This window comes from Mycolicibacterium aubagnense (genome assembly GCF_010730955.1).
Taxonomy (GTDB): Bacteria; Actinomycetota; Actinomycetes; order Mycobacteriales; family Mycobacteriaceae; genus Mycobacterium; species Mycobacterium aubagnense.
Window position 1 is genome coordinate 1,711,505 of the sequence record NZ_AP022577.1, and the last position, 57,206, is coordinate 1,768,710.

Genomic DNA, 57,206 nt, shown 5'->3' on the forward strand with positions numbered 1-57,206 from the left:
CCCCGTCACGCTCGTAGGCGTCACGAGTCCGGGCGGCATCGTGAGCTTCCCGGCGCGCCGCCCTTGCCGCGGCGAGGTCGGTCGGCACATTCAGGTACAGCTGCCAGTCCGGCACCGGCAACGCCAACCGCTCGAACTCCAGCTGCCGCACCCAGGCCACCACGTCTCCATCCGCGTCCTGATGCAGCCGCGCCGCGCTGTACGCGGCGTTGGAAGCGACGTATCGATCGAGGATCACAACATCATGCGCGTCGTTCATCGCGGCGATCTCAGCCTTGGCGCCCGCCCGGTCGAGGGCGAACAGCATCGCCATGGCATACACCGACTCGGCGAGGTCGCCGTGCCGGCCGTGCAGCGCCTCGGCGGCGATGTCCGCCTCGACCGAACGGCCGTACCGCGGGAACGCCACAGAGGTCACCGACTTGCCGCGGGCCTCGAACTGCGCGCGCAACCCCTGGGTCAGAGTGTTCTTCCCCGCACCGTCAACGCCTTCGATTGCGATCAGCACGTGGTGAGCGTAGTTGCCGCCGAGAACGGCACTTCTCATCGGCGAGCGCACGCGCCGAAACCCCCTGAAAGTCCGGCCCGTTCAGGGGGGGATTCACGCGTCACTCAGAGTGGCGGCGGGATGTCGGTGTCTGTGGGGGTGTGTTGCGCGGTGGATTCTTGTAGCTCTTCGGCCTCGCGAGCGGCTTTCAGTTCCGCTCGTCTGCGGGCGGCGGCTTCTTGGGCGGCTGCTGCGGCGTGGAGGTCGGCTTCGTTGAGGGCGCGTTCGTAGGCGATCTGCTGGGCGAGGTCGTGGGCGCGGGTGCGGCGGCGGGTGGGCATCATGATGCCCCGGCCGGGGGCCGGTGGGGTATCGAGATCAGCGACCTCTGGTGGTGGGTTCGGCAAGGGTGTGTCGGTGATCTTGTCGGGGAACAGGATTCGACTTTCCGGCACGCTGGTGTAGGTGTGGCCGGTGGGTGCGGTCCACACGATGGTGCCGTCAGGTTGTTGACGGTCCCGCCAGCCGTCGGGGCCGCCGTAGAAGGTTTTGAGTAGGTGGTGTTTGCGGCATTTCGGGCTGAGGTTGCCCGGATGGGTCGGCCCGGCCGGCCACGGGATCGTGTGGTCGAGGTCGCAGGCGGTGGCGGGCTGATCGCAGCCGGGGAACATGCACGTCATCGCCCGCATCCGAACGAATTCGTCGATCGCGGTCGAGGGCCGGTACCGGGGCACTCCGTCGAGATCGGTGGCGGAGGCGACGGTACGGACTGTGGCGCCGCGCGCGGCCAGATCGGCCAGCAGCGCCGGTGGCACGACGGCACCGCCGATCATGTAGCCGATCGGGGACCGCACCGGCGCCGAGGCTTTGGCGAGCGCGAGGACCGGAGCCGGCGTGGGCGCCGCGTCAGGCACAGCGTCATTCACCGGCGCCGGCTCAGGTGCGGGCGAGGGCGGCAGTGGTGTCAGGGGCGCGGCCGGATCCCCGCTGAGCAGCGGGTCAGCCACCGGCGCGGGCAGCGCATCGGTCAGAACATGGATCACCACCGCCGTCGCGCGGGCATCCGGCCCGGCCGCCGCGCAATCGGGACTGCCACACTGGCAGGCCAACCGGTCCCCGCGGGCGGCGAGCACCCCCAACGCATCCGCGCGGCGCTGCCCGAAGGTGCGCGGATCGCTCTCACACACCTGCCGGGCCATCTCCGTCAACACCCGATTCAACAACTCGGCATCCGTGGCCAGCAGCGCACCCAGATCGACGCCACCCCGGTCTCATCATCAGGTTTGCCGACCCCGACCCCGGCGGCGGGCCGCCGACCGCACCTTCAGCACCGCAGCCGGATCGAACTTATGCACCCAACCGTCGATCTTCTTCTCAATCTTCTTGCGGGACAAACCCACCCACTCACACAGCGCCCCGCCAACGCCGCATCCAGCACGGCCAGTGTGTTGGCGTCCTCCACCAGGCGGGTGCGCCAGCAGATCGTGCCGACCGTTCGTGCCGAGACGCCACCGTCGGCAAACACCGCCGCCACCCGACGCAGGCGGTCGCGCAACGCGACGGCGGTCGCCATCTGCCCGGACGCTTCCCGAGACCCGATGCCCAAGGCGGCCCCGACTTCAGCGGCCGCGGCATCCCAGCCATCACAGGCCCACCACTGCCGATCACCCTGATCATCAACCCGCAACGCGACCAGGTCAGCGATCGCCGCGAAGCGGATGCTCGCGGCCCGCGCTTCCACCCGGGCACTGTGGCTGATGGCATCGACCACGGAAGCATCGTGAACCAGCGCACCGCCGGCCCCGATCCCTACATGTTCGAACATATGTTCTATTATGCTACCGGGGTCCGACACGTGCCACGATTCGAACGTTTCCCCCCGCCGGTACGTGTCACCGATACAGGACCGGAGGACCGTCATGCGTACCGCATTCATCATCCTCGCCGCAGCCGCCGCGGCCGTGCTGGCGCCCATCGCGCCGACACAGGCAGAGTCGGCAATCGTCACGATCGGTCAGTTGGAGGCCGAGGGATTCCACGTCAACATCGACCGGGTGGGTACTGCGCCGCTGGATCGGTGTGTGGTGACCAGCGTCCGTAACCCACAGGAGGAGACGAGGTTGATTCGAGTGGACAACGGCCATGGTCGAGATGTGGTCGTCCCCATCGTGGTGCGACGGACCATCACGGTGTCGTTGGATTGCACCAAGTAACACCGAGAAGCGCCTTTACGCAACAGCTTTCAGTTCGCGATCACCGGCAACGTGATCGATGACGGATGCGCCGGATCATGGAGGATGGTCTGCGTCGCCACCACGGTCGCCGCGTCGCGCCCGAACGGGGCGCCGGTATTCGGATTCGGCGAGAATTGCGGGTAGTCGCTGCTGGAGATCTCCACCCGCACCCGGTCCCCCGCACTGAGTTGGTAACTGGTGGGCCAGATTTGGATGTGGTACTGGTAAGGCTGGCCGGGCACGATCGGCGTCGGCGCCGACAGCGAATCCCGGAACGATGCCCGGACGATCCCGTTGTTGAGGTTGATGGCCGTCCCGTCGGGCTTGACCACCACCAGCTTGGCCGTGAAATCTGTATCCACCGCAGAGGATTGGGCCCACAGCGTGACGCTGGACGGGCCGGTGATCTCGGTGTCGTGAGCCACCGGGTCGCCCGTGTAGACCAGCACATCGGAGCGCTGCTCCACAGGTGTCTGGTCATAGGGACCCTGCGGACCGGATTTCGCACTGCAACATGAGTGCCCGCCGAGGCTCGGCGCCGGATTCAACGGGTCGTAGGTGTAGGCGTCGGGCGGCTGCGGTCCGGGCAGCACCGGCAGCAGCTTCCCGGCACGGTCGGCGATGCCGCCGGCGCCGGACAGGTAGTAGTTGATCCATTGCGTCTGCGGCAGTGGCCAGTTGGTGGCCGTCTTCCAGGTGTTGGCACCCATGGTGAAGTAGTCGACGCGCGGCTTGCCGGCCACACCGTTGTTGATGCCCTTCAAGAAGTGGTCGAACCAGGCCAGCATCAGCTCGTTGATGGGGCTGCTGCCCACCGGCCCAATGTCTTTGAGCATCGGCGCGGGCTCGGAATCAGGGCGCCCCCACGCGACGTGATCCCAGGGCCCGATCACCAAACGCTGGTTCGCGCGCGCAAAGTCGTTGCCGCCGTGGGCCACCATCCCGGCGAAGTTCTCGACACCGCCGGCCAGGAAGGCGTCATACCAACCCTCGAAGTGCAGCACCGGAATCCGTACCGCCGGATACCGGTCCCGGATGCTGAGCTGCTGCCAGAACGCGTCGCGAGTGTTGTGCCGGACCCAGTCGAAGTACCAGGGCGCCACCGCCGGATTGTGCGGCTGCATCGGCGGAAGGTCCTGTTGCGGGCGGAAATTCAGCCACCGCGTCGGGTCGGCTCCAGCGTCCCGCAACAGCCGCTCCGCTTCAGCGTCCCGGCGGTTCTCGGCGGCACCGAGCGCGATCGTCTCGATGGCCCACGGCTGCACGAACGCCAGCCGGAATTCACCACCCTCATAGGTCCAGCCGTCGTAGTAGTCGGACGCCGTGTTGGCCGGCGCGATCGTGACCAGATGCGGCGGGGCGGATACCGCCGCAAGCCATTGCGTCGCACCGACATACGACGATCCGTACATGGCGACCTTGCCGTTCGCCCCCGGCAGGCCGGCGGCCCACTCGACGGTGTCGTAGCCGTCGGCCATGTCGTTGGTGAACTCGCTGAACACGCCGCCGGAACTCCCCTGGCCCCGAACATCCTGAACGACAACGAGATAGCAGTGCGAGGCGAACCAATCCGGCGGCTGGTACCGGTTGGGCGACGCCTGCGCCCCGGACTTGCCGTACTGCGTGCGCATGAGCAGCACCGGCACAGGGTCAGAGGTCCGCGGACGGTAGACATCAGCGCGCAGCACGACCCCGTCTCGCATGGTGGCGCCAACGTCACGTTCGGCATCAACCGCACACGGCCCCCGGCCGGTCGCCGCAGGGAACATCGAACCGGGTGGGCGGTCCGCACCACAGGCAGCCAACAGGGCCAGCACCACCGTGAACACCGTCAGGCGGATCAGCGCGCGCACGCTCCCACGCTAGTGCCTCGCCAGACCTGACGGTTACGGCAGCCCGCGTCCGCCGGATGTCGTCGTCAGCACCAGGATGTTCTGGTCCCGGTCGAGGAACGCCTGAGTGGACATGGTTGGGGTGGAGAAAAGCTTGTTCAGCTCAGGCCCCGACAGGTATGGACCATCGGGCAGCTCCGATTGCAGAATCTTCTGCACCGTCGGTTGCCGGTCGGTGTCGACCGGGTGGTAGTCCGCCACTAGCTGAGCGGTCTCGGCAGGTGACAGTTTGACCACCGCGTCGATCCAGCTCACCTTGCCGGCCAGGCTGGGGTCGCCGCTGTTGTTCCAGGTGACCCACACCGCTTCTTCGGGCTTGGGCAGTTGCGGGTACTGCCAGATCAATTGCTGCACATCGTGCCGAACCATCACGGGCGGAATCGGCGGGCCCTTCACCGTCTGCGAAACAGTGCCGAAAATGTCCAGGCTGCCGAGGTTGATGCCGTCGCAGCCGGTCAATGCCACCCCGACGGCAGCCAGCAACACGATGCCTCTTTCCCATCGGTTCTTCCGCATGGCCGACGTTCCTTCACGAGGGTGCCTTGGTGTGTGGAAATTCTACCGCCGATATCCGCTAGCCATCAGAACTTCAGCAAACAGTGAAGCCGTGCCTAGTCGTTTTCGGTTTTCACGTAATGCGATGTACGCGGCCCTCAGCCCACCGCTGTCAGCTAATTCAGCCGGATGTGCCGACGCGAAGTGTCCCGCAGCGCTGGGTTTACCCAGCGAAAAACCCCCAATTCCCGAGGGAAATGGGGGCTTTCGCGTGTGCTCGCGCGAATAGCGCAAACAGACTCAGTAGCGGTAGTGCTCCGGCTTGTACGGGCCTTCGACGTCGACGCCGATGTACTCGGCCTGGTCCTTGGTCAGCTTGGTCAGCGAGCCGCCGAGAGCCTCGACGTGGATACGCGCGACCTTCTCGTCGAGGTGCTTGGCCAGGCGGTAGACCTCGTTGTCGTACTCGTCGTTCTTGGTCCACAGCTCGATCTGGGCGATGACCTGGTTGGAGAACGAGTTCGACATCACGAACGACGGGTGGCCGGTGGCGTTGCCCAGGTTGAGCAGACGGCCCTCGGACAGCACGATGATCGCCTTGCCGGTGTCGCCGAAGGTCCACAGGTCGACCTGCGGCTTGATGTTCAGCTTGGTGGCACCGGAACGCTCCAGGGCGGCCATGTCGATCTCGTTGTCGAAGTGGCCGATGTTGCCCAGGATGGCCTTGTCCTTCATGGCCTTCATGTGGTCGAGCAGGATGATGTCCTTGTTGCCCGTCGAGGTGACGACGATGTCGGCGTTGCCGATCGCCTCCTCGACGGTCACCACGTCGTAGCCGTCCATCAGCGCCTGCAGCGCGTTGATCGGGTCGATCTCGGTTACCTGGACGCGGGCGCCCTGGCCGGCCAGCGACTCGGCACAGCCCTTGCCGACGTCGCCGTAGCCACAGATCAGCACCTTCTTGCCACCGATCAGCACGTCGGTACCGCGGTTGATGCCGTCGATCAGCGAGTGGCGGGTGCCGTACTTGTTGTCGAACTTGCTCTTGGTGACCGAGTCGTTGACGTTGATGGCCGGGAAGGCCAGCTCACCGGCGGCGGCGAACTGGTACAGGCGCAGCACGCCCGTGGTGGTCTCCTCGGTGACGCCCTTGACCGACTCGGCGATCTTGGTCCACTTGGTCTTGTCGTTCTCGAAGCCGTTGCGGACCAGCTCCAGGAAGACCTTCCACTCGGCCGAGTCGTCTTCCTCGGCCGGAGGCACGACGCCCGCCTTCTCCCACTGCGCGCCGCGCAGCACCAGCATGGTGGCGTCGCCACCGTCGTCCAGGATCATGTTGCAGGGCTCGCCGTCCCAGGTGAGCATCTGCTCGGCGCACCACCAGTACTCCTCCAGCGTCTCGCCCTTCCAAGCAAAGACCGGGGTGCCCTTGGGCTCCTCGACGGTGCCGTGCGGGCCGACGACGACGGCTGCGGCCGCGTGGTCCTGGGTGGAGAAGATGTTGCACGACGCCCATCGAACTTCAGCACCGAGCGCAACAAGCGTCTCGATCAGCACCGCGGTCTGCACCGTCATGTGCAGCGAGCCGGAGATGCGCGCGCCCTTGAGCGGCTGAACGTCGTGGTATTCGCGGCGCAGCGCCATCAGACCCGGCATCTCGTGCTCGGCGAGGCGAATCTCCTTGCGGCCGAACTCGGCCTCGGACAGGTCGGCAACCTTGTAGTCGATGCCGTTACGGACGTCTGCCTTCAATTCCGTCATGGATTAGAGCCCCATTCATTCGTTCCACTGAAGTGACCCCATGGCCTGCGGGCTCGCGGGACAGGCGCCAAGAAACCTTCTCGAATGGCGCGCTGACGGCTACGGGGTATCTCTACTACCGTAACGGTCGGCGAACGGCGTCATGAGCCGGGCCAGGTCAGCGGCCACATCGTGGTCCGCTTCCGGCGGCATTGACACGTAACTGATCGCCAGCCGGACGATCGCGCGAGCCAGCACCCCGGCATCCTCGTCGGAAATCTGCACCCAACTGCCGCGGAAAGCCTCCGTGAGGCGCTGCGAGCAGTGCGAGATGATCGGCGCGCTGTCGGTGGTGATGATCTGCAGCAGGTCCGGCTTCGCGACACCGGTCAGCAACGAGATGACAAGCGGGTCGGACGCCGACTCGGTGAAGAACATCCGGAAGCCCTGCAGGAACGCCGCGTGAATGTCACCGACGTTGGCGTAGATGGCGTGCTCGACAGCGTCGACCAGGCGGTCGGCGAGACGCATCGCGTAGCCCTCGGCCAGCCCCTGCCGTGAACCGAATTCGTTGTAGATGGTCTGCCGGCTGATCCCCGCAGCGCGGGCGACATCCGACAGCGTGATCGACGACCAGTCCTTGGCCAGCAACAGCTCTCGCATGCCGTCCAGGATCGAGTGCCGCAGCAGGACCCGCGAGGCCTCGGCGTACGGCACCCGAGGTGCCGCGGGGCGCGGCACCTCGGGTCCGTCCGGTACTGCGGCCGCGGCGGTCACGACGCCACGACCTCCACCATGTCGAAGTCGGCCTTGGCGGCGCCGCAGTCCGGGCAGCTCCAGTCCTCGGGGATGTCGGCCCAGCGGGTGCCCGGGGCGATGCCGTCTTCCGGCCAGCCCTTCTCCTCGTCGTACTCGAAGCCGCACTGCAGGCAGACGAACTTCTTGAACGGCTCGCTCATGAACTCACTCCTCTTGCACTTCCCGTCGCTTCACTCGCCCCGACGGACTCGAAATCGACCTTCTCGCGGACCGCGCAGTCCGGGCAGCACCAGTCGTCGGGGACATCGTCCCACGCCGTGCCGGCCGGAAATCCTTCACGCGGAGCCCCTTTGGCCTCGTCATAGACGTAACCACAGCCTGGGCAGGCGTACGCGCTCATGCGGCCACCCCCGCCCCGTACTTGGCCACCACCTTGTCCCGCACCCGCGGGTGGACGTTCACCTTGGTGATGTCGCCGTCGTAGTGCTCGATGACCCGGTGGTCCATCATCCGGCGCCACAGCGGCGGGATGTAGGTCAGACCGATCAGGGTGGCGTAGCCGCTGGGCAGGTTCGGGGCCCCGTCGATGCTGCGCAGTGTCTGGTAGCGCCGCGTCGGGTTGGCGTGGTGGTCACTGTGGCGCTGCAGGTGGTACAGGAACAGGTTGGTGACGATGTGATCGGAGTTCCAGCTGTGCACCGGGGCGCAGCGCTCGTAGCGGCCACTCTCGGTCTTCTGCCGCAGCAGGCCGTAGTGCTCGAGGTAGTTCACCGACTCCAGCAGGCTGAATCCGTAGATGCCCTGGATGAGAACGAACGGGATGAGCGCCGGGCCGAACACCGCGATCAGGATGCCGAAGAACACCAGCGACATGAGCCACGCGTTGAGGACATCGTTCTTGAGGTAGGTGCGGGGGTCCCACGGGCTGCGTCCGAGGCGACGGATGCGCTGGGCCTCCAGCTCGACGGACGACTTCAGGGCGCCCCACACCGTGCGCGGCAGGAACTCCCAGAAGGTCTCACCGAATCGGGCCGAGGCGGGGTCCTCCGGGGTGGCGACGCGGACGTGGTGGCCGCGGTTGTGCTCGATGTAGAAGTGGCCGTAGAACGTCTGCGCCAGCGTGATCTTCGCCAGCCAGCGCTCCAGGTTCTCCTTCTTGTGCCCCATCTCGTGCGCGGTGTTGATACCGACGCCACCCAGCACACCGACCGACAGCGCGACGCCGAGCTTGGCCCACCACGCCAGCCCGCCCTCGAAGCCGAGCCAGCTCAGGTCCTTGGCGGTGAACAGGTACGCACCGAGGATGACGCTGGCGTACTGGAAGGGGATGTAGACGTAGGTGCAGTAGCGGTAGTACTTGTCGTTCGCCAGCTGCTCCATCATCTCGTCGGGCGGGTTCTCCCCGTCGGGCCCGAACTTCAGATCGAGGATCGGCAGCAGCACGTAGAGCAGACCGGGGCCGATCCACAGCGGCACCTGCGCCGCCGCATGCCAGCCGGCCTGGTTCAGCGCCCAGATCAGCGGGAGCATCACGAACAGAGCCGTGGGCGCGATCAGGCCCATGAGCCACAGATGACGCTTGCGATCCCGCCACTGCGTGACGTTGACGTCGGATACCTCGACTGACACGGGTCCACCTCCATTGGTTTGCCGACAACTTCGTGATCTTGACTATAGACGGCAATTTGTCGCCGGTCTAGACATTAGAGGCGAATTTGTAAAACGGCTTGTGGCAGCCGTCACCGGTCAGCCGCGGTAGAGGTCCGGCTCGATGTAGATGATGCGGGCGTTCGGGACGGCGGCCCGGATCGCGACCTCGGCGGCATCGATCGTCGCGGCGACGGTCGCCAGGTCGGTCTTCGGGGCCAGCGCGATCTTCACGCCGACGAGCATCTCCTCCGGCCCCAGGTACTGGGTGCGGAGGTGGATGACGCGGTCGACGTGCGCCGTCTGCTCCAGCGCGGCGCGGATGGCGCCGGTCTCGTCGACGGTCGCGCCTTCCCCGATCAGCAGGCTCTTCATCTCGACCATCAGGATCACCGCGATGACACCGAGCAGCGCACCGATGGCCGCGGTACCGATGCCGTCCCACACCGGATCACCCGTCAGCATCGACAGGCCGACGCCGCCCAGGGCCAGCACCAGACCGATCAGGGCGCCACTGTCCTCCAGCAGCACCACCGGCAGCTCCGGGTTACGCGAGGTCCGGATGAACCGCCACCAGCTGCCGGCTCCCTTGAGCGGACGCGATTCCTTCACCGCGGTGTAGAAGCTGTAGCCCTCGAGCGCGATGGCCACCACGAGAATCGCGACTGCGACGACGGGTGACGACAGCGGCTCGGGGTGAGTGATCTTGTGATAGCCCTCGTACAGCGCGAACATCGCGCCGAGGCTGAACAGGACCAGCGCCACGACGAACGAATAGAAGTAGCGGCTGCGGCCGTAGCCGAAGGGATGCAGATGGTCGGCGTCCTTGCGCGCCTGCCGCTGCCCCCACAGCAGCAGTCCCTGGTTGGACGTGTCCGCCAGCGAGTGCACCGACTCCGCGAGCATCGACGAACTGCCCGTGACCAGAAAACCGACGAACTTCGCCGCGGCGATCCCGGCATTGGCCAACAGCGCCGCGACGATCGCGCGCGCACTCCCCGAGGCCGACATGACCTGCCCTTTCGTAGGTTTCTAGATCCCGACCGTCGCGCGGAACACCGTCGACGGTTCGTCAGCCAGCAGCCGCACGGGCCCTTCCCCGGCTGCGATCCAGGCTGCGGCGCCCTTGTTCAGGGTCAGCTCGCCGCCCGCGGAATGCACCTGCACCCGCCCCTGCGTGCCCAGCAGAATCTGGGGGCCGGCATGCCCGTTCGGCACCTCGACCTCACGGCCCAACCGATCGCCGTCGATCCGCAGGATCGAGACCGCGAATTCCGAAGCGGGGGTGTCGAAAACTTCCTCGACACCACCATCGGTCGGCCGCGGATGGACCGGACGCCCGTCCGTCGGGGTGAAATCGAGCACCCGGAGCAGTTCGGGCACGTCCACGTGCTTGGGCGTCAGCCCACCACGTAACACGTTGTCGGAGTTGGCCATCACCTCGAACCCCAGGCCGTGCAGATAGGCGTGCAGGTTGCCTGCGGGCATGTAGATGCCCTCCCCGGCGACCAGGCTGATGCGGTTCAGGAGCATGGCGGCCAGCACCCCGGCATCACCCGGATAGCGCTCGCCAAGTTCCAGCACGGTCTTGACCTCAGTCGCGAATTCGGTTGCCCCGGAACGGATGTAGTTCACCGCGCCGTCGAGCACGGCAGGCACCAGCACGTCGAGGTCAGGCTGCGGCAACGTGATCCAGGTGGTGAACACGGCCCGCAGCCCGGCGGCGTCCGACTGGCCGGCGAGCAGGTTGATGTACGGATCGAGATCGGATACCGCCAGCGCCTTCATCAATTCGACGGTGCGCGCCACGGGCCGGAAGCCGGCGAGCGCCTCGAACGGACCGAGGGCCACGATCAACTCGGGCTTGTGGCTGCGGTCCCGGTAGTTGCGGTTGCGGGCGTTGACAGCAATGCCTTGGCGCTCTTCACGATTGAAGCCCTCGGCGGCCTGCTCGGCACTCGGGTGCGCTTGTAGCGACAGCGGTTCGTCGGCGGCCAGCACCTTCGCCAGGAACGGCAGCACCTCACCGAACCGGGCGCGGACCTCGGGCCCCAGCTGAACGTCGGGATCGGCCCGGATGACCTCGAGCAGCGACGCCTCACCTTCGGGCGTCTCCACGCGCGCGGGGTCGCCCGGGTTCGCACCCAACCACAGTTCGGCCTCGGGATGCGCTGTCGGACTGGGCTTTCCGGCAAAATCGGCCAGGGCGGTACGCGACCCCCAGGCGTAGTTCCTGACGGCGCCTCGTAGCAGATGCACTTTGTCTAACCTCGAACCAGTTTCAGGTACACGGCCGTCATCTCCAGCCGTACCGCCAGCATCGCGATCTGTTGTTCCAAGCGACTGCCCGGCACGTGCAGCACCGAGTCGGGCACGTCATCGGCGCTGAGCACATCGACGTCACCCCCGAGTGCGTCCATCCGGGCGATCACGCCGGGCCGCTCCTCATCAGCGCACAGCACCACGGTCCGGACCCGGGCCGGCGCCGGCCCGTCGATCTCGGGATCGTGGAAAAGCGAATCCTCGTAGGACATTTCGGCGGCCGTCTGCCGGCCGAGACCCCCGTGCAGCGCCACCAGCGCGTCGGCACCACCTGTCGCCGCCACCAGTTGGTGCGCCACCCGCAGAAGCACGGTCGCGGCGTGGCGCACCAACGCCAGCATCGCCGCACCTTCCCCAGCCAGCACCACCTGCCGCCCGGACATCCGCTCGGCGAGGTTCTTGGCCGGGTTGGTGAAGATCTCGCGGGCCGCACTGTTGCGCAGGGCCTCGGCGTCCAGCTCGTCGGCCAGGCCGTCGAGGTCGATGCCCAGCGCCGGGTCGACGACCATCAGGGTCGCCAGCCCCGCGGCCAGATAGCGGGTGAGGCCGAAATCGTCGGGCACCGACAGCCGTGGCGGCAGCACCACCGCACGGCCGGCGGCGGCATCGCGCAGCGGCCCTTCGTTGGGCGCCACCACGATCACCCGCGCACCACGGCGCACGCCGGTCGCCACGGCCGTCACCAGCGCCGGGTCAGCGGGGTCGTCGCCGGCGGCCACCACGACGTCGAGCGCGCCGATCCACGGCGGCACGTCCGTGGTCACCACGAGCGGCACCGACGCCGTCGCGCCCAGGGCCGCGGCGAGGACGGTTCCCGCCGCGCCGGATGCTCCGGACGCGCCGCGGCCACACACCCAGGTGACGGTCCGTGGACGTTGATCGGAGCGCAGCGCGTCGAGTTGGCCTTCGGTGAGTGCCGCGGCGACCGCGCGGGTCTGTGCGCCGGCCATCGACGCCGCCCGCAGCAGGCCGTCACGGTCGGCGGCGATCAGACCGTCGACGTCGTCGAGGTCCAGGGTCGCCGGGGCGGCACTCATGGCGTCGACTCGCTGGGGCGCACGCGAGGAGCGATCGAATTGGTCGCCCTGATCTGCGCCGCGATGTGCTCGACAATCTGGTCGACTTCCACGCGGGTACGCGATTCGACGTTGAGCCGCAACAGCGGTTCGGTGTTGGAGGTGCGCAGGTTGAACCAGCGCCCGTCGCCGAGGTCGACGGTCACGCCATCGAGTTCGTCGGTCGAGGCGATCTCACTGCCGTACGACGCGATGACCGCCCGTACGCACGCCGGGGCATCGGCAACGGTGAAGTTGATCTCGCCGGACGCCTCGTATCGCTGGTACTTGGCCATCAGCTCCGACAGCGGACGGTCCTGTTCCCCGAGCGCGGCCAGCACATGCAGCGCGGCGAGCATGCCGGAGTCGGCACCCCAGAAATCGCGGAAGTAGTAGTGCGCCGAATGCTCGCCACCGAAGATCGCGTTGGTCTCGGCCATCAGCGCCTTGATGTACGAGTGGCCGACGCGCGAGCGCACGGCCTTGCCGCCGCGCTCGGCGATCAGCTCCGGGACCGCACGCGAGGTGATCAGGTTGTGGATGACGGTCGCGCCGGACTCACGCGCCAACTCGCGATCGGCGACCAGCGCCGTCACGGCAGAGGGCGACACCGGGTCACCCTTCTCGTCGACCACGAAGCAGCGGTCGGCGTCGCCGTCGAAGGCCAGGCCGATATCCGCGCCGTTCTCGACGACATGTTTCTGCAGATCCACCAGGTTGGCCGGATCCAGTGGGTTGGCCTCGTGGTTGGGGAACGTGCCGTCCAGCTCGAAGTACAACGGCAGCAAGGTGATCGACTCGACCGAGCCCAGCACGGCCGGAGTGGTATGCCCGCCCATGCCGTTTCCGGCGTCGACCGAAACCCGCAGCGGACGCAGCGCCCACACGTCGACCAGCGAACGCAGGAAGGCGCCGTATTCGTCGAGGACGTCGCGCTCTTCGACCGTGCCGGCGGCGCCGTCATACCCGGGCACGCCGCCCGTGACCTCTTGCGCGACGGTGGCCAAACCCGTCTCGCTGCCGACGGGCTTCGCACCGGCGCGGCACAACTTGATGCCGTTGTAGGCGGCCGGGTTGTGGCTCGCCGTGAACATGGCGCCCGGGCAATCCAGCAGGCCCGAGGCGAAGTAGAGCTGATCGGTCGACGCCAGCCCGATCCGGACCACGTCCAGACCCTGCGCGGTGACCCCGCCCGCGAACGCCGTGGCCAATGACGGTGAGCTGGGCCGCATGTCGTAACCGATCGCCACCCGGGTGGCGCCCTCGGCGCGCATCAACCGGGCAAATGCCCCGCCGACGTCGGCGACGAACGACTCGTCGATCTCCTCGCCGACCAGCCCGCGTACGTCATATGCCTTGATGACGCGCTGTACAGAAGCAGCAGGCCGAGACATAGCCCTCCCGATCTCATCGTTCGCAGACCACTGCATGCCGAGGGCCTGTGACAGTCAGCCTATCGGCACACCCCTGGACTCGCCGGTGGTCGGTGGCGTTCAGCCAACATTGATGGCGGCGACGCGACGGGCGAGGAATTCGTCCCACACGTGTTCGCCAGTCATGGCGACGAGGTGGTGTGCCCGCTCGATCAGCGCCGCGGCGCCGTCGCGGCGTCCAGCGCGGAGCTCGATGTCCGAAAGCAGAGCCAGAAAATACGCGTGCATGACGCACGTACCGTCGGACCGAAGGATTTCGAACGCGTCGAACGCTTGCTGCGGATCAACGGCGCGCCCCTCCATCGCCTCCGCCCAGACACTGACGATTCGGGCGGCGGCACCCCACTGCTGACCACCGGCTGCCGCAAACTCCCGCTCCACCGCCGCTGCGGCCGCCGCGGTCCCGCGAAGTTCGCCGAGGATGGCCGCCGCCTCGACGTGCGTGAGCTTGGCGCCGAGGACGTTGAACACGTCGCCACGGCTGCTTGCCAACTGCAGCGCCCGCGTCCCGTAGTGCCGCGACGCGTCAGCGTTACCACGCAATGCTTCTCCCAGCGACATCCAGGTGTAGACGCGCGGATGGAAGAAATGCATCGGGTCGGTGACGGTTTCGGGTGCGGGAAAGGTCCTCATCATGTGCAGACCTACGTCAATCTGCAGATCGGTATCGCCGCGTAGGCCCGCCACGACCACGGTGGCGAAGTCGCTGGCGACGCCGCAATCCACGTCGCCCGAGTTGCCGTACTGCTCCCGCAGGCCCTGGGCGATGACGTCGGCTTCGTCGATGCGTCCGTGGGCACACAACATCGAGGCCTGCACGGCGACCGCCCCGTAGAAGCTGCGGCCCTTGACATGGGCACCGATCTCGAAGGCTCGCTGTACCGCCTCGGTGGCCGAGGTGCTCCCTTGTCCCTCGAGGATCCCGCGGGCACCGGCCAGATGAAGCCAGAGTGCCGCTTGGCGTTCGAGCAGTTCGGGCTTGGCCGGCAGCCGACGGCACAGGTGCAGGGCACGTTCGGTCAGGGTGGCGACGTCCGCATACGCCGAACGGTGCAGTGCGCGTTGGATTGTCGTCTCATGTACGTCGACCGCGGTGACGGGGTTGAGGTGGGTGCCGGCCTGCCACGCGTGGTCGGCGGCGGCGATGACGATTTCGTACGGGTCGGATTCGAGGCCCGACGCGCGTGCGCTCGCGGCCGCGGCGTGCAGTTCGGCCCGGCGATCCGACGACAGTGTGGCCAGGACCGCATCCCGCGTCAGTCCATGACTGAACCGATATGTCCCCGGCAGCTCCGCCGCCTCGTCCAGCACGGCGTTCGCGAGGGCGGGACGTAGCCGTGCTTCGACCGTCGAGGTGGACAGGTTTGCCATCGCAGCCAACTCGGCGAGATCGAATTGCGGCCCCAGCACTGCCGCTGCTGCCAGCAGCTGCCGGCTCGGGCGGCCCAGTTCATCCAGTCGCCGGCCCAGCACCTCGACCACGGTGTCGGGCAGGCCCGGAACCGCTGCCGGCGCGGCGTCGAGTGTCCGTGCTATTTCCTTGATGTAGAAGGGATTACCGCGTGCGTATCGCGAGATGTACGTCGCCACCTCGACCGGTGCGGCCGCACCCGTCACGAGGCTGATGAGGTCGCCGGTCGCGCGCGCGTCGATGCCGTCAAGAAAGATCGTGACGCTGTCGGTGCGGCCGGCCAGCCGCGCCAATGCCACGCGATTGACTGGTCGCGCGGCACCGTGATATCGCCAGTTCACCATTACCTGCAGGCGGAGTTGTGGTAGCCGCGCGGCCAGCAGGGCGAGCGCGTCCAACGTGGGCGCGTCGGCGTCCTGCGCATCGTCGATAACGACCAGCACCGGCCGGATGCGCGAAACTGCCTCCAGCGCAACCGCAATACCTTCAGCGAGCGCGAATCCCGTCGCGGGCACCGAGGCGCCGGATGGGGTCTCCGAATTCCATTCCGGCACCAGTGCGTCCGCCACTCCGGGAGCCGCGCGCCTGATCGCGCCACGCATGTCGTCGGCGAACTCATTGCCCAGCTGGCGCAGCACCTGTATCCACGCCCAGTGCTGCGGCAGGCTGATTCCGGAGGAGTGTCCCGCCCAGGCAACTGCGATTCCGGCGCCTCGGGCAGCTTTCGTGACCTCGCGGGTGAACGACGTCTTGCCGATGCCGCTCTCCCCGCCGACGAAGGTCATGCCCCCGGCACCGTCGCGCACCCGCAATAGGGATTCCGTCGCACGACGTACTTCCCGATCACGCCCCACCAACGCGGACGCGGCGCGAGCGGCGACAGTGGTCGATTGGCCGTCGAACTCGATTGTCCCAGTGGTGATCTGATCGAAGGCGGCCTGCAGTTCGGCGCCGGGCTGACCGCCGACCTCACGCTTGAGCACTTCGCACGCCCGGTCGAATGCGCGCACGGCGTCGGAGGTCCTGCCCGCACGGTGCAGCGCGAGCATCAGATGCGCCCACAACGGCTCGTGCAAAGGGTGCTGCGCCAACGCCGCCCGGATCTCCGGGACCAGTTCGGCGCCGCCGCCGAGGTGCAGTGCCGCCCGCAGCCGCAGTTCCGTTGCCGCCGAACGCAACCCCCAGAATCGCTGCACTTCTGGCGCCGCGAATTCGGCGTAGGCGAAATCACCGAACGGGTCACCCCGCCACAGCGCCAAGGATTCTCCGAGCATGCCCACGGCGCTGCCGGCGTCGCCGCCGGCGAGTGCCATCCGGGCAGCGGAGACCAACGATTCGAACCGGTGCAGATCGACCGAATCTCCGTGGCGCAGATTCAGGCGGTAGCCCCTCGGGCGCGATTCCAGCCGGACCGGATCCGCATCGTCGTCATCGTCGAGTACCCGCCGCAGATTTGAGACGTAGGCACGCAGTGAAGCCAACGCCTTGGGCGGCGCGTCGTCCTCCCAGACATGCTGGATCAACTGGTCCGTGCTGACGACGGAGCCATGTTTGGCGAGCAACACAGCCAAGACGCACCGCTGCTTCACCCCACCGAGAGGTACGTTCTTGCCCGCGCGACGGACCTCCACGGCGCCGGACAGCACGTAGTCGACCATGCGTTCCCGACCTTGAGTAGCAACGTACTGTTCGGCCAGACGATACTCATCCCAGGTCGGTCATGCTTGTGATCGCGGTACGCCCGCCGCATGGCGCCGGCCGGGTTGGCGCTGATCGTGGCGTTGGCGGCCGGCACGGTCGCCACGTCTTCGACTGACACCCGAAACGGACCCGTTCGTCCAAACGCTTTCCAAACTCCCATTGTTAGCCTGCCTCGTCATCGCAGCCAGGAGGAGGTCGGGATGTACCGGAAGCTCGTATTTGCCACCACGATGGTCGCCGTGGCGATCACCGGGTGCTCCACCACGAAGCAGGTGACCGTCAGTTCATCGAAGAGCGCGTCCAGTACGAGTGTGCCGGCATCCACCGCACAAGCGAGCGGGTCGGATGCCAGCGCGTCGGATCCGGGGGCGCCCGCCGCACGACTGGACTCCAGTTCCTGCGTCGAGATCACCCAGGCCAATCTCGACCTGGCCGTTGCCTCGAACGCCGACGCGGCTCGTACCGCCGGCAACACCTTCGAGAAGTACGACCTCCCTGCTGAAGTCAAGGACGCCGTCGAACATTTCGTCTCCACGGGCGGAGCTCAGTTCGACGACCCCAAATACGACAAGTTCAACAAAGCCATCGAATCGTGGATCAAGCAGGTCTGCCCGCTCTAGGTCGCGCACGCGGAATCTACCCAGAAAGGTACGCACAGATGACCGAACAACCGTTTCCCCAGCCGCCCACTTATGCCGGAGCGCCCGCGGCGAGTCCGTACACACCCTGGCTCACCCGTGTTCTGGCGTTCCTCATCGACTACATCCCCTACGCGATCATCGTCGGCATCGGTTACGGCATCGAGGCCATGACCCAGGAGACGATCTGCGCGAATGATTCCTCCGAGTACAACCTCGGACAGTTCTGCGTGACCGGCAACTCCTCGATGGGAGTGGCCGCATTCCTCGCCTCGGTGGCGGTGGGTTTGGTGTACCTGGTCTGGAATTACGGCTTCAAGCAGGGCACGACGGGATCGAGCATCGGCAAGTCGATCATGAAATTCAAGGTGGTCAGCGAGCAGACAGGGCAGCCCACCGGGGTCGGCATGTCGATCGTGCGCCAGCTCGCCCATTTTCTGGATGCCGTCATCTGCTACATCGGCTTTCTGTTCCCGCTGTTCGACGCCAAGCGGCAGACGATCGCCGACAAGGTGATGAAGACGGTGTGCCTGCCACTGACCTGAGGCGAGTCAGCAGATGCGCCGACGCCGGGTGCGGGCTCTCAGCCTTCACCCGGCGTTTGTCATGTGGTCAGTCTGCAGGGTCCGGCAACACGCGCAGATGTCCGCGTCGACGCCCGTTGTGCTGCGTGCGTGGCACCGGCGGTGCCATGACCGCACCGCCGTGGGCACCGGGCGCCGGATCACTGAACCCGGTGGGGATACCGCCGCGGGGCGGTAGGTCCCGGCCTTCCCGCACCGCGTCGGCGAGCGCGACGAGGTCGTCGTCGTCAGAGGGCGTGGGCAGCGGACCGGCGTGGCGGACCAGCTCCCACCCCCGGGGCGCGGTGATGCGGGTCGCGTGCGAGACGCACAGGTCCCACGAATGCGGCTCCGACGCGGTGGCCAACGGACCTACGACTGCCGTGGAATCCGAGTAGACAAACGTCAGCGTCGCCACGGCGTAGTGCGGGCAACCTGGCCGGCAGCAGCGACGGGGAACATTCACTCGGCGAGATTATCGCGCCGCCGACGCGCCCACTGCCGGACACGCGCGTCACGAGCGCGTCGATCTCCAACCGTTACTATCGGCCGATGGCCCACTCGCGTGTGCGCCGCCGTCGCGGCATGCGCGGCCCGCTCCTCCCCCCGACCGTTCCCGGATGGCGCAGTCGCGCCGAACGATTCGACATGGCGGTGCTGGAGGCCTACGAACCGATCGAACGCCGCTGGAGCAATCGGGTGTCCGGACTCGATGTCGCGGTCGACGAGATCCCGCGGATCTCCCCCAAGGATCCGGACGCGATCCAGTGGCCGCCCGAAGTTATCGCCGACGGGCCGGTGGCGCTGGCGCGGCTCATCCCGGCCGGGGTGGATATTCGGGGTAATTCGACTCGGGCGCGAATTCTCTTGTTCCGCAAGCCCATTGAGCGGCGGGCGAAGGACTCCGTTGACCTCGCCGACCTGTTGCACGAAATTCTGGTGGCGCAGGTAGCCACCTATCTCGGCGTCGAGCCGTCGGTTATCGACCCGACCATCTTGGACGACTAGGCCGGATCCGACGGCGGCGCGTCAGATGATGCCGCGCTTGATCCGCCGGCGCTCGCGCTCCGACAGACCGCCCCAGATGCCGAAGCGCTCGTCGTGCGCCAACGCGTACTCGAGGCACGCGTCGCGCACCTCGCAGCCCTGGCAGATGCGCTTGGCTTCCCGGGTCGAGCCACCCTTCTCCGGGAAGAAAGCCTCAGGGTCGGTTTGCGCGCACAGGGCACGCTCCTGCCACTGGTCTTCCGTCAGCTCGGGCTCGGAGTCGATGTGATCGGGCACCAGACTCAGCTGCGGCCGTCCGGCGACGACGTTCTGGACAGGTCCGGTGTTTGTGTGCGGTGCGGTCCCAATAGAGCCGAGCATCCGCCCGTCGAATGGAACGACATGATCGAAATCTGCGTGTTCGTAAGACATTTGCCGCCTCCTCCCCTGCTTTACGTAGTTCTCATATACGGAGTCCAACTACTTGCCTGCGTGCCGTGAGTGGCGACCAATATTCGAACAAACGGTCGAAACTCGGTCTGCTGCACCGGAACCGGTAAACAAACCGGGAATGACACTGGTGTGATTACACACGGGTTAGCTGCCACGGTCAAGCGGATGAAGCGCATTTCCTACCATCCTGTGACCTAATTACGGCGCGTCGTTACCGCGGCGTGTCGCGATAGTGACCAATAACACGCTGTTACACAACGCAGTTGGCCACATCGGTTGCAGATACGCCTGTTACTCAAGTGAGTCCTGAGGTTTAAAGTTTGCTGCGCGCCAAATTGGCTCCCGGGCGCGTCATTTCACCCGGGCGCCATCGCCTAGGGTGAGTCGACGTGAAGGTGACGGTTCTGGTCGGTGGCGTCGGCGGCGCCCGTTTTCTGCTCGGCGCCCAGAAGCTGCTTGGGTTGGGACAGTTCGCAGACCCCGGCGTCAACTCCTCGGCCCACGAATTGACCGCGATCGTCAACGTCGGCGACGACGCCTGGATGTACGGCGTCCGCATCTGTCCGGACCTGGACACCTGCATGTACACCCTCGGCGGTGGCATCGACCCCGAGCGCGGCTGGGGCCATCGCGACGAGACCTGGCACGCCAAGGAGGAGCTGGCCGCGTACGGCGTGCAGCCGGACTGGTTCGGACTCGGCGACCGCGACCTGGCCACCCACCTGGTGCGCAGCCAGATGCTGCGGGCCGGTTATCCGCTGTCCCAGGTGACCGAGGCGTTGTGCGACCGCTGGCAGCCCGGGGCGCGGCTGCTGCCCGCCAGCGACGACCGCAGCGAAACGCACGTGGTCGTAACCGATCCCGAATCCGGCGATCAGCGCGCCATCCACTTCCAGGAATGGTGGGTCCGCTACCGCGCGCAGATCCCCACCCACAGCTTCGCGTTCATCGGCACCGAGAAGGCAAAAGCCGCACCGGGAGTCGCCGACGCCATCGCAGGCGCCGACGTGGTGTTGCTGGCGCCCTCCAATCCGGTCGTCAGCATCGGCGCGATCCTCGCCGTGCCGGGGCTGCGCAGCGCGCTGCGGTCCACCCCGGCGCGGGTGATCGGGTACTCCCCCATCGTCGCCGGAAAGCCGTTGCGCGGGATGGCCGATGACTGCCTCAAGGTGATCGGTGTCGACAGCACCTCCGAAGCCGTGGGCGCGCACTACGGCGCGCGCAGCGGGACCGGCATCCTGGACGGCTGGCTGATCGACGCCGGCGACCATGCCGAGATCGAGGGCGTCACCGTCGAAGCCGTGCCGCTGCTGATGACCGACCCCGCCGCCACGGCCGAGATGGTCCGCGCCGGACTGCAGCTGGCCGGGGTGTCCTTGTGACCGGCCCGGAGGTCGAAGAGCATGGCGCCGCGGCCGCCATCGAAATCCTTCCGGTGCCGGGGCTTCCCGAGTTCCGTCCCGGCGACGACGTGGCCGCCGCCATCGCCGCCGCCGCCCCGTGGCTGCGCGACGACGACGTGCTCGTGGTCACCAGCAAGGTGCTCTCCAAATCCGAGGGCCGGATCGTCGCGGCGCCGACCGATCCCGACGAACGGGACGCGCTGCGGCGCAGGCTGATCGACGACGAGGCGGTGCGCGTATTGGCTCGCAAGGGCCGCACCCTGATCACCGAGAACGCCATCGGGCTGGTCCAGGCCGCCGCGGGCGTGGACGGATCCAATGTCAGCACAACCGAATTGGCCCTGCTGCCGGTCGATCCCGACGGCAGCGCGGCCCGGTTGCGAGCCGGCCTGGCCGAGCGGCTCGGCGTGCGCGTCGCCGTCGTCATCACCGACACCATGGGACGGGCCTGGCGCAACGGTCAGATCGATGCCGCCATCGGGGCGGCCGGCCTGGCTGTGCTGCACGGGTATTCAGGGGTCCAGGACACTCACGGCAACGAACTGCTGGTGACGGAGGTCGCCATCGCCGACGAGATCGCGGCCGCCGCCGATCTGGTCAAAGGCAAGCTGACCGGCATCCCGGTCGCCGTGGTGCGTGGCCTGTCACCGCGCGACGACGGCTCGAACGGCCGCACCCTGGTGCGCGCCGGTCAGGAGGACCTGTTCTGGCTGGGCACCGAGGAAGCACTGGCGTTGGGCCGCAGGCAGGCTCAGCTGATGCGCCGTTCGGTGCGCACCTTCGGCGCCGAGCCGGTGGCACCCGAACTCATCGAGGAATCCGTCGCCGAGGCCCTCACGGCGCCCGCACCGCACCACACGCGCCCCGTCCGCTTCGTCTGGGTGCAGAACCACGACACGCGAATCCGGTTGCTGGATCGCATGAAAGACAAGTGGCGCACAGACCTCGCCTCCGATGGGCGCGCGGCCGACTCTGTCGACCGGCGCGTCGGCCGCGGTCAGATCCTCTACGACGCACCGGAACTCGTCATCCCGTTCCTGGTACCCGACGGCGCACACAGCTATCCGGACGCGGCCCGCACCGACGCCGAGCACACCATGTTCACCGTCGCGGTCGGCGCGGCGGTCCAGGGGCTACTGGTGGCCCTGGCGGCCCGGGACGTCGGCAGCTGCTGGATCGGCTCGACAATCTTCGCCGCCGACATCGTGCGTGCCGAGCTCGACCTGCCGGCCGATTGGGAACCGTTGGGCGCCATCGCGATCGGCCACCACCCCGAAACCGATGAACCACGTCGGCCGCGGGTGCCCGTGGCGACGGACGAGCTGCTGATCCGCCGATGAGCGACACCCTGCACGCCTCGGTCGTCAGTGCGCTACGAGATTGGCCGGCGCCGGACCCCGATCAGGACTCGTTGCGGCACGCTGTCGCGGCATTCGTCGCAGCCCGCCCCGACGCCTGCCGGCGCGCGTGCGTGCCCGGGCACATCACCGCGTCGGCGCTCGTGCTCGACCACACCCGGACCAGTGCCCTGCTCACCCTGCACCCGCGTTTGGGCCGTTGGGTGCAACTCGGCGGCCATTGCGAAGACGTCGACACCGACATCCGGGCCGCCGCGCTGCGCGAGGCCACCGAAGAATCCGGCATCACCGGACTGCGGATCTCCGCGGTGCCCGCCGCGCTGCACGTCCACGCCCTGACGTGCTCACTGGGCGTGCCGACCCGGCACCTCGACGTGCAATATCTGGCTATCGCACCGGAGCACGCCGAAATCCATTGCAGCGATGAATCCCTGGATCTGCGTTGGTGGCCGCTGGACGCGCTCCCGGACCCGGACCCCGGTCTGGAGCGGCTCGCGCGGGCCGCTCAGACGTCCGTCGAGTAACGAATTCCGCCGTCCGGGATGGTGACCCCCGGCCACACCCGGGCACCGCGCAGCAGCTCGCAGCGGGCGCCGATGTTGGCACCGTCGCCGATCACGCCGTCGCGGATCAGCGCCCGCGGGCCGATCCGGGCGCCGAATCCGATGATGGACCGCTCGATCACCGACCCGGCCTCGATCTTCACGCCGTCGAAGATCACCGCGCCGTCCAGCCTGGCACCGGCACCGATCTCGGCGCCGCGGCCCACCACGGTCCCGCCGATCAACAGGGCGCCGGGCGCCACCGCGGCGCCCTCGTGCACCAGGCTCTCGCCGCGGTGCCCGTCGAGCACCGGCGACGGCGCGATACCGCGGACCAGATCCGCTGAGCCGCGGACGAAGTCGTCGGGCGTACCCATGTCGCGCCAGTAGGTGGCGTCGACGTAGCCGCACACCTTGAAACCGTCGGAGAGCAGCTTCGGGAAGACCTCACGTTCGACCGACACCTCACGGCCGGTGGGGATCTCGTCGATCACCGCACGCTGGAACAGGTAGCAGCCCGCGTTGATCTGGTCGGTCGGCGGGTCCTGGGTCTTCTCCAGGAACGCCGTGACCACACCCTCGGAATCGGTTGGCACACAACCGAACGCCCGCGGGTCACTCACCCGCACCAGATGCAGCGTGACATCGGCCTGGCGCTCGAGGTGGCTGGCCAGCATCGCGCCGAGGTCCAGACCGGAGAGCACGTCGCCGTTGAACACCATGGCGGTCGGGTGGCGCAGCTTGGGCGCCACGTTGGCGATACCGCCACCGGTGCCCCGGGCCTCGTCCTCCACGACGTATTCGATCTCCAGGCCCAGCTTGGAACCGTCGCCGAATTCCTGCTCGAACACCTCCGCCTTGTACGAGGTGCCCAGCACCACGTGGCGGATGCCCGCGGCCGCGATCCTGGCAAGCAGGTGCGACAGGAACGGCACACCCGCGGTCGGCAGCATCGGCTTCGGCGCCGAAAGGGTCAGCGGCCGCAGCCGGGTGCCCTGCCCACCCACCAGGATGACCGCGTCGACGTCAACCGGATTCACCGCGTCGTCACTCAACTCGCGTCCTTTCAGCATGACTCAACGTCGTCGCAGGTAGCCTAATGTGCCCGACGGCGCTTACGCCTGGAATTGCCGACCACCGCGCGCTCGCGTGCGGTCAGGGCCGACTTGATGGTCCACCGCAGCGGGGCCTGCCACCAGTGTGGATGCCGGTCTGCGAGGAATGTGTAGGTACTGCGGTGGTGCGCGGCCAGATTCCGGGCCGGGTCGCGTCCGGTGGAATGTCCCTTGTCGTGCAGGATTTCGGCGGCCGGCACGTACACGTTCTGCCAGCCCGCGCGCCCCAGCCGGTCACCGAGGTCGACGTCCTCCATGTACATGAAGTAGTTCTCGTCGAATCCGCCGATCTGCCGGAACGCCTTGGTGCGCAACAACAAACACGAACCGGACAACCAGCCGACCGCGCGTTCGCTGGGCTCCAGCCGGTCTTGGCGGTAAGCCGCCGTCCACGGGTTGGACTTCCAGAACGGACCCACCACCGCGTGCATGCCGCCACGGATCAGGCTCGGCTGATGCCGGGCCGACGGATAGACCGAACCGTCGGGGTCGCGGATCAGCGGACCCACCGAACCCGCGGCCGGCCAGCGCGCCGCACCGGCGAACAACTCGTCGATACTGTGCGGCCCCCATTGCACGTCCGGGTTGACCACCACGAAGAACTCCTGGTCGACGACGCTGTCCGGCGTGTCGAGGTAGGCCGCCACCGCGCGGTTGACCGCGGTGCCGTAGCCGAGGTTTCCGCCCGTGCGGAACAACTCGACGTCGGCATAGCGCTCCAGGGCCGCCTCGGGCGCGCCGTCGGTCGATCCGTTGTCAGCCATCACCACCAGCAGCCGGCGCTCGGTGGCGTGCGCCAACGTCTTCAGGAAACGGTCCAGATGCGGGCCAGGTGAATAGGTCACCGTCACCACGAGCAGCGGGCGGTCCGGCACAGGTGATCTGTCGGACTGCGTCCTCGGCGGTCCGGAAGGCTGCTCGATCACGGGCTAGAGGTTAGCGGGCCGACGGCCGTAGCCGCACCAGGGTGTGACCCGCCGAACCCCGGGCTACCGGGCTCAGCAACCGCTCGCCAGTAGCCTGTCCTGGTGCCAGGTCGACTGTTCCGCATCCTCGCCGTCATGACGACGGTGCTCGTGATGGTGGGCACCGGCATGGCCTGGAGCAGCCTGCGTTCGCTGGAATCGGGCATCAGCCGCATCAGCACCGCGGCCCTCGGCGGCGGGGGCGACGACGGTGCCGTCGACATCCTCCTCGTGGGCATGGACAGCCGCACCGACGCGCACGGAAACCCCTTGTCAGAGGAGGAACTCGCGACGCTGCGGGCCGGCGACGACGTGTCCACCAACACCGACACCATCATCCTGGTACGCATCCCCAACAACGGGCGCTCGGCCACCGCCATCTCCATTCCGCGCGACTCCTATGTGCAGGCGCCGGGGCTGGGCAAGACCAAGATCAACGGCGTCTTCGGTCAGGTGAAGCTCGAGAAGATGAAGGAACTCGTCGAGCAGCAAGGCGAGGATCCGGCCACCGCGGAACCCAAGGCCGTCGAGGCCGGACGCGAGGCGCTGATCAAAACCGTGGCAAAACTCACAGGCGTCACGGTCGATCACTACGCCGAAGTCGGGTTGCTCGGGTTCGCCTTGATCACCGACGCCCTCGGCGGGGTCAACGTATGTCTGAAAAACGCCGTCGACGAACCGTTGTCGGGAGCCAACTTCCCGGCCGGCTGGCAAAAGCTGGGCGGCCCGCAGGCGCTCAGCTTCGTGCGGCAGCGCCATGATCTGCCCCGCGGCGACCTGGACCGGGTAACCCGCCAACAGGTTTTCATGGCGTCGCTGGCGCACGACATCATCTCCGGACAGACCCTGTCCAGCCCCAGCACCCTGAGTCGGCTGCGGCAGGCCGTGCAGCGGTCCGTGGTGCTGTCCGACGGTTGGGACATCATGGATTTCGTCCAGCAGATGCAGAAGCTGGCGGGCGGCAATGTGGCGTTCGCCACCATCCCGGTGCTGGCCGAGGACGGCTGGAGCGACGACGGCACCCAGAGCGTCGTGCGGGTCGACCCCGACCAGGTACAGCAGTGGGTGGCCGGCCTGCTCCAGGACCAGGCCGCGGGCAAGACCGAGAAGCTAGCGTACACCCCGGGCAACACCACCGTCGATGTGGCCAACGACAGTGACGTCAACGGGCTGGCCGCGGCGGTGTCGGAGGTCCTCACCGAAAAGGGCTTCGCCGCAGGCAAAGTCGGCAACAACGAGGCCGACCACGTGACCTCGAGCCAGATCCAGGCCGCGAAGTCGGACGACCTCGGGGCGCGCGCCATTGCCGAGCAACTGGGCAATCTGCCCGTGGTGGAGAACGCCTCGGTGCCCAGCGGCGCGGTGCGCGTGGTGCTCTCGCACGACTACACGGGCCCCGGTTCCGGCCTGGAGAGCGGGCACCACACCACCGCCCAATCCGCTTCCGACACCACCGATTCCGGCACGGCCACACCGGTACCGGCATCCCCCGTCATCACCGCGGGTGCGTCCGATCCGAAGTGCGTCGACTGACGTGACCAACCTCTCCAGCGCGCTCCTCGACCCGCTGCTGCGCACCGACCCGGCCGGCCCGCGCATCACGTACTACGACGACGCCACCGGCGAACGCATCGAGGTGTCGGCGGTGACGCTGGGCAACTGGGCCGCCAAGACCGCCAACCTGCTGCGTGACGAACTCGGCGCCGGCCCGGGCAGCCGGGTCGCGGTACTGCTGCCCGCGCACTGGCAGACCGCGGGCGTGTTGTTCGGCATCTGGTACATCGGCGCGGAAGTGGTTATCGGAGAACCGCTTCCGACGGAGTGCGACGTGGCGATGTGCACCATGGACCTCATCGCCGAAGCGGACGACGCAGTGGCCGATGCCACCGGCACCGCCGAAGTGGTGGTGCTGTCCCTCGACCCGTTCGGCAAGCCCGTCCCCGATCTGCCGATCGGCGTCACCGACTACGCGACATCCGTGCGTGTGCACGGCGATCAGATCGTGCCCGAACGCACGCCCGGTCCGGCGCTGGCCGGCCGTTCTGTCGACGACGTCCTCGCCGAGGCCCGGAGCATTGCCGCGGCAAAGGGATTCACCGCCCAGACCCGGCTGCTGTCGACAGCGCCGTGGGGTACCACCGACGAACTCGTGGCCAACCTGCTGGCGGTGTTCGCCGGCGGCGCGTCCCTGGTGCAGGTGGCCCACCCCGACGCGGGCGCCCTGGACCGGCGCCGCGCGACGGAGAAGGTCACTGCCGACCTGTAGCGCCTGACGTCAGCGCAGCAGGGCGCGGGACATCACGACCCGCTGAATCTGGTTGGTCCCCTCATAGATCTGGGTGATCTTCGCGTCGCGCATCATGCGCTCCACCGGGAAGTCGACGGTGTAGCCGGCGCCACCGAACAGCTGCACGGCGTTGGTGGTCACCTCCATCGCCACGTCCGAGGCGAAACACTTCGACGCCGCGGAGATGAAGCCCAGGTTGCCTTCACCACGCTCGGCGCGGGCGGCGGCGCTGTAGACCATCAGGCGCGCCGCCTCGGTCTTCATCGCCATGTCGGCGATCATGAACTCGACGCCCTGGAACTGGCTGATGGACTTGCCGAACTGCTTGCGGTCCTTGGTGTACGCGATGGCCGCGTCCAGCGCGCCCTGCGCCACCCCGACAGCCTGCGCGCCGATGGTCGGACGGGTGTGGTCGAGCGTCGCCAGTGCGGTCTTGAAGCCGGTACCGGGCTCACCGATGATGCGGTCGCCGGGGATGCGGCAGTTCTCGAAGTACAGCTCGACGGTCGGCGAGCCCTTGATGCCGAGCTTGCGTTCCTTCGGGCCGATGGTGAAGCCCTCGTCGTCGAGGTGCACCATGAACGCCGAGATGCCGTTGGCGCCCTTGTCGGGATCGGTCACCGCCATGACGGTGTACCAGGTCGACGCGCCACCGTTGGTGATCCACGCCTTGGCGCCGTTGAGAATCCAGTCGTCGCCGTCGGCCTTGGCGCGGGTGCGCATGGCCGCCGCGTCACTGCCGGCCTCGCGCTCGGACAGCGCGTACGACGCCAGCTTGCCGTCGACCAGGTCCGGCAGCACCTTGTGCTTCAGGTCGTCGGACCCGTTCAGGATCAGGCCCATGGTGCCGAGCTTGTTGACCGCGGGGATCAGCGACGCCGAGACGTCGACCCGGGCCACTTCCTCGATGACGATGCACGCGGCGACCGAGTCCGCACCCTGTCCGCCGAACGCTTCGGGCACGTGGACGGCATTGAAGCCCGACGCCGTCAGCGCGTCACTGGCCTCCTGGGGGAACCGGGCCTTCTCATCGACCTCGGCGGCGTAGGGAGCGATTTCCTTCTCGGCGAGGGCACGGATCGCGGCCCGAAGCTCCTGGTGCTCTTCCGGCAGCTGAAACAGATCGAATGACGGGTTACCGATAGACATTGACGGCTCCTTGCCTGCCCATTTGGCGAGATGCGATGTTGCTACTCGCCGGTAACTTTACCGCCCCTGACCCGACACCTTCTGCAGACCACGGATCAGCTCGCGGTAAGTGCGGTGATAGACGGTGCGCAACGTCTCGCTCCGGCGCAGGACGTCGACGGCCGTCACCGGACCGAGCAGCAGCACCGGATGCCCGGCGAAAACCGAGGTCGTGTGCTGGATCCGGGCCGAACGGTGCGCTGCCGACTCCAGTTCGGCCTGGTAGTAGTCGCAGTACTCCGGCTGGGTGAAGAACACCTTGTTGAATCCGATGGCGAACGGGGCCAGGCCGGCTCCGTCGTCGAGGTACTTGAGCGTGCCCACCGCGACGCCGGGCCAGAACTCGTTGAAGACGTCGTCGGCGATGACGATGCCGCCGTCGGCCAGCGTGGCCTCGGCGAGCTGCATGTCGCTGTAGACGATCTCCTCGGTGTGCCCACCGTCGACGCTGAAGAACCGGATGGGCGCACCCGCCTCCTCCAGCAGCACCTCGGGGGTCAGCTTGGTGGAGTCGCCCTGGTGGATCACCACGCCGTCCATCGACGACCACACGTCGACGTTGCTGGTGAACTTCGCCAGGTCACCGGCACCGGAGCCGTCGATGTTGAGGTCCTGGTCGCCGAAAATGTCGATGGCAACGGACTTTTCGTCATCCCGCTGCAACAGGCTCAGCCCGATGAACAGCTTGCCGTGGTGTACGCCGATCTCGGCGACGGCGCCGCCGACGGACCTGGCCCGCTGGGCCTCATCCAGTGCACCGGCGACCAGGAGCACCTCCGGCTCCATGAATCCCGTGACGAACTTGTGGCCGACGCTGCGGTACCGCGCGAAAGTAGATTTCATCGATCGTGAGCTTACTTGCCCAGCAACCGATTCCGTAGGGCCTCGTCCTTGGCGAGCACCATTTGCTCCAGGTCCCCCTGAAAGCGCTGCATCCGCGCACGCAAACCGGCATCGGCCGACCCCAGGATGCGTACCGCCAGCAGGCCCGCGTTGCGGGCGCCACCGATCGACACCGTGGCCACCGGCACCCCGGCGGGCATCTGCACGATCGACAGCAACGAGTCCATGCCGTCGAGGCGGGCCAGCGGCACCGGTACGCCGATCACCGGCAGCGGGGTGGCCGACGCCACCATCCCGGGCAAGTGCGCCGCGCCGCCGGCGCCCGCGATGATCACCTCGACGCCCCGGTCCGCGGCGGTCTTGGCGTAGTCGAGCATGCGCTGCGGGGTGCGGTGCGCCGACACCACGCCGACCTCGAACGGCACCTCGAACTCGGCGAGCGCGGTGGCCGCATCCTCCATCACCGACCAGTCGCTGTCGCTGCCCATGATCAGGCCGACCCGCGGGCCGCCCTTTTTGCCCGCGTGCTCACTCATGTGCACTCCATCCGTCCGTCCACTCGCCATGCGACAACCAATGCGCGGCCCGGGTGGCCCGCTCGCGTACCTCCGCCACGTACGCCTCGTCGTCGAGCGAGCCACCCGCCGCGCCGACGATGTTGACGTGGCCGATCTTGCGACCGGGCCGCTCCCCCTTGCCGTACAGGTGCACCCGGGCCTCGGGCAGCCGGCCGAACAGGTGATGCAACCGCTCGTCCATGCTCATCTGCGGCTGGGTCGGCGCGCCCAGCACGTTCGCCATCACCGTCACCGGCGCCAGCGGCGTGGTCGAGCCCAGCGGGTAGTCCAGTACGGCGCGCAGGTGCTGCTCGAACTGGCTGGTCGTCGCGCCGTCCATGGTCCAGTGCCCGGAGTTGTGCGGCCGCATGGCCAGCTCGTTCACCACGAGTGCACTGTCAAAGGTCTCGAAGAGCTCGACCGCAAGCACTCCGACGACACCCAGTTCATCGGCGATCCGCAGGGCGAGCTGTTCGGCCGCGGTGGCGACCTCCGGATCCAGTTGCGATGCCGGCGCGATCACCTCGACGCAGATGCCGTCCTCCTGCACGGTGTGCACCACCGGCCACGCCGCGCCCTGCCCGAACGGCGAACGCGCCACCAGCGCGGCCAGCTCGCGGCGCATGGCGACCTTCTCCTCGACCAGCACGGCGACACCGTCGGCCAGATAGCCCTCGGCGGCCGCGCGGGCCTGCGCAACGTCGTCGGCCAACGTGACGCCCTTGCCGTCGTAGCCGCCCCGGCTCGCCTTCACGACGAGGCCGACGCCGGCCCCAGAGCCGATTTCGGCGGCGAGCTCGTCGATGGCATCGAGATCGGCGACGGTGGCCACCTCCCGGTAGCGCGGCAGCGGCGCGCCGAGTTCGGCCAGCCGCCGGCGCATCACCAATTTGTCCTGCGCGTGCACCAGCGCCGATGGCGGCGGGGCCACATTGACCCCGTCCGCGACGAGGGTCTGCAGCAGTTCAGTGGGCACGTGCTCGTGGTCGAACGTCAGCACCGTCGCACCGGCCGCCACCTGACGCAGCGCATCGAGGTCGGTGTGCGAGCCCAGCACCACCGCCGGGCTCACCTGGGCGGCGGGCTCGTCGGCAGCGACAGCCAGCACCCGCAGGGTCTGGCCGAGCGCGATGGCCGCCTGGTGGGTCATGCGGGCCAACTGGCCGCCACCGATCATTGCCACGACGGGGGGTTGCGTCACGGCGCCTAGTTTGTCACGCACCAGAGGTGCCCCCGAATCTGCCCATGCGGGCTTGCTACCGCCCACTACCTGCACGGGTACGCGAAACGCCCGGACTATCCGTAAACTTGCCGCTTATGTCGTTCACCGAGGCCACCATCGCGCGGCTACCGCGAGTGATCCGGCCGTTTGCCGAACGGCATCACGAGCTCATCAAGTTCGCCATTGTCGGCGCCACCACGTTCGTGATCGACTCGGCGATCTTCTACACACTCAAGCTCACCGTGCTCGAGCCCAAGCCGGTGACGGCCAAGATCATCGCCGGCATCGTCGCGGTGATCGCGTCGTACGTGCTGAACCGCGAATGGAGTTTCCAGAACCGCGGCGGCCGCGAGCGCCATCACGAGGCCCTGCTGTTCTTCGCGGTCAGTGGTGTGGGCGTGCTGCTGAGCATGGCGCCGCTGTGGGTGTCCAGCTACATGCTGCAACTGCGCGTGCCCAACGTGTCCCTGACCGTCGAGAACATCGCGGACTTCGTGTCGGCGTACGTCATCGGCAACCTGCTGCAGATGGCGTTCCGGTTCTGGGCGTTCCGCCGCTGGGTGTTCCCCGACGAGATGGCGCAGCACGCACCCGACATGACGCTCGAGGCGACCATGACAATCGGCGGTTTCGCCGAGGCCTACGACGAGCTCTCGGACGACCCTCAGCTGGACGACTCCTCCGAACCCAGGGTGTCGAAGACTTCGTGATACAGCAGCGAGTGGACCTGTTCCACGCGCGGAATGTCATGGAATTCCAGGGGATCCTGGGATGCCGATTCGATGATCAGGGTGCCGGTGCGCAGTATCCGGTCGAGTATTTGGTGCCGGAACTCCACGCTGTTGATGCGGGCCAACGGAATATCGATGCCCGACCGCGTCAGCACCCCGCGCCGGAACATCACCCGGCGGTCGGTGATCACGAAATGCGTTGACCGCCAGTTCAAGAACGGCCAGACGGTGAGCCACCCGACCACCACCAGCCAGATCACTCCGATCACCGCGAAGATGATGTTCTTGGCGTTCGAGTCCCAATTGGTGTGATTGACCACGGCCGCGACGAAGGAAGCCAGCGCCGTCCCGGCCAGCAGCACCAGCACCGGTCCGATCAGTCGCTTCCAGTGCGGGTGCCGATGCAGCACAACATGTTCGTCGGCGGCCAGCACGTTGTCCGGGTAACCCATACCCAGACTCTAGGCGGTGCTCAGCTCGTGGCGGGACGCAAATGCACGACGTCACCGGCAGAGACCGCGACGACGCCGTCGGCCGAATCGATCACCAGTGCACCGCCCGCGTCGATGTCGGTCGCTTGCCCGACCACCTCGCGCCCACCGGGCAACTCGGCCCGCACCGACCGACCCAGGGTGGAGCTGTGCTTGCGGTAGACGGCCAGCAACTCGACGTTTCCACCTGCTCGCCACTCGGCGATCCTGGCGTGCAGACGGTTCAACAGCACCGCTGCCAGCCGCTGCCGATCTGGTTGTGCCACACCGACACTCAGCAGGGAGACGGCCGCCGGATCGGGCAGTTCGCCGGCCGCCATTGACACATTGAGGCCGATACCGACGACGATGACGGGCGACCCGCCGGAGCCCGGTGCCGCGACCTCCGCGAGAATCCCGGCCAGTTTGCCGGTGCCCACCTGAACATCGTTGGGCCATTTGAGCACGGCCTGCACACCGGTCACCTCGGCGACCGCCTCGACGACGGCCAGCCCGGCCGCCAGCGACAACAAGCCCCAGGTTCCGCTCGGCACATCGGTGGTGTCCACCCCGACCGACACCAGAATCTGCGACCGCGGCACCGCTGACCAGCTGCGGCCCTGACGGCCCCGGCCCTCGGTCTGGTCCTCGGCGAACAGCGCCACGCCCGCGACATTCTCACCGGACTGCGCCCGCGCCGCCAGATCGGCGTTGGTGGAACCGGTTTCGGCCACCACCTCGACCCGCCAGCCCGCGCCGGCTTCTGCCTGGATCGCCGCGGCGTCCAGCGGCAGCAGGTCAGCAGTCATTGGTTACCTTCTTCCCGGCGAACCGATCCGCCATCCAGTCGAGCATCTTCTGCGCCGCGGGCGGGTTGTGTCCACCCACCGGGTCGAACTCTGTCGTCACGGTGCCACCGAGCGAGCAGGCCCGCCCGATCGCGGCCTTGGTCCACGCGGCATCGATGAACGGGTCCTGGCCCCCGTACCAAACGTACAGCGGCGCAGTCAGCCGCCGTTGCGGAAGCGCCCACGCCTGCAACAGATTCTGCAGCCGGTCGGCAGCGTCGGGCGAGACCGGAAGAAAGTCGCGCGGCCCGAGTTGCCCGGCGGCGACGGCACGTCTGTAGGCCCCGTCGGCACTGCAGTCCGTCAGCACATTCCAGTAGCGCGCGGCACCACCGTGCCGGTAGTCGTCGCGGTTCAGGTCCGGATGCAACCGGGCCAGCGATTCGATCAGCGCCTGCAGCACCGGCCGCTGCTCACTGGTCAACGTGCCCGTCTGCGCTTTGGTGACCAGGCCACTGACATCGGCGGCGGGAGCCACGGCGACGGCACCCACCAACGTGAGCTCGGGGGCGTAGGGCTCGGCTTGTTCGTCGGCCGCCCATGCCGCGGCGCCACCCTGGGAGTCACCGAACGCCGCCCACGTCGTCGACATATCGCTGAACACATGCCGCGCCGCGCGCACCGCGTCGATCAGGTTGAGGCCGGCGGTGCGGGCATCGGAGTACGGGTGAATGCCCTTGACGCCCAACCCCTGGTAATCGGGCAACGCGACGGCGTACCCGAGATTGATCACGACCTTCGCGATGGGCAGCAGGTTCATCAGCGTCGGCGACAGCGACGGTCCGCAGTTGTTGTCGATGCCGAGGGTGCCGTGACCGAGGCCCACCACCCGCCAGCCGCCCTTGGGCGCCTGCCCCAGCGGGGTCAGCACCGTGCCGGAGACGACGGTCTGCGCGCCGGTGTCACCCGAGGTGGAGTGGTACACCACGCGGGCGGCGCGAATCCCCTGGCCGTCGAAGGTGCTCGTCACCCCCGGCATGGTGGTCGCCGACAACAGGGTGCCCGGACCCGAGCCGGTGAGATCGGCAGAACCGATGGGCTCGGGCGCACCCGACAACGGGATGAACATGTCCAGGACCTTCGAGGTCCCGATGAGCGCCAGCGGTCGCAGGTATGTCGCGGCGGTGACGCCACCGACGACCAGGACGGCCACCACTATCCACGGCAGGGCTTTACGCATCAAAAGGGATTATTCACTGATGGTCGCCCGCGCGGGCTCAGTAGGCGCCGGAACCGCCGATGATGGTGCGGAAGGTCTTGGCCGCAATCAGCAGATCGTTGGTGATGGACCAGTTCTCGACGTACGACAGGTCGAGCCGCACCGAGTCCTCCCACGACAGGTCGGCCCGGCCGCTCACCTGCCAGAGCCCGGTGATCCCGGGCAGCACCAGCAGCCGGCGGCGAACCTGCTCGTTGTAGGTGTCGAATTCGCGGCGCAGCGGCGGCCGTGGGCCGACCACGCTCATGTCCCGGCGCAGCACGTTGAAGAACTGCGGCAGTTCGTCGATGCTGTAGCGCCGCAGGTACTTTCCGACCAGCGTGACGCGTGGGTCCTCGTGGATTTTGAACAGCACGCCGCTGCCGCTCTCGTTGAGGTCCAGGCTGATCAACTCGTCGACCATCCGGTCGGCGCCCTGCACCATGGTGCGGAACTTCGTCATCTGGAAAGGCTTGCCGTCCAAGCCGATCCGCTCGGAACGGTAGAACACCGGGCCCCGGCTGGTGAGCTTGATGGCGATGGCCGACAGCACCATCAGCGGCGCCGTCACCGTGAGCGCGAACAGCGCGACGAAGACGTCGAAGGCACGCTTCTGCAGCTTCTTGGTCCCGCTGTACTGCGGACGCTCGACGTGGATCAGCGGCAGGCCGGCGACCGGACGCATAGTGAGCCGCGGACCGGCGACGTCGATGACGCTCGGGGACACCACCATGTCGATACCCAGCTTGTCGAGCTCCCAGGACAACTCCCGCACACCTTCGGGGCCGAGGTGATCGGTGGTGGTCAGGGCGACGGCGTCGACGCTGGCGCTGGCGTTGGCGATGGCATCGGAGACCTGGGACTCGTTGCCGAGGATCGGCAACTCGCCGACCCCGGCAACGTCGAAGGTCCCGCCCGCCGGGCGCCCGGTGAGGCAGACGCCGACGACGGAGTAGCCGTACCACCACTCACGGTGCAGCGACTGCACCAGATTGCTCACGGCGCGCGGGTCACCGACGGCCAGCACCGAGGAGACACATTTGTTGCGGCGGCGCAGCCGCGCCAGGACGCGGCGGCAGATGGTCCGGGCGACCACCAGACCGACCAGGCCGAGCGGCAGCGCGACGGCCAGGTAGCCCCGGGCGTAGTCGGGGCGGAAGATCATCAGCGCGACGGCGATGATGCCGACGGTGGCGAGCGTCGCCGAGAACACCCGGCGGTACTCCTCCACACCGGCGCCCACGATGCGCGACGAACGGGTGCGGTATGCGGCCAGCATCGCCAGCCAGATGACGGCGACGAACAGCGACAGCACCGAGTAGTACGAGAAGACGTGCAGGTACGTCGAAGTGAATTCCAGGGACGCATCCGGTGTACCGAGCTTGACGAACTGGGCACTTGCCAGGGCCAACACGACCACAAGCAGATCGAACGCGATCAGACACCAGCGGTAGCGCGTCTGCCAGGCCCGGTCAGCTAAAGGCGCGACTGCGCGTACGGGAGGCGCGGGAGATGCCTCGGGAAGGAAGAGTTCTTCTGCCACCGACACTGCCGCCTGCCCCTCTCCATTTGCTGGATTTCCTGGATAGTCCCCGCTCAGCGGAGTGCGACTACTATCGCATCGTTTGCTCGAAAATACCACCTATCGGAAAAATAGGCAGCTCAAGCACAGTGTCCCTGGAGGGCGGCCTTTGCAAACCCGGCAAACTGGTAGAAGAACGTCAGTTCCCACCCGATCGGTGAGAAGTCGTAGTCCCGGGGCAGGGCCACGGCAACCACCGAACCAGGGCTGGTCGAATAGCACTGGCGGAAGACCAACCGCGCGCGCGGGAGGTGGTACCGCCAGCTGACCACGATGATGCGGTGCCATCCGCGGCCTTCGGAGAGCTGGCGCATCATCATGGCCTCGCCGCGGGTCGTCAGGACCTCCGGCTTCGGGCAGATCACCTCGACACCCGGCGCCGGCGCGCAGGCGCTCTTCATTTGCGGGTCGCCGGGCACATACGGATCGGACAGCACGACCGTGCGGGCCCAGCCCTGCCGGGCCAGGCTCAGCCCGTACTGTTCGCGGCCGTCATGTTCGCCGGCCAGGACGATGATCGCGTCGGCCCGCTGCAGTGGATCAGATTTGGCGTTGGCGAACAACGCCACGCCGGCCAGCCCGACATCGACGAGCAGCACGATCGTGACCACAGCGATGACACGACGAATGACTCGGCCGAGTTCAACGCGCGGCATATTCCGCCAGTTGTCCGCCACACATCTCGCGGTACTGCTGCCACATACGGCGGCCCAGCTCGCGCTGCCCGGCGGCGCTGTAGTGCCGATCATCCGGGCTGTTGAACGAATCGCGCGGTCCCGGCACGAAGGTGCTCAGTGGCCAACGGTTCGGGGTGTCGGCGTGCACGGCGTCGATGGCCGCGTACGGCTTGCCGCTCAGCTCCATCTCCTCGGGCACCATCTGCCCCAGGACGAACGGCAGGCCGGCGCCGTACCGCGCGCGCATGTCCCCGATCAGCGAATCGAGCTTGGCCTGGTATTGCGCGCCGGAGATCAGCGGCACGTCGGTCTCCCCCTGGTGCCAGAGCACGGTGGCGATCTCGCTACCCGGAAAACAGGCCAGTGCCGCATCGATGGCCGCCACGGCCCGGCGGTACAGGTTCACCCGGGTCTTACGGTCGGCCGGATCCCAGGTGTGCCCGTTTTTCGGGGTGAAGGAGGTGTCGCCCCGGGCACCGGGAATCAGCAGCACCGCGCGGCCGGTCGCCTCAGCGAGTTGCTTGGCGAACGTGGGCCCGAAACCGACGTATTTACACGGTATTTCGTGTAGCAGTGGCTGCGTCGCCAATACCGCGGTGCCTTTCGACGGCCCGCACATCGCCCACTGGTGCACCAGCGGATGTGGCCGGTCCAACCCGTCGGGCTCGACGGGCAGCCCCATGCCGAACGCGTTGGACTGCCCGAGGATGGGCAGGATCAGGTATGGCCGCTCCGGGACCTCGACGGGTGTGCCGCGGGGCGCGATGAGGCGCTTCACGATGCATTTCGCCTCGATCAGCAACTGCTGATGAATCGGGCTGTCACCGTCGGGATTACGTGGTCCCCTGCGCAGGACAGTCATTGACCGCCTCGCCTCCCCTGAATCGTTCTGCCAGCCACCGCAATTGACCCGGACCGTCGATATCGGCGTGCCCACCGTCCGGCTGAAAATTCCAGACCACAGTACCGCCCAGCGAACACGCGCGCGCGATGGCAGCCTTGGTCCACTCCGGGTCAAGGAAGGTGTCCTTGCCGCCGTATACCACCGACATGGGGGCCGACAACGGCTGCTGCGGCAGCGCCCAGTCCCGCAGGTAGCGACGCAACCGGTCGGCTGCCGCCGCGTCCACCGGCGCGAGGTCGCCGGGCCCGATCGCATCGATGGCGGTGGCGCGGTAGGCGACGTCGGGCCCAGAACACGCCGACAGCACCTTCCAGTACCTGGCCGCCGCGCCCCGGCGGTAGTCGTCGCGGTTCAGGTCCGGATGCAGCCTGGCCAGCGACTCGATGATGGCCTGGAACGCCGCTTCCTGGTCCTTGGTCATGGTCCCGGACACAGCCTTGTCGACGATGCCCGCCACATCCGCCGACGGCACACTGGCCGCCGCGCCGATCAGGTCGAGTTCGGGAGCATACGTCCTGGCCTGTTCGTCGGCGGCCCACGCCGCACCGCCGCCCTGCGAGCCGCCGAACACGGCCCAGCGGTTCGAGATGTCGCGGAAGGTGTGGCGCAGGGCCCGCACCGAGTCGATGACGTTGCGACCCGCGGTGCGGCTGTCGGTGTAGGGGTGGACGCCGGGCGCACCCAGCCCCTGGTAGTCGGCGAGCGCAACCGCGAAGCCGAGGTGAACGAAGCCCTGAACCAGCGTCACGTTGCCGAGCAGATTCGCCGAGAGCGACGGCGCGCAGGACTGGTCGATGCCGGTGGTGCCGTGGGCCAGCGCCATCACCGGCCAGCCACCGTCGGGCGCCTGGCCCATGGGAGTGAACACCGATCCCGACACGACCGTCGGTGCATCGGTGTCACCGGAGGTGGATCGGTAGACCACCCGGGCGGCCTGCAGATCCTTGCCCTCTACCGAGTTGGTCAGGGCGGGCATGGTCATCGCGCTGATCAGGCTGCCCGGGCCGGAGGCCGTGAGGTCGGCGGTCCGGACCGGCACCGGGTCACCGATCCCACCGTGCCGCAGTTTGTCCAGCGCCCAGCTGCCGACCTGCCACATCACCGGCAGCGACGCCGCGATCAGAAGCAGAGCGGCAACCGCGGCACCCCACTGGATCGCACGGCGCATTCAGGACCACCTGGTGCGGTACCGCTTGGCGAACTTCATGACGGGGTCTTCCACTGTGTAGTACGTGACGGCCGACACCACCAGTGTCACCGCCAGGACGAGCGCCACGTTGCGCAGCATGCCGGGGAACGTGTCGCCGGCCATCAGGCCCCAGCGGCCCAGCAGCAGCATCAGCGGGAAATGCCAGAGATACGCCGACAGCGAGACCTTGCCGACGAACCGGAACGGCGCGGTGTCCAGCAGCTCGGCCAGCCCGGACCGCTCCGCGCGGAACAGCGGCGCGACGATCACCAGGATTGCCAGCGCGCACAACAGCGCCAGGGCCGACGTCGCGTACGGGTTGGCCAGGGCGATCAGGCCCAGCATCACCACGCCGACCGGGAACATCGCCAAGAAGCTGTAGAGCCGGACGCGGCGGCTGAGCTTCTCGCGAATCACCTTGTGCTCCATGGCCACCACCAGCACCGCGGCGGCCATGCCGAACGCGAAGGTGTCCGAGTTGGTCAGGAACGTCTTGGTGTAGACCGCGACCCAGTTGGCGCCCCAGTTGATCTCCGTCGGATCAGTCAGGTGCAGCGCCGAGATCATCCACGGCACGAAGGCCCGGCCGATGAATCCGAGCGCGATCAGCAGCGCCGGCCCCAGCGACACGATCAGCCACGGCCGCATCGTGGCGCGCCGGCCGAGGGCGAACAGCAGCATGCCCAGCAGCGGGATCGACAGGTAGAAGGCATATTCCAGCGTCAGTGACCACGACGGGTTCAGCCCCGTCTGGAAGTACTTCGGGATGTACGACTGGGTCAGGGTGAGGTTGGCGATCAGCTGCCACGGGTCGGTGATCATGCCGGTGCCGTCTTCGGTGCGGGTCGGCTGCAGCGACGCGTTCTGCACGTAGACGATCTGCAGCAGGTAGTTGCAGAGCAGGAAGATCACCAGGTAGCCGGGCAGAATCCGGGCGATCCGGTGGACGGCGAAGTTCGCGGTGCTCGGCAGTTCGCGCTGCTCGATCAGGTTGCGCACGTACGGCAGGAACAGCAGGAACCCGCTGAGTGCGTAGAAGAAGATCAGCGACAGCCCGACCAGGTTGGTCTTCCAGTGGTAGGCGGTCAGGGGTGAGTAGTGACCGGTGACGTGCATGACGGCGACGCCCAGGCACGACAGTCCGCGGGCGCCGTCCAGCCCGATGATGCGGGCCCGGGTCCGGACCTGTGGCGAGGTCGGCGCGTTCACTGTCCTGCTCCCTGCGTGGATACCGTGGATATGAAAGATGGGCAACTGTTCGGCGCGGGGACACCGTCGAAGCGGTCCTTGATCCAGTCGTAGGACGAGGCCACATCGATGTCGGCGTGCCCCTTGGTGGGCTGGAACATGATGTCGATGACGTCGCCCAGGCGGCACGCGGCGGCGAGCGCCTTGTTCGTCCAGTCCGGCGGCAGCAGCGTGTCCTGACCGCCGTACATCACCAGCATCGGCGCGGACGTCGGCTCCTTGGGCAGGCTCCGCTTGGCCAGCAGTCCCTGCAGGGTCGCCTCCGCCTGCGGGCTCGCGGGCCGCAGATCGTCGGGCGTGATCTTCTCGATGGCCGCGGCCCGGGCGGCGGCGTCTTCGGTGTGGCAGGAGGCGAGGACGTCCCAGTGCTCGGCGACCGCACCGCGGCGATAGTCCTGCAGGTTCAGCGACGGGTTCTCGGCCGCGAGGGCGGCGAGGATCAGCTGCAGGATGGCGTCCTGCTCTTTCGACAGGCTGCCGGCCGCGGCTCCGGAGGCCAGCCCGGTGAGATCGGTGGCCGGTGACAGGCTGACGGCGCCGACGAGGTTCAGTCCGGTGCCGTAGTGGGCGGCGAGTTCGTTTGCGGCCCAGGCGGCTTGACCGCCCTGGGACACCCCGACGGCCAGCCAGCGGTCCGAGGACTCCGGCACCAGCTTGTGCGCCGCGCGCGCCGCGTCGATGACGTTGTAGCCCACCGTCGTGGCGTCGGCGTACGGATGGCCCGCGGTGCCCGGGCCGAGCCCCTGATAGTCCGGCAGGCTCACCAGGTAGCCGGCTTTGACCAACGCGGTGATCGGCAGGGACAGCCCGGCCAGCGTCGAAGAACCGGACGGCCCGCACTCCCGCTGCATGCCGGACGTCGCGTGGCCGAAAACGACTATCGGCCAGCCGCCCGGCGGCGGCGTACCGTTCGGCACGAACACCGAACCCGGCACCTCGGTGTGCTCACCGGTGATCCCTGAGGTCGACGTGTACTCGATGCGGGCCGCGAGCGACACCGCCGATTTCAGCCGCAGATCCAGCGTGGGGAACGTGGACGCCGAGACGAGCGCGCCGGGCACCTGGCCGGCACCCGTGGTGTCGGGTTTGAGGTCGATACCCGGGACCGTAACGGGCCCAGCTTTTTTCGGTGCCGAATCGCTCTGGCAGGCCGGCGCGGTCAGGCACACCGCGACCAGCAGGCCGGCCGAGACCGCGCGCCGCAGCCGCCGCAAGTTCATCCCGACGTCCCGGCGCTCGCGTCGGTGACCACCCGCTCGAGGTGCCGACGACTCTGCACCCGGTCGAGGATGAGTGCCCGCGCGATCACCGCGAGTACGCACAGCGCGAAACCGAGAGCCGCTCCGGTCATGACATAGGACCACACCCCGCCCACGCGTTCAGCCGGGCTGGCGTCGTCGATGACGACGAGCGTCGCGCTGGTACCGGCGACCAGGGCCAGCCGGTTGCCCACCGTGACCAGGTCGCTCACGACCTCGTGCGCGATCTGCGTGGTCTGGTCGGCGTCACCGCCGGTGACCGTGACATTCAACATCGCTGTGGCACTGGGCAGTATGACGATCCGGGCGGCGAGTTCCTTGTCGGACTCGATGAGGCCCAGCTTCTGGATGATCGGTGCGGTGATCTGCGTGCTGGTGGCCAGCTGCCGGTAGGTCTCCATCAGGCCGAGCATGTTGGCGTCGCCGTAATAGGCGTCCAGCGGCGACGCACTGCCCTCGGTCCTGACGAACGCCGACGCGGTCGACTGGTACTCGGGTTTGGCGTTTTCCCAGTTCACCCAGCCCACCGCCGCGCTCACGATGGTGGTGACCAGCACCAGCAGCCAGCTGTTCTTCACGAACAGGAAGTAGTCGCGCACCCGCGGCACACCGGTCGGGGTGATCACGTCGCGCCCACACAGACGTCGGATAGGCGCTCCCCGTCGAACCGCGCCTGCAGCCAGGCCAGCGCGTTCTGCATCGTCTGGTCGTTGATCTGGCCGGTGTCCCCCACACCGCGCATCATCACGATCTGTTGGCCGCGGGCGCAGGCGGCCCCGGCGGCCGTCAGTATGCCGGCCGGCGGGTTCACCGTGTCGGCCGTGCCGAACGCCACCAGCACCGGTGGATCATTCGGCCCCGCAGCCGGACTGGGCAATGCGACCGCGCCGAGGCGACGCTTCAGGTCCGCTACGGCGGCGGCGTCCTTGGCCTGAAAATCGTTGGGCGTCAACTGGTTCAGCGCCAGTTGAGCGGCCGCGACGTCCCGCGGGGCGCAGTCGACCAACAGGTCCCACTGGTCCTTGAGTTTCGCCGAACGGTGCGCGTCGAGGTCGAAGTCCGGCTGCATGGTCTGCAGGCTCTGCAGCATCCGAATCTGCAGCCGGTACTGATCGGCGGTCGCCAGCGCGGCCGTGCGGTCCGGGTCGGCGAGCGGCGCCAGATCGGCGATCGGGTTGACCGCCACCGCGCCGACCATGTTCATGCCCGCGCCGTAGGCCCCGTTGCGTTCCGCCGCGGCCCACGCGGCCAGGCCCCCTTCACCGGCTCCAAGCGCACCCCAGTTGGTGCTGGTGGACGGTACGGCGCGATGGATCGCGCGCGCGGCATCGATGATGCTGTTTCCCAGGCTGGCCGTATCCAGGATGGAGTGCTGCCGGGCGGCTGAACCCGGGTCGATACCGAGCCCCTGGTAGTCGGACAGGGCGATGGCGAAGCCGCGCCGCAGATACACCGACATCCCTGTGGAATAGCCCCAGAACTGCGGGGCGAGGGTCGGCGCGCACTTGGGCAGCAGCCCGGTGGTGTCGTGCCCGAAGGAGATGATCGGCCAGCCGCCCTTGGGCGCCGGGCCCGGGGGCACCGCGATCAGCGCGCTGACCTGTATCGGACGGCCATCCACGCCGCTGGTCGAGCGGTAGACGATGCGCGCCGCGGTGGCACCTGCCTCGTCGAAGCTGCGGTCACCCTTGACGGGCTTCAACTCGACCAGGGAACCCGGGCCGTCATCGGTGAGATCGGGCGCGGGGAGCGCCTCGGCCCCCGGGAACATCGGGGTGAGGTCCCGGGTGGGACGGACGTCGTCACCCGGACGCGGCGGCACCGGACCTGACTGGCCGCACGCAGCCACGGTGACCAGCACCGCAGCCAGTGCCAGTACCGTGCGCCGCAACTCAACCTGACGCATCACGGCTTCTGATGCGCCGCCGTCTTGGCCTCGGACGGGGATTCGGCCTGGGGTTCGGCCGTGGGTTCGGCCTTGGCTGCCGACTTCTTGCCGCCGCCGGACTTCGGGCCGTCGGACCCGCCGAGGTGGATCTTGAACTCGCCCGGTTCGTCGGTGGCGACCGAGCCGATCAGCACCGCGTTGGCAGACTTCAGCGTCTGCACGGCGCGAGTGAGCGCGCTGCCGGTGGTGTGGCGAATGCGACCGACCAACAACGCACCGTCCGAAAGCGCGGCCGCGACGGCACCGTCGTTGTACTTGCCCAGGGGCGGCGTATCCACGACGACATAGTCGAACTGGCCGGACAGTTCGGCGAACAGGCTCGCGGTGTGGTCGCCCGCCCACAGCTCACCCGGACGCGTGGTGGCAGGACCTGCGGGCAACACCGCGATCCGATGCTGACCGACGGAAACCTCGGAAATCAAACCTTCGGCGAGGGTGTTCTCACCGACCAGCACGGTGCTCAGGCCGCGATCGGCCGCCCCCTGGCGGGCCGCCGGCGTCAGGTCCAATCGCTGCGCCACCGCCGGGTTGCGCAGGTCACCGTCCACGAGCACGACGCGCTTGCCGGTCTCGGCGAGCACGGCGGCCAGATCGACGGCCACCGTCGTGCGGCCGTCGGACGGCGACGGGCTGGCCACCGCGATCACCCGAGCGGGTTCGTCACGGTTTGCCGGCACGGTGAACCGCAAATTATTGCGGAGCTCGCGCAGAGCCTCCGCGTAGGCGCCGTCGGCGGCCAGATCGACCACGGGCGCCTTGCTCCGGGCCGGGTCCGCGGGCAGCGCGCCCATGAGCAGCGAACCACTGAGGTCGGCCACCCGCTCACGCCCGCGGATCCGGCGGTCGATGATGCCGAGGGCGATCGCCACGATGAGCCCGAGGACCGTGCCACCGGCGATACCCATGCCGATCCGGGTGATCATCGAATACCCAAGGGGCTTGGTCGGATAACCGGCCTCGTCCACCACGATGGCGCCGGCGGCGGGGCTCCCGCCGCGCCGGGAGGTCTCGAGTTCGCCAACCAACCCGGCCAGCTGATCGGCGACCGCGCTGGCATAGGTCTGAGCCTGCCCCGGGTCCTTGTCGGTGACCGAGACCTGCAACAACACGGTCTTCGGCAGCGGAACGGCCGTGATCTTCGACCGCAATTCGCTGGCTGAGATGTTGGCCTTGAGCTGATCCACCGCACGCGCGGCAACCTGCTCGCTCATGGCAAGGGTGGCGTAGGAGTTCACGCGGTCCTGGGAGAACAGGTTGTTCTGGTAGGCCTCGGTGACCGACGTGCCGTTCTGGGTCGCCACGAACAGCGTCGCACTGGACTGGTACTCGCGATCGCCGAATTGCCACCACGACCAGCCCGCGACGCCCCCGACGACCGCCAGGATCACGATCGCCCACCAGTACCGGCCGAATATCCGCAGGTACTCTTTGATCTCCAAGGTCGTGCCCCTTATTTCAGCAATGCGACGGCTCACAGATTAGCGGCTGGGTACCGGGCCGACCATTCAGACTCGCCATGGCCCGGGCAACCTGCTTGAGCTTAGCTGGTTGAGCTGACAACATAGTCGGCATGAACGCCCGTTTGGGTCAACTCGGCAATCTTAAATCATCGGCCGGGATTCTGGCTGTGATCGTGGGCTTGGTCTGGTTGGCGACGTCTTTCGGCCAGATCACTTTGTTGGGCATTGTCGCCATTGCCGCCCTGATTGCGGGCATCTATATCGGACTACGGCATCCGCTGTGGTTCTTGTACGGATTGGCGGTCGTCACCGGCGCGCTGCCTTTCGGGTATTTCCCGGGCGTTCACGTCCCCTTATATCTACCGTTCGCATTCGGTGCGGTGGTTGCGTTGTTCGTCCATCCGCGACTGGCCCGCCCGATTCACCCGTTGGAATGGTCGATTATCGCGCTGGTGGTCACCTCGATCGCGTCGGTCGCGGTAACCGGCGTGGGCATGGGCGACGTCATCCAGATCGTCCGGTGGTCCGCGGTCACCCTGGTCGCGATCGCACTGAGCAGCTTGTCGGGTGAACATCTGGAGAAGTTCGGCCGCATATTCGTCTACGCGACGCTGGCCAATGCGGTATTCGGCTTGTACATCGTGGCGTTCGACCCGAACCAGACGTCCTTCAAATACCTGCGGGTCTTCGGTTACGCGGCGGAGTACACCGCCACTCGCTTCGCATTTGCCGAAGGTGGCGCCGAACGGTCCATGCGACTGGGCGGCACCTCGGTGGACCCCAACGCGGAAGGTATTGCGCTGGTGGTGTCGATCGCCGTCGGCCTGGTCGTGCTGGCGGGCTGGCAGCGCATCGTCGTGACCGGCATCTTCCTCGTCGCGCTGCTGCTCACCCTGAGCCGGGCCGGCATGTTCACCATCGTCGGCGGGGCGGTGCTGGTACTGGCCTTCCACACCATGCGGTCGAGGGACCGCGCACTCGCCATCACCGCGATGGTCGCCGGCTTCGGCGCCGCGGCGGCGATACCCGAGGTGCGGACCAGATTCGCGCACTCGTTCAGCAGTGACGACGTCGGTTCCACTTCCCGAATTGATGCCATCCGGGAATTCCCCGACACCATGGCCGGATACTGGTTGTTCGGAAAGGGGTGGAACCGACTCGAATTCCGCGACGGAAACTACGCTTTCGTGCTGAACCACGTGTCGAACGCACCACTGCTCACGATTTACCGCGGAGGCATTTTCCCGGGTCTGGCGTTCTTTGCGATCATGCTGATCGGTTGCATCATGAGCTACCGGGCGATTCGCTCCAATTCGTTTGCGTGGGCCGGGTATGGCGGTATCTACATCGGATTCTGCGTGGTTGCCCTCCAGCTCGACCACCCGGTGGTCGGCATCCCGCCGGCCACCCTCAAATTCTCCATTTTGCTGGCATTCCTCGTGCATATAGACCGAGAACGCCGCGATCAGGTGAGACTGCGACACGCCCAAGCAGATTCACAGCAAACGCCCTTGGCTGCTGCACACTGAGTGCGCGTTTGCGCACCGCAGCGCACTTGATCGGCGAAGGGCGGTGGCGTGATGCCCGGCAAGGGTCGGATGCGATCTACGCGCCGCTTCTCCAGCGTGGCGTCGGCGATCGCCGGCAGCATGGTATGTGCCCTCATCGCCCTCACCGGCATTCCGGGGGACGCCCCGAAACGGTTGGGCGTGGCCGAGCGGGCCAACGTCGTCACGCTGCCGACCACGATCGGCTTCGCCGACTCCGACATCTACGGCATGTCGCCGGACGACGTGAACCGGACCTTGGCGCTGATGGCCAACAATCGGGTGAACACCATCCGATTGATGATCCCGTGGGCCGGGGTCGAGCCGATCCTCGGCCAGCTCGACTGGAGCCTGGTCGACAAGACGGTGAATGCCGCTGCCGCCATGAACATGTCGATCATCGCGTTCATCAACGCCACCCCGCCCTGGGCCATGTCGCCGGGCGGCTTGCCGCTGAGCAGCCGGCCTTCCAACCCGGACGCCTATGGTGCGTTCACGGCGAAGGTGGCCACCCGTTACAAGGGGAAGATCTCCGCGTACGAGATCTGGAATGAACCGAACGCGGTGTTCTTCTACAGCCCCGCACCGGATCCCGCCGGCTACACCGATCTACTGAAGGCGGCCTACCCGCGCATCAAGGGCGTCGACCCGGACGCGACCGTGATCGGCGGGGTCGTCGGCGCCGTGGTGGACTTCGGCTCGTGGTCGATCAATCCGGTGCGGTTCATCGCCGGGATGTACGCCGCAGGCGCCAAGGGGAACTTCGACGCGCTGTCGTTCCACCCGTACAACTACAACCTGAAGTTCTCCGACGGCATGCTGATCGCGAATTCGCCTGTGCTGCAAGTGGTTCAGATGCGGCAGGTGATGCTCGACAACGGCGACGAGGAGAAGCGGATCTGGGCCACCGAGTACGGCGAGCCCACCTCGGTGGTCAACGAGGCCACCCAGGCCGCATACCTGCGGGACATCTACACCAAATGGCAGGAGATGCCGTACACCGGCCCGCTGATGGTGTACACCACGCGCGACCGGCAGACCGGAAGCAACCAGGCGGACGCCACGGTCGGGCTCTACCGCAGCGACTGGACACCGAAGCCGGCAGCGGCCGACCTGGCGGCGACCATCGCCGCCGGAGTGCCGAAATCACCGGAATTCCAGCGCTTTTCCCAGATCACCGATCCCGCACACGGCTCGGTCCTGAGCCCGGTGTTCAAAGCCACCACGACGGTATGGGCGCAGGTGCGCACGATCAACACCATCTACGAGATGCCGGGCGGCTACGTGTCATCGCCGCGCCCGGCGGCCGACATTGCGATGCAGCGCAATTCCGTCCCTGCGAGCGTATTCGCCAATGGCTATCAGGACTTTTCCGGAGGCCAGCAGTTCCGGGTCTGGTGGTCGCCCGAGACCGGTGCCCACTGGGCCTCGAGCGCCTTCGCGCAGGCCTGGAAACCGCAACTGGGGCTGGCCACCAGTGACGAGCACTACGTCAACGGCAGCAACCGCGTCGATTTCCAGCACGGTTACATGATCTGGGCGCCGTGGGTCGGCGTGCAGGTCTACTACACCTGACGCTGCGTGGTGCCGCGCAGCAGGTCGGCCACCGCCCGGTGCGGCAACCGGTCCTGCCACCGCCCGCGGTTGATCTCGTACAGCCGATTCCCGAGGTCGACCGCGGCCGCCACATCGGTGAGCAGGCGGCGGCACTCGGCGATGAACGCGGCGTCGTCATCCAGTGGGTGCAATCCGAAGATCGGCCCGAGGGATCCGATGGCGGCGGTGGTCGCCACCGCGGGCAGCCCGATCCGGATGGTGTCGAGCAGTTTGACCCGGACTCCCCCGCCGGTGCTGATGGGCGCGACCAGCGCTCGGCAAGTGCCGAGGAACGCTCCGAGGTCGTCGACGAAGCCCAGGTCCCGGACCCCGTCGGGGTAGACCGGGTCGGCCGCACCGGGCTTCTTCGCCCCGATGACGCAGAGTTCGGCACCGGCGATCCCGGCCGAAATCCGCGGCCACAGTTCGAGGGCGCGCAGGAACCCCTCCTGGTTGGGCGGCCAGTCGCGAGTGCCCATGAACACCAGCCGTGGCGGCGTGGCCGCGACGTCGACCTGCGTACCGGGGGGCATGGTGATGTCCATGAACCGGGCGCCCGAGACCCCATTGGCGCGGTAGTACTCGGCTTCCTCCGCGTCGTAGGTACTGACGCCGTCGGCCGCCCGCGCGACGCGCAGTTCGTCGCGGATCAGCCGTGGTTCCTCGATGCGCCCGAGTGCCCCCCGCGAGGCCCGCCAGACCAGCGACTCACTCACGTTGGTGTTGACGACGAGCCGCTTCGTCCCGAAATGCTTGCTGCGGAAGAAGGATTCGGCCATGTAGCTGTGTTCGGCGACGAACACGTCGGCGTCACTGCGGTCGATGGCACGCACCAGCTCATCGGTGTCGAACCGGACGTGCACCAGGCTGCGACGCCGCCGCGCGGAGTCGATGAGCAGACGGTGCGGTCGCACGGCCGGCTTGTGCACCCGCTCCAGCGGCAGACCGCCGGGGATCAGGTCGGCGGTGACGGTGCCGGGCTCGGGCGACAGTGCGATGGCCGACACCTCGAACGAGTCTGCGGCCAACTGCATGAGCATTCGGGCCAGCGCGACGTCGCCGGTGTGTTCCAGCACCGGGTCTTTCGACAGGATGAACGCGGTCTTCGAGGTGGTCATGTTTCCTGGGTCTGGTTGGACGACTCGGGGGCCGGCGGCTCTACTTCACGCGGCCGGTACACCGCCCACGTGAACCCGGCCAGCATGATCGCGTCGGCGACAGTGGCCGCGATGGCCGCCCCCACTGAGCCGAGCGGCGTCAGCGTCGCGAATGCCGCGACCATGCCGAGTTTCACCGGCACGAGACCGACGGCGATGGTGAGCCGGAAGACGTCGCGGCGCTGCGTGTACAGGATCACCTGGAGCACGAAGATGCAGATGCGCAGCGCGGCGAAGCCGCCCATGATCATCATGGTCGTGGCCAGCTCGGTGGGCGCCCCGAAGGCGAACAGGCAGCCGCCGATGATCAGCAGCAACGAGCCGCCGAGCCCCGCCATCCGCAGGATGTTGCGCAGCGGTGGGCCGGCCGACGGGTCACCACCACTTTCGCGCAGCGGCTCGTGGTACGTCATCCCGAACGACTGGCCGGCGGCCGCCACGGCCGCCGCGACGACCCACGCCAGTTGGTAGTAGCCCGCGGCCTTGGTGTCGACCAGCGTGCCGAGCAACAGCACGTCGCCGCCCAGATACAGGGTGGTACCGAGCATTTCTCCGCTCAGCGCGGCGATCAGCTTGGGCGGGCCGGGCAGCGCAGGCCGGTGTCCGACGGCCAACCGGGCGCCGACCACCATGATGACCACGTACGGCGTGCAGTACAGCAGCGACGCGTGGATGAGCGTCGGGTGCGCCGACGTGTACAGGTACACCGCGCCGACGCCGGCGCTGGAGAACTGACGCGCCGTGTCGAGCCGATACACCCTGTCGGGGTGGCCATCTCGCGCCGACTGGCTCTTCACCACGTTCAGCGCGATCTCGCCGCCGGCCACGATCAGGCCGAAGCCGATGACGTAGTTGACGCCGAACGTGACGGCGCCCGCGGTGACCAGCCCGAGCGCGACGAGGTAGCGCATGGTGCGCTCACGCAGGAAGTGCTCCTCGGATTCCCGGATGGCCCGGACCGCGAAGGCGTTGTCGACGGTGTTGCCGACGATGCCGTTGAGCACTGTCGCCATGGCGTACAGCCCGTACTCGGAGACACCGAGGCGCTGGACGAGGATCAGCGTCCACAGCAAGCCGACCCCGCGACCGCCGTAGATCCAGATGAGGGAGATGAGCGTCTTCGCCACATTGCGAGTGGGCGCCTCGGGCGCGGTCAGGTCACACGCTCACAGCTGATCGGGACAACAAGTCGGTCCACACCCGGCCGAATGCCTCGGCCGTGCGCGGCCCGGAGCAAGCCTCGCGGTAGGCCTCGACGTGCCGGCCGAACTCGGCCAGCCGCTGGTCGTCGTCGACGAGGGAGACGATGGCCTTGGCCAATTCCGGCGCCACCACGTTGGGGTGGTAGTCGCCGGGCCGGACCACCAGCGCCCCGGTGCGCTCGTTCAATTCGGCCAATGCGCCGTAGTCGGTGCACACCACGGGCGTCCGGTACGCCATCGCGTGGGCCACCGAGCCGGACGCGGGGTAGGTCTCGGCGTAAAAGTGCCGCTTGCCGTACGGAATCACCACGGCCCGCACCGAATCGAAGAACGCATCCTCGGCCGCCCCGTCGACGGCGCCGACGATCTCCACCCCCGGACCACCCGTCAGCGCTTCGGTCCCCCGGCCCGCCACCCGGATCACGATGTCGTCCGGCAACTCGCGGCGAATCCGGGCGATCTGTTCAAAACCCTTGCCCCGGTACACATGCCCGAAGAAACCGACCGCCTTCGGCCGCTCGGTCAGCGGACGCAGTTGCGGCCGTTCGGAAACGATGTGCGGCACGTAGGCGACGTTGGTGTCGGGATAGGTGGCTTTGATGGAGTCCGCGCCGACCTGGCTCAGCGCGAACAGCGTCCGGTCGCCGTTGACCATGCCCTCGATCATCCGCGACACCGGACGCAACGGGTAGTGCAACCCGTGCATCACCAGTCGATGTCGTGCCACGAACCGCGTCCGCGCCGGCCACCAGATACCCTGCGGCGGATCATGAATCGTCGCCGCCACCGGCACCCCGCGCAACCCCGCGATGGACCAGAACGCCGACACCGCACCCGCCGCCAACTCCGCGTGCACCAGCACCCGGCCCGGCTTCCCACCGGCAACCAGCTCGGCCACCGCCCGACGATGCCCTCGCACCTGGGCAATCGTTTCGGCGCCCGGGCCGAGGGTGCGACGTTGCACGACCTCGCCGAACAGCGGCCGCACGGCGTTGACGAAGTTCTCGGCGTAGTCGCCCACCGCCGTCTGGCCTACGGCCGGCCCGATGTAGACCAACCGGTACTCGCGAAGATCGACCGGCATCAGCAGAACAAGGGCCGATATTTTGCGCTGTAGCCCAATGCATCCGGATTTCGCTTGGCGAACACTTTGGCGGGATTGCCGCCGACGACGTCGAGCGGGGCCACGTCTTTGACCACCAGCGCCTGCGCGGCGACCACGGCGCCGCGGCCGATCAGGGCCGGCAGCACCATCGCCCGGCTGGCGATCCAGACGTAGTCCTCGACGACCGTCGGGATCGGGATCGGCAGGAAGTCGGGATGGTTGATGTCGTGGCCACCGCCGAGCAGGTGCACATCGCTGGCGATGGTGACGTTGTCGCCGATCCACAGGCCGGCCCGCGCGTCGAGCAGGCAGCGGAAGCCGATGGTCGTGCCGTTGCCGATGGTGAGGAACTCGATGTCCAGGATCGTGGTGCCGCGCATGATGGTCGACCACTCACCGATGGTGGCGCCGAACAGCCGCAGGAAGCCCTGGCGGATGGTGTGCGACGGGATGTGCGTGATGAACATGTTGAACAGCAGCTCACCGATGCGGTTGCGCGCCTTCCGGCGAACACCCATCTTCTGCATCTTGTAATAGGTGACGCGGCCGTCCTCGCCGAGCTCCCATTCCGGCTCCGGTGGCAATTTCAATGTCGGTGCGGCCGCCTTCTTGCGTGCCACATCCTCCGGGTCTGCCGTTGCCGGCTCGCCAATCATGTTGTTCGCTCCCGTCGTCCCGGATTCCGAGTTAACCACAGTGTTTCGGCCCCGTCAGTGCAGCCGGCCCTGGCGCGTCAGCATCTCCGACCACTTTGCCGCGTAGGCAGCGGCGACGTTCTCCGGGGAACGTTCGCGGCGCGTGCGGTCGGCGTTCGCCTCGAGTTCCTTGAGCCGGATGTCATCGCCCAGCAAAGCTTCGATGGCCGCGGAGAATCCGGCGGGCAAGGCCGTCGGGTCGTCCGAGTCCATGGGTACGACGACCGCGCCGGTCTCGGTGCCGAATTCGGCGAGCGAGCCGTAGTCCGTGCACACCACCGGTGTGCGGTAGGCCATGGCATGTGCCGCGACCGACGATGCGGGGTAGGTCTCGGCGTAGAAGTGCCGCTTGCCGTACGGAATCACCACGGCCCGCACCGAATCGAAGAACGCGTCCTCGGCCGCCCCGTCGACGGCGCCGACGATCTCCACGCCCGGACCGCCCGGCAATGCCTCGGTCCCCCGGCCCGCCACCCGGATCACGATGTCGTCGGGCAACTCCCGGCGAATCCGGGCGATCTGTTCAAAACCCTTGCCCCGGTACACATGCCCGAAGAAACCGACCGCCTTGGGCCGCTCGGTCACGGGGCGGACCTTGGGCCGCTCACAGACCAGATAGGGGGCGTACGCCACATCGGTGTTGGGATAGATGTCGCGAATGGACTGCGCGCCGATCTGGCTCAGCGCGAACAGCGTCCGGTCGCCGTTGACCATGCCCTCGATCATCCGCGACACCGGACGCAACGGGTAGTGCAACCCGTGCATCACCAGCTTGTGCCGTGCCACGAACCGCGTGCGCCCCGGCCACCAGATGCCCTGCGGCGGATCATGAATCGTCGCGGTCACCGGCACCCCGCGCAACCCCGCGATGGACCAGAACGTCGACACCGCACCCGCCGCCAACTCCGCGTGCACCAGCACCCGGCCCGGCTTCCCACCGGCAACCAGCTCGGCCACCGCCCGACGATGCCCCAGGACTTCCCGCGCGCTGTCCGAACCCGGGCCCAACGTGCGGTGCTCGACCAACTCGCCGACGTGCGGGCGCAGCGCGCGGGTCAGGTTCTCGGCATAGTCGCCCACCGCGGTCTCGTGGTCCGCCGGGCCGACGTACACCAGCCGGTAGTCCTTCAGTGTGGCGACCGGGGTCGCTCCTGGCGCCATCAGTACCCGGCCAGCTTGTCGACCGCTTCATGCAGTCGAGCGCTGAATGCGTCCTCGGTGAATTGGGAGACGTGGTGCTTGATCTTCTCCTGGTCCCACGTCGCCGACTCGAATCGGTCCAGCGCCTCGCGCACCGAATCCGGTTGCGGTTCATCGAAGTACAGGCCGGTGGTGCCCTCGTCGATGGTGTCGAGGAAGCCACCGAAGCGCAGGGCGACGCTCGGCCGGCCCCACACGCCCGCCTCGATCGGGGTCAGGCCGTAGTCCTCGAAACTCGACGACATCAGCGCCTTGCAGTTCTTGTAGAGCCAGGCCATCTGACCGTCGGTGAGGTTGTGGAGCATGGTCACGTTGTCGGTCTTCATCGACCGCAGGCGCTCGGCCTCGGGCCCGTTGCCGACGACCACCAGTTGCCGGTCACTCCCCGCGAACGCCCGCACGATGACGTCGACGTTCTTGTACGGCAGCAGCCGGCACACGACCAGATAGAAGCTGCCGTCCGGATCGCTCAGGTCGACCTTGTCCTCGAGCTCGTCGACGGGCTCGACCGCGTACGACAGCGACATCGCGACGGGCGCGAACATCACCTCGGCGTCGATGTCATAGGCCTTCTTGACGTAGCCGCTGATCATCGTCGAGATCGCGAGATACTTGTCGGCCGCGAGGGCCTGCCGGCGGTCCCAGTCCAGCAAGCGTTTCTTGGTGAGCTTGAGGCCCAGGCGCTTGATCGGATTCGCGTGGTCCCCGAGGTAGGCCTCGGTCTGGTACAGCCAGCGCGCGGGGTTGTAGCAGTAGATGAGTTTCTTGCCGTTGGTGCGGAAACCGTGTGACCACCCGCTGCAGCTGGCCAGCACGATGTCGGCGTCGATGTACATCGACTCGGCGACCCGCGGGTAGATCGGGAGCGCGGCTCGGTGGTACTTCCGAACCAGGCCGACCTTGTTCAGCGCGGAAACCCGGATGTCGAGGTCGGCGAACTCCGGATACGTCAGCTCCGGGTCGTAGAGCATGGTGTACAGCGGGGCGTCCGGGAACGCCTTGGTCATCGAAAGGACAACTTTTTCCGCGCCGCCGAACTGGGTCAGGTAGTCGTGGGCGATGGCCACCTTGGGCCCGTCCACTCCGTCGTACTTGCGCGTCGAATGCACTGTTGAATATCCCCTTGCGCCGATCTGATGATCGTCTGGCGGTCGTGAAGTCAGCTACCCGCAAACAACGGGCACGCATATCGAACCGCAAACTTACGCAAATGACAAGCTAAATGCATCGCGCCTGCGCAGGACCCACTCCCGACAACGCGTATGTGGCGCCGCAGCTAAGCGCGGTCCGGCACGATCGGTCGGCCCTCGCCAGCGGGGTGCTCCACCGGTCGGACCTGGGCCTCGCGGCGTCAACCAGGCATTACCCGTGACGCGCGGAACGCCCGGACGCGGCCGCGCTCGCGGCGCACTCAGCAAATATCACGGCCTGAACGGTGTTCAGCACGAGTTACGGGCGGGACCTGCGCGCGAAGTGTATATTGGCGTACCAGCAAACTGCTGACGCAGGACGCGCAAGTCGCGGGGGCGGAAAATCTATGAACGGTGCGCAGATGACGGGTACACACGTGGACGTCGACTACACGGACCTGGACACCCTGTGGCAGGGCTACGACGAGTCCGTCCGCGCCCTGGCCGAGCGCGAAGGCGTCAAGGCCGTCGCCGAACTCGGTGGCGGCGCCAACCCGATCATCGGCGGCGACGACTGGAACTTCGCCGACGACCGGGTGGTGATCGACATCTCGGCCACCGAGCTGGCCAAGGCCAACAGCCGCGTGCACACCCGCGTCGCCGATCTCTGCAAACCGATCGACGACGAACTGAACGCGTACGACCTGGTGTTCTCCAAGATGCTCTGCGAGCACCTGCCCGACGCCCGCACGTTCCACGAGAACTGCTTCAAGCTCCTTCGCCCAGGCGGACTTTCGGTGCATTTCTTCCCGACCCTGTTCGCGTTCCCGTTCGTGGTGAACCTGCTCATCCCCGAGCAGGCGGCGCGCACCGTGATCAGCAAGCTACAGCCCGGGCGGTTGCAGAACCCGCACCACGAGAAGTTCCCGGCCTACTACCGCTGGACCACCGGCCCCACCCGAAAGGCCATCAAGCGTTACGAAAGCGTGGGTTTCCAGGTCGAATCCTGGTCCGGCGCCTACGGCCACGGGTACTACCGCGTACTGCCACCGCTCGACGCACTCGAGCGCGCCAAGAGCCGTTTCCTTGTCAAGCACCCGGTCCCGGCACTCACCAGTTTCGCGGCAGTGGTCTTGCGCAAACCGGCGTGACCCGCCGAGTGAGCACCCCACCTTCACAACTTTCTTAGAGAACCGTTAACATCGTCGCCATGACGAGCGTGACCGAGCCACCGGTGGACAAGGCGATCGACATCCACACCACCGCGGGCAAGCTGGAAGACCTGCGTAGGCGTACCGAAGAGACCCTGCACCCCGTCGGCGAGGCCGCCGTGGAGAAGGTCCACCAGAAGGGCAAGCTCACCGCTCGCGAGCGCATCCTGGCCCTGCTGGACGAGGGGTCGTTCGTCGAGCTGGACGCGCTGGCCAAGCACCGCAGCACCAACTTCGGACTGGGTGACAAGCACCCGATCGGCGACGGTGTCGTGACGGGCTACGGCACCATCGACGGCCGCGAGGTCTGCATCTTCAGCCAGGACGCCACCGTCTTCGGCGGCAGCCTCGGCGAGGTCTACGGCGAGAAGATCGTCAAGGTCCAGGAGCTGGCCATCAAGACCGGCCGCCCACTGATCGGCATCAACGACGGCGCCGGCGCCCGCATCCAGGAGGGTGTGGTCTCGCTCGGTCTGTACAGCCGCATCTTCCGCAACAACATCCTGGCCTCGGGTGTCATCCCCCAGATTTCGCTGATCATGGGTGCCGCGGCCGGTGGCCACGTGTACTCCCCCGCACTCACCGACTTCATCATCATGGTCGATCAGACCAGCCAGATGTTCATCACCGGCCCGGACGTCATCAAGACCGTCACCGGCGAAGAGGTCACCATGGAGGAGCTGGGCGGCGCCCACACCCATGAGGCCAAGTCCGGCACCGTGCACTACGTCGCCACCGGCGAGCAGGACGCCCTGGACTACGTCCGTGACCTGCTGAGCTACCTGCCCCCGAACAACTACGCCGAGCCGCCGCGCTTCCCCGCGCCGCCGCACCCGGGTGCCATCGAGGACAACCTCACGGCCGAGGACCTCGAGCTCGACACCCTGATCCCGGATTCGCCGAACCAGCCGTACGACATGCACGAGGTCATCTCGCGCATCCTCGACGACGACGAGTTCCTCGAGATCCAGCAGGGCTACGCGCAGAACATCGTCATCGGCTTCGGGCGGGTGGACGGTCGCCCCGTAGGTATTGTGGCCAACCAGCCGACCCAGTTCGCCGGGTGCCTGGACATCAACGCCTCGGAGAAGGCCGCGCGGTTCATCCGCACCTGCGACGCCTTCAACATCCCGATCATCATGCTGGTGGACGTCCCGGGTTTCCTGCCGGGCACCGAGCAGGAATACAACGGCATCATCCGCCGCGGCGCCAAGCTGCTGTACGCCTACGGTGAGGCCACGGTCGCCAAGATCACCGTCATCACGCGTAAGGCCTACGGCGGCGCGTACTGCGTCATGGGTTCCAAGGACATGGGTTGCGACGTCAACCTGGCGTGGCCGACGGCCCAGATCGCCGTCATGGGCGCCTCCGGCGCGGTCGGCTTCGTCTACCGCTCCGAGCTCAAGGCCGCCGAGGCCAACGGCGACGATGTCGACGCCCTTCGCCTGCAGCTGCAGCAGGAGTACGAGGACACCCTGGTGAACCCGTACGTCGCCGCCGAGCGTGGCTACGTCGACGCCGTCATCCCGCCGTCGCACACCCGCGGCTACAT

55 protein-coding genes (2 of these 55 running past the window's edge) are annotated in these 57,206 nt (G+C 67.4%); 14 read left to right on the forward strand and 41 right to left on the reverse strand.

Annotated features, from left to right (window positions below):
* From G6N59_RS08470 to G6N59_RS31535, 3 genes are all read right to left on the reverse strand, one after another.
* On the reverse strand, positions 1-508 hold the 5' portion of the coding sequence (locus tag G6N59_RS08470; RefSeq protein WP_138231734.1) for a dTMP kinase. Its footprint begins 122 nt before the window's first position; only the first 508 of its 630 coding nucleotides appear in the window; it begins with the start codon at positions 506-508; the stop codon falls past the left edge of the window.
* Positions 509-612: 104 nt separating this feature from the next.
* Positions 613-1,710 (reverse strand): HNH endonuclease signature motif containing protein, encoded by a 1,098-nt coding sequence (locus G6N59_RS31530; RefSeq protein ID WP_306789622.1) that lies wholly within the window; start codon positions 1,708-1,710, stop codon positions 613-615.
* 101 nt (positions 1,711-1,811) lie between these two features.
* A complete protein-coding gene (locus G6N59_RS31535) occupies positions 1,812-2,312 on the reverse strand; it encodes a DUF222 domain-containing protein (protein ID WP_306789623.1) in 501 nt (166 codons plus the stop codon).
* 94 nt (positions 2,313-2,406) lie between these two features.
* On the opposite strand from G6N59_RS31535, the gene G6N59_RS08480 reads away from it, so the two are divergent.
* Complete coding sequence (locus G6N59_RS08480) at positions 2,407-2,700, forward strand: hypothetical protein (protein ID WP_138231745.1); 294 nt, start codon at positions 2,407-2,409, stop codon at positions 2,698-2,700.
* A 29-nt stretch (positions 2,701-2,729) separates the two neighbouring features.
* Here the strand turns inward: G6N59_RS08480 and G6N59_RS08485 are convergent, their stop codons facing one another.
* The 12 genes from G6N59_RS08485 to G6N59_RS08540 all read right to left on the reverse strand — a co-directional run bounded on the left by G6N59_RS08485 (position 2,730) and on the right by G6N59_RS08540 (position 17,133).
* Entirely contained in the window at positions 2,730-4,550 is a 1,821-nt protein-coding gene (locus G6N59_RS08485) for a CocE/NonD family hydrolase (protein WP_407665876.1), read from the reverse strand.
* Positions 4,551-4,607: 57 nt separating this feature from the next.
* Positions 4,608-5,129: a hypothetical protein gene (locus tag G6N59_RS08490; RefSeq protein ID WP_138231747.1), complete on the reverse strand. Its 522-nt coding sequence runs from the start codon at positions 5,127-5,129 to the stop codon at positions 4,608-4,610.
* A gap of 279 nt (positions 5,130-5,408) precedes the next feature.
* A complete protein-coding gene (gene ahcY / locus G6N59_RS08495) occupies positions 5,409-6,869 on the reverse strand; it encodes an adenosylhomocysteinase (protein ID WP_138231748.1) in 1,461 nt (486 codons plus the stop codon).
* Between the two features lie 99 nt (positions 6,870-6,968).
* Positions 6,969-7,625 carry a TetR family transcriptional regulator AlkX gene (alkX, locus tag G6N59_RS08500; protein WP_138231749.1) on the reverse strand — a complete coding sequence of 219 codons (657 nt, stop codon included), beginning with the start codon at positions 7,623-7,625 and terminating at the stop codon, positions 6,969-6,971.
* Positions 7,622-7,807 (reverse strand): rubredoxin, encoded by a 186-nt coding sequence (locus G6N59_RS08505; protein ID WP_138231750.1) that lies wholly within the window; start codon positions 7,805-7,807, stop codon positions 7,622-7,624. Before G6N59_RS08505 ends, alkX begins: the two co-directional genes overlap by 4 nt.
* The gene (locus tag G6N59_RS08510; protein ID WP_138231751.1) at positions 7,804-8,007 is read right to left on the reverse strand and encodes a rubredoxin; all 204 of its coding nucleotides are present in this window, start codon (positions 8,005-8,007) and stop codon (positions 7,804-7,806) included. The genes G6N59_RS08505 and G6N59_RS08510 overlap by 4 nt, the downstream gene beginning before the upstream one ends.
* Positions 8,004-9,236 (reverse strand): alkane 1-monooxygenase, encoded by a 1,233-nt coding sequence (locus G6N59_RS08515; protein WP_138231752.1) that lies wholly within the window; start codon positions 9,234-9,236, stop codon positions 8,004-8,006. The genes G6N59_RS08510 and G6N59_RS08515 overlap by 4 nt, the downstream gene beginning before the upstream one ends.
* 117 nt (positions 9,237-9,353) lie before the next feature.
* Positions 9,354-10,265 (reverse strand): cation diffusion facilitator family transporter, encoded by a 912-nt coding sequence (locus tag G6N59_RS08520; RefSeq protein WP_138231753.1) that lies wholly within the window; start codon positions 10,263-10,265, stop codon positions 9,354-9,356.
* 21 nt (positions 10,266-10,286) lie between these two features.
* Positions 10,287-11,513, reverse strand: coding sequence for a mannose-6-phosphate isomerase, class I (gene manA / locus G6N59_RS08525; protein WP_138231754.1), 1,227 nt, complete (start codon positions 11,511-11,513; stop codon positions 10,287-10,289).
* A 5-nt stretch (positions 11,514-11,518) separates the two neighbouring features.
* Positions 11,519-12,613 (reverse strand): TobH protein, encoded by a 1,095-nt coding sequence (locus tag G6N59_RS08530; RefSeq protein WP_138231755.1) that lies wholly within the window; start codon positions 12,611-12,613, stop codon positions 11,519-11,521.
* Entirely contained in the window at positions 12,610-14,025 is a 1,416-nt protein-coding gene (locus G6N59_RS08535; protein ID WP_138231756.1) for a phosphomannomutase/phosphoglucomutase, read from the reverse strand. The genes G6N59_RS08530 and G6N59_RS08535 overlap by 4 nt, the downstream gene beginning before the upstream one ends.
* A 99-nt stretch (positions 14,026-14,124) precedes the next feature.
* On the reverse strand, positions 14,125-17,133 hold the full coding sequence (locus tag G6N59_RS08540) for an ATP-binding protein (RefSeq protein WP_138231757.1): 3,009 nt from the start codon (positions 17,131-17,133) through the stop codon (positions 14,125-14,127).
* A 90-nt stretch (positions 17,134-17,223) separates the two neighbouring features.
* On the opposite strand from G6N59_RS08540, the gene G6N59_RS08545 reads away from it, so the two are divergent.
* Together G6N59_RS08545 and G6N59_RS08550 are read left to right on the forward strand one after the other, a co-directional pair.
* Entirely contained in the window at positions 17,224-17,796 is a 573-nt protein-coding gene (locus tag G6N59_RS08545) for a hypothetical protein (protein ID WP_163911132.1), read from the forward strand.
* A complete protein-coding gene (locus G6N59_RS08550) occupies positions 17,766-18,359 on the forward strand; it encodes an Rv1078 family RDD domain-containing protein (RefSeq protein ID WP_407665877.1) in 594 nt (197 codons plus the stop codon). The genes G6N59_RS08545 and G6N59_RS08550 overlap by 31 nt, the downstream gene beginning before the upstream one ends.
* Positions 18,360-18,426: 67 nt before the next feature.
* Here G6N59_RS08550 and G6N59_RS08555 read toward each other — a convergent pair whose 3' ends face one another.
* Positions 18,427-18,843: a DUF3499 domain-containing protein gene (locus G6N59_RS08555; RefSeq protein WP_138231760.1), complete on the reverse strand. Its 417-nt coding sequence runs from the start codon at positions 18,841-18,843 to the stop codon at positions 18,427-18,429.
* Between the two features lie 119 nt (positions 18,844-18,962).
* Here G6N59_RS08555 and G6N59_RS08560 point away from each other — a divergent pair, with 119 nt between their 5' ends.
* A complete protein-coding gene (locus G6N59_RS08560) occupies positions 18,963-19,385 on the forward strand; it encodes a metallopeptidase family protein (RefSeq protein WP_138231813.1) in 423 nt (140 codons plus the stop codon).
* Positions 19,386-19,406: 21 nt separating this feature from the next.
* On the opposite strand, the gene G6N59_RS08565 is transcribed toward G6N59_RS08560, so the two are convergent.
* Positions 19,407-19,670, reverse strand: a complete 264-nt coding sequence (locus G6N59_RS08565) for a WhiB family transcriptional regulator (RefSeq protein WP_179970340.1) — start codon at positions 19,668-19,670, stop codon at positions 19,407-19,409.
* A gap of 536 nt (positions 19,671-20,206) precedes the next feature.
* Between G6N59_RS08565 and cofD the strand changes: the two genes are divergently transcribed.
* The 3 genes from cofD to G6N59_RS08580 are packed head-to-tail and all read left to right on the forward strand — an operon-like array spanning position 20,207 to position 23,102.
* Complete coding sequence (cofD, locus tag G6N59_RS08570) at positions 20,207-21,199, forward strand: 2-phospho-L-lactate transferase (protein WP_138231762.1); 993 nt, start codon at positions 20,207-20,209, stop codon at positions 21,197-21,199.
* On the forward strand, positions 21,196-22,560 hold the full coding sequence (locus G6N59_RS08575) for a coenzyme F420-0:L-glutamate ligase (RefSeq protein ID WP_138231763.1): 1,365 nt from the start codon (positions 21,196-21,198) through the stop codon (positions 22,558-22,560). Before cofD ends, G6N59_RS08575 begins: the two co-directional genes overlap by 4 nt.
* Positions 22,557-23,102 carry an NUDIX hydrolase gene (locus tag G6N59_RS08580; RefSeq protein ID WP_138231764.1) on the forward strand — a complete coding sequence of 182 codons (546 nt, stop codon included), beginning with the start codon at positions 22,557-22,559 and terminating at the stop codon, positions 23,100-23,102. Before G6N59_RS08575 ends, G6N59_RS08580 begins: the two co-directional genes overlap by 4 nt.
* Here the strand turns inward: G6N59_RS08580 and manB are convergent.
* Positions 23,084-24,160, reverse strand: a complete 1,077-nt coding sequence (gene manB / locus G6N59_RS08585) for a mannose-1-phosphate guanylyltransferase ManB (RefSeq protein ID WP_234884346.1) — start codon at positions 24,158-24,160, stop codon at positions 23,084-23,086. The genes G6N59_RS08580 and manB overlap by 19 nt on opposite strands.
* 56 nt (positions 24,161-24,216) lie before the next feature.
* A complete protein-coding gene (locus G6N59_RS08590; protein ID WP_138231814.1) occupies positions 24,217-25,110 on the reverse strand; it encodes a glycosyltransferase family 2 protein in 894 nt (297 codons plus the stop codon).
* 186 nt (positions 25,111-25,296) lie between these two features.
* On the opposite strand from G6N59_RS08590, the gene G6N59_RS08595 reads away from it, so the two are divergent.
* Both G6N59_RS08595 and G6N59_RS08600 read left to right on the forward strand, forming a co-directional pair.
* Entirely contained in the window at positions 25,297-26,733 is a 1,437-nt protein-coding gene (locus G6N59_RS08595; RefSeq protein ID WP_179970341.1) for an LCP family protein, read from the forward strand.
* A gap of 1 nt (position 26,734) precedes the next feature.
* Complete coding sequence (locus G6N59_RS08600; RefSeq protein ID WP_138231767.1) at positions 26,735-27,466, forward strand: TIGR03089 family protein; 732 nt, start codon at positions 26,735-26,737, stop codon at positions 27,464-27,466.
* Positions 27,467-27,475: 9 nt separating this feature from the next.
* On the opposite strand, the gene G6N59_RS08605 is transcribed toward G6N59_RS08600, so the two are convergent.
* From G6N59_RS08605 to G6N59_RS08620, 4 genes are read right to left on the reverse strand one after another with little or no spacing between them, the layout of a single operon-like run.
* On the reverse strand, positions 27,476-28,636 hold the full coding sequence (locus G6N59_RS08605; protein WP_138231768.1) for an acyl-CoA dehydrogenase: 1,161 nt from the start codon (positions 28,634-28,636) through the stop codon (positions 27,476-27,478).
* A gap of 57 nt (positions 28,637-28,693) precedes the next feature.
* Positions 28,694-29,518, reverse strand: a complete 825-nt coding sequence (locus tag G6N59_RS08610; RefSeq protein WP_138231769.1) for a class I SAM-dependent methyltransferase — start codon at positions 29,516-29,518, stop codon at positions 28,694-28,696.
* An 11-nt stretch (positions 29,519-29,529) separates the two neighbouring features.
* Positions 29,530-30,054 (reverse strand): 5-(carboxyamino)imidazole ribonucleotide mutase, encoded by a 525-nt coding sequence (gene purE, locus G6N59_RS08615; RefSeq protein ID WP_138231770.1) that lies wholly within the window; start codon positions 30,052-30,054, stop codon positions 29,530-29,532.
* Complete coding sequence (locus G6N59_RS08620) at positions 30,047-31,252, reverse strand: 5-(carboxyamino)imidazole ribonucleotide synthase (protein WP_234884347.1); 1,206 nt, start codon at positions 31,250-31,252, stop codon at positions 30,047-30,049. Before G6N59_RS08620 ends, purE begins: the two co-directional genes overlap by 8 nt.
* A gap of 140 nt (positions 31,253-31,392) precedes the next feature.
* Between G6N59_RS08620 and G6N59_RS08625 the strand changes: the two genes are divergently transcribed.
* Entirely contained in the window at positions 31,393-32,007 is a 615-nt protein-coding gene (locus G6N59_RS08625; RefSeq protein ID WP_138231771.1) for a GtrA family protein, read from the forward strand.
* Here G6N59_RS08625 and G6N59_RS08630 read toward each other — a convergent pair.
* From G6N59_RS08630 to G6N59_RS08685, 12 genes are all read right to left on the reverse strand, one after another.
* Positions 31,962-32,480: a PH domain-containing protein gene (locus tag G6N59_RS08630; protein WP_138231772.1), complete on the reverse strand. Its 519-nt coding sequence runs from the start codon at positions 32,478-32,480 to the stop codon at positions 31,962-31,964. The two genes, G6N59_RS08625 and G6N59_RS08630, sit on opposite strands and share 46 nt — an antisense overlap.
* Before the next feature lie 20 nt (positions 32,481-32,500).
* Positions 32,501-33,307: a biotin--[acetyl-CoA-carboxylase] ligase gene (locus G6N59_RS08635; protein ID WP_138231773.1), complete on the reverse strand. Its 807-nt coding sequence runs from the start codon at positions 33,305-33,307 to the stop codon at positions 32,501-32,503.
* Complete coding sequence (locus G6N59_RS08640; RefSeq protein WP_234884338.1) at positions 33,297-34,526, reverse strand: lipase family protein; 1,230 nt, start codon at positions 34,524-34,526, stop codon at positions 33,297-33,299. The genes G6N59_RS08635 and G6N59_RS08640 overlap by 11 nt, the downstream gene beginning before the upstream one ends.
* Before the next feature lie 37 nt (positions 34,527-34,563).
* Positions 34,564-35,964, reverse strand: a complete 1,401-nt coding sequence (locus tag G6N59_RS08645; protein ID WP_138231817.1) for a sugar transferase — start codon at positions 35,962-35,964, stop codon at positions 34,564-34,566.
* Positions 35,965-36,206: 242 nt separating this feature from the next.
* Positions 36,207-36,782, reverse strand: coding sequence for a YdcF family protein (locus tag G6N59_RS08650; protein WP_138231774.1), 576 nt, complete (start codon positions 36,780-36,782; stop codon positions 36,207-36,209).
* The gene (locus tag G6N59_RS08655) at positions 36,769-37,665 is read right to left on the reverse strand and encodes a sialate O-acetylesterase (RefSeq protein ID WP_138231775.1); all 897 of its coding nucleotides are present in this window, start codon (positions 37,663-37,665) and stop codon (positions 36,769-36,771) included. Before G6N59_RS08655 ends, G6N59_RS08650 begins: the two co-directional genes overlap by 14 nt.
* Positions 37,637-38,875: a lipase family protein gene (locus tag G6N59_RS08660; protein ID WP_138231776.1), complete on the reverse strand. Its 1,239-nt coding sequence runs from the start codon at positions 38,873-38,875 to the stop codon at positions 37,637-37,639. The genes G6N59_RS08655 and G6N59_RS08660 overlap by 29 nt, the downstream gene beginning before the upstream one ends.
* Positions 38,876-40,105, reverse strand: coding sequence for an acyltransferase family protein (locus G6N59_RS08665; RefSeq protein WP_138231777.1), 1,230 nt, complete (start codon positions 40,103-40,105; stop codon positions 38,876-38,878).
* Positions 40,102-41,364 carry an alpha/beta hydrolase gene (locus G6N59_RS08670; RefSeq protein ID WP_138231778.1) on the reverse strand — a complete coding sequence of 421 codons (1,263 nt, stop codon included), beginning with the start codon at positions 41,362-41,364 and terminating at the stop codon, positions 40,102-40,104. The genes G6N59_RS08665 and G6N59_RS08670 overlap by 4 nt, the downstream gene beginning before the upstream one ends.
* Complete coding sequence (locus tag G6N59_RS08675; protein ID WP_163911135.1) at positions 41,361-42,029, reverse strand: YveK family protein; 669 nt, start codon at positions 42,027-42,029, stop codon at positions 41,361-41,363. The genes G6N59_RS08670 and G6N59_RS08675 overlap by 4 nt, the downstream gene beginning before the upstream one ends.
* Positions 42,026-43,309, reverse strand: coding sequence for a lipase family protein (locus tag G6N59_RS08680; RefSeq protein ID WP_138231780.1), 1,284 nt, complete (start codon positions 43,307-43,309; stop codon positions 42,026-42,028). Before G6N59_RS08680 ends, G6N59_RS08675 begins: the two co-directional genes overlap by 4 nt.
* Positions 43,309-44,790, reverse strand: a complete 1,482-nt coding sequence (locus G6N59_RS08685) for a tyrosine-protein kinase domain-containing protein (RefSeq protein ID WP_138231781.1) — start codon at positions 44,788-44,790, stop codon at positions 43,309-43,311. The genes G6N59_RS08680 and G6N59_RS08685 overlap by 1 nt, the downstream gene beginning before the upstream one ends.
* Before the next feature lie 131 nt (positions 44,791-44,921).
* Between G6N59_RS08685 and G6N59_RS08690 the strand changes: the two genes are divergently transcribed.
* Together G6N59_RS08690 and G6N59_RS08695 are read left to right on the forward strand one after the other, a co-directional pair.
* The gene (locus G6N59_RS08690) at positions 44,922-46,340 is read left to right on the forward strand and encodes an O-antigen ligase family protein (protein ID WP_138231782.1); all 1,419 of its coding nucleotides are present in this window, start codon (positions 44,922-44,924) and stop codon (positions 46,338-46,340) included.
* Between the two features lie 51 nt (positions 46,341-46,391).
* Positions 46,392-47,933 carry a cellulase family glycosylhydrolase gene (locus G6N59_RS08695; RefSeq protein WP_234884340.1) on the forward strand — a complete coding sequence of 514 codons (1,542 nt, stop codon included), beginning with the start codon at positions 46,392-46,394 and terminating at the stop codon, positions 47,931-47,933.
* Here G6N59_RS08695 and G6N59_RS08700 read toward each other — a convergent pair.
* The 6 genes from G6N59_RS08700 to G6N59_RS08725 are packed head-to-tail and all read right to left on the reverse strand — an operon-like array spanning position 47,924 to position 54,422.
* Entirely contained in the window at positions 47,924-49,072 is a 1,149-nt protein-coding gene (locus G6N59_RS08700; RefSeq protein WP_138231783.1) for a glycosyltransferase, read from the reverse strand. The genes G6N59_RS08695 and G6N59_RS08700 overlap by 10 nt on opposite strands.
* Positions 49,069-50,238, reverse strand: coding sequence for a polysaccharide biosynthesis protein (locus G6N59_RS08705; protein ID WP_138231784.1), 1,170 nt, complete (start codon positions 50,236-50,238; stop codon positions 49,069-49,071). Before G6N59_RS08705 ends, G6N59_RS08700 begins: the two co-directional genes overlap by 4 nt.
* Before the next feature lie 31 nt (positions 50,239-50,269).
* A complete protein-coding gene (locus G6N59_RS08710; RefSeq protein WP_138231785.1) occupies positions 50,270-51,397 on the reverse strand; it encodes a glycosyltransferase family 4 protein in 1,128 nt (375 codons plus the stop codon).
* On the reverse strand, positions 51,397-52,074 hold the full coding sequence (locus tag G6N59_RS08715) for an acyltransferase (protein WP_170212426.1): 678 nt from the start codon (positions 52,072-52,074) through the stop codon (positions 51,397-51,399). Before G6N59_RS08715 ends, G6N59_RS08710 begins: the two co-directional genes overlap by 1 nt.
* 54 nt (positions 52,075-52,128) lie before the next feature.
* Entirely contained in the window at positions 52,129-53,274 is a 1,146-nt protein-coding gene (locus G6N59_RS08720; protein WP_138231786.1) for a glycosyltransferase, read from the reverse strand.
* A complete protein-coding gene (locus G6N59_RS08725) occupies positions 53,274-54,422 on the reverse strand; it encodes a glycosyltransferase (RefSeq protein WP_234884341.1) in 1,149 nt (382 codons plus the stop codon). The genes G6N59_RS08720 and G6N59_RS08725 overlap by 1 nt, the downstream gene beginning before the upstream one ends.
* Before the next feature lie 443 nt (positions 54,423-54,865).
* On the opposite strand from G6N59_RS08725, the gene G6N59_RS08730 reads away from it, so the two are divergent.
* Positions 54,866-55,594 carry a class I SAM-dependent methyltransferase gene (locus tag G6N59_RS08730; protein ID WP_234884342.1) on the forward strand — a complete coding sequence of 243 codons (729 nt, stop codon included), beginning with the start codon at positions 54,866-54,868 and terminating at the stop codon, positions 55,592-55,594.
* 59 nt (positions 55,595-55,653) lie between these two features.
* Positions 55,654-57,206: the 5' portion of an acyl-CoA carboxylase subunit beta gene (locus G6N59_RS08735; protein WP_138231788.1), read on the forward strand. 76 nt of this gene lie beyond the right edge of the window; the window shows 1,553 of its 1,629 coding nt (coding positions 1-1,553); its start codon is at positions 55,654-55,656; the stop codon falls past the right edge of the window.

Excerpts from the sequence above, each read along its gene's own strand:
- G6N59_RS08660 (WP_138231776.1), bottom strand. The coding sequence starts at position 38,875 with ATGCGCCGTGCGATCCAGTGGGGTGCCGCGGTTGCCGCTCTGCTTCTG.
- G6N59_RS08605 (WP_138231768.1), bottom strand. The coding sequence starts at position 28,636 with ATGTCTATCGGTAACCCGTCATTCGATCTGTTTCAGCTGCCGGAAGAG.
- purE (WP_138231770.1), bottom strand. The coding sequence starts at position 30,054 with ATGAGTGAGCACGCGGGCAAAAAGGGCGGCCCGCGGGTCGGCCTGATC.
- G6N59_RS08635 (WP_138231773.1), bottom strand. The coding sequence starts at position 33,307 with ATGACTGCTGACCTGCTGCCGCTGGACGCCGCGGCGATCCAGGCAGAA.
- G6N59_RS08480 (WP_138231745.1), top strand. The coding sequence starts at position 2,407 with ATGCGTACCGCATTCATCATCCTCGCCGCAGCCGCCGCGGCCGTGCTG.
- G6N59_RS08690 (WP_138231782.1), top strand. The coding sequence starts at position 44,922 with ATGAACGCCCGTTTGGGTCAACTCGGCAATCTTAAATCATCGGCCGGG.
- G6N59_RS08625 (WP_138231771.1), top strand. The coding sequence starts at position 31,393 with ATGTCGTTCACCGAGGCCACCATCGCGCGGCTACCGCGAGTGATCCGG.
- G6N59_RS08580 (WP_138231764.1), top strand. The coding sequence starts at position 22,557 with ATGAGCGACACCCTGCACGCCTCGGTCGTCAGTGCGCTACGAGATTGG.
- G6N59_RS31535 (WP_306789623.1), bottom strand. The coding sequence starts at position 2,312 with ATGTTCGAACATGTAGGGATCGGGGCCGGCGGTGCGCTGGTTCACGAT.
- G6N59_RS08670 (WP_138231778.1), bottom strand. The coding sequence starts at position 41,364 with ATGAACTTGCGGCGGCTGCGGCGCGCGGTCTCGGCCGGCCTGCTGGTC.
- G6N59_RS08505 (WP_138231750.1), bottom strand. The coding sequence starts at position 7,807 with ATGAGCGAGCCGTTCAAGAAGTTCGTCTGCCTGCAGTGCGGCTTCGAG.
- G6N59_RS08720 (WP_138231786.1), bottom strand. The coding sequence starts at position 53,274 with ATGGCGCCAGGAGCGACCCCGGTCGCCACACTGAAGGACTACCGGCTG.
- G6N59_RS08655 (WP_138231775.1), bottom strand. The coding sequence starts at position 37,665 with ATGACTGTCCTGCGCAGGGGACCACGTAATCCCGACGGTGACAGCCCG.
- G6N59_RS08610 (WP_138231769.1), bottom strand. The coding sequence starts at position 29,518 with ATGAAATCTACTTTCGCGCGGTACCGCAGCGTCGGCCACAAGTTCGTC.
- G6N59_RS08520 (WP_138231753.1), bottom strand. The coding sequence starts at position 10,265 with ATGTCGGCCTCGGGGAGTGCGCGCGCGATCGTCGCGGCGCTGTTGGCC.
- G6N59_RS08630 (WP_138231772.1), bottom strand. The coding sequence starts at position 32,480 with ATGGGTTACCCGGACAACGTGCTGGCCGCCGACGAACATGTTGTGCTG.
- G6N59_RS08620 (WP_234884347.1), bottom strand. The coding sequence starts at position 31,252 with ATGATCGGTGGCGGCCAGTTGGCCCGCATGACCCACCAGGCGGCCATC.
- G6N59_RS08595 (WP_179970341.1), top strand. The coding sequence starts at position 25,297 with ATGACGACGGTGCTCGTGATGGTGGGCACCGGCATGGCCTGGAGCAGC.
- ahcY (WP_138231748.1), bottom strand. The coding sequence starts at position 6,869 with ATGACGGAATTGAAGGCAGACGTCCGTAACGGCATCGACTACAAGGTT.
- G6N59_RS08640 (WP_234884338.1), bottom strand. The coding sequence starts at position 34,526 with ATGCGTAAAGCCCTGCCGTGGATAGTGGTGGCCGTCCTGGTCGTCGGT.
- G6N59_RS08650 (WP_138231774.1), bottom strand. The coding sequence starts at position 36,782 with ATGCCGCGCGTTGAACTCGGCCGAGTCATTCGTCGTGTCATCGCTGTG.
- G6N59_RS08530 (WP_138231755.1), bottom strand. The coding sequence starts at position 12,613 with ATGAGTGCCGCCCCGGCGACCCTGGACCTCGACGACGTCGACGGTCTG.
- G6N59_RS08700 (WP_138231783.1), bottom strand. The coding sequence starts at position 49,072 with ATGACCACCTCGAAGACCGCGTTCATCCTGTCGAAAGACCCGGTGCTG.
- G6N59_RS08540 (WP_138231757.1), bottom strand. The coding sequence starts at position 17,133 with ATGGTCGACTACGTGCTGTCCGGCGCCGTGGAGGTCCGTCGCGCGGGC.
- G6N59_RS08490 (WP_138231747.1), bottom strand. The coding sequence starts at position 5,129 with ATGCGGAAGAACCGATGGGAAAGAGGCATCGTGTTGCTGGCTGCCGTC.
- G6N59_RS08560 (WP_138231813.1), top strand. The coding sequence starts at position 18,963 with ATGCGCGGCCCGCTCCTCCCCCCGACCGTTCCCGGATGGCGCAGTCGC.
- G6N59_RS08535 (WP_138231756.1), bottom strand. The coding sequence starts at position 14,025 with ATGTCTCGGCCTGCTGCTTCTGTACAGCGCGTCATCAAGGCATATGAC.
- G6N59_RS08695 (WP_234884340.1), top strand. The coding sequence starts at position 46,392 with ATGCCCGGCAAGGGTCGGATGCGATCTACGCGCCGCTTCTCCAGCGTG.
- G6N59_RS08710 (WP_138231785.1), bottom strand. The coding sequence starts at position 51,397 with ATGCCGGTCGATCTTCGCGAGTACCGGTTGGTCTACATCGGGCCGGCC.
- G6N59_RS08715 (WP_170212426.1), bottom strand. The coding sequence starts at position 52,074 with ATGATTGGCGAGCCGGCAACGGCAGACCCGGAGGATGTGGCACGCAAG.
- G6N59_RS08545 (WP_163911132.1), top strand. The coding sequence starts at position 17,224 with ATGGCGCCGGCCGGGTTGGCGCTGATCGTGGCGTTGGCGGCCGGCACG.
- G6N59_RS08510 (WP_138231751.1), bottom strand. The coding sequence starts at position 8,007 with ATGAGCGCGTACGCCTGCCCAGGCTGTGGTTACGTCTATGACGAGGCC.
- G6N59_RS08730 (WP_234884342.1), top strand. The coding sequence starts at position 54,866 with ATGACGGGTACACACGTGGACGTCGACTACACGGACCTGGACACCCTG.
- G6N59_RS08680 (WP_138231780.1), bottom strand. The coding sequence starts at position 43,309 with ATGCGTCAGGTTGAGTTGCGGCGCACGGTACTGGCACTGGCTGCGGTG.